Origin of the sequence: Enterobacter sp. V89_11 (assembly GCF_029967775.1) — a bacterium.
GTDB lineage: Bacteria > Pseudomonadota > Gammaproteobacteria > Enterobacterales > Enterobacteriaceae > Enterobacter > Enterobacter ludwigii.
Window position 1 is genome coordinate 171,614 of record NZ_JASCAN010000024.1, and the last position, 42,414, is coordinate 214,027.

The 42,414-nt window shown below is 55.4% G+C and carries 45 protein-coding genes (1 of these 45 running past the window's edge); 10 read left to right on the forward strand and 35 right to left on the reverse strand.

The features are described from left to right. Positions 1-53 carry the 3' end of an HlyD family secretion protein gene (locus QLG09_RS18180; RefSeq protein WP_282489264.1) on the forward strand. It extends 1,015 nt beyond the left edge of the window, so the window shows 53 of its 1,068 coding nt (coding positions 1,016-1,068); its start codon lies beyond the left edge, outside the window; the stop codon is at positions 51-53. Continuing rightward, a complete protein-coding gene (locus tag QLG09_RS18185) occupies positions 43-1,119 on the forward strand; it encodes a DUF2955 domain-containing protein (protein ID WP_040018548.1) in 1,077 nt (358 codons plus the stop codon). Before QLG09_RS18180 ends, QLG09_RS18185 begins: the two co-directional genes overlap by 11 nt. On the opposite strand, the gene QLG09_RS18190 is transcribed toward QLG09_RS18185, so the two are convergent. The 3 genes from QLG09_RS18190 to QLG09_RS18200 are packed head-to-tail and all read right to left on the reverse strand — an operon-like array spanning position 1,116 to position 3,836. Then, complete coding sequence (locus QLG09_RS18190) at positions 1,116-2,387, reverse strand: DUF445 domain-containing protein (protein WP_014168469.1); 1,272 nt, start codon at positions 2,385-2,387, stop codon at positions 1,116-1,118. The two genes, QLG09_RS18185 and QLG09_RS18190, sit on opposite strands and share 4 nt — an antisense overlap. A 3-nt stretch (positions 2,388-2,390) precedes the next feature. Next, complete coding sequence (locus tag QLG09_RS18195) at positions 2,391-3,044, reverse strand: LysE family translocator (protein ID WP_252070082.1); 654 nt, start codon at positions 3,042-3,044, stop codon at positions 2,391-2,393. Between the two features lie 39 nt (positions 3,045-3,083). Continuing rightward, positions 3,084-3,836, reverse strand: coding sequence for an AraC family transcriptional regulator (locus tag QLG09_RS18200; protein ID WP_193163362.1), 753 nt, complete (start codon positions 3,834-3,836; stop codon positions 3,084-3,086). Positions 3,837-3,990: 154 nt separating this feature from the next. On the opposite strand from QLG09_RS18200, the gene QLG09_RS18205 reads away from it, so the two are divergent. Further along, a complete protein-coding gene (locus QLG09_RS18205; protein ID WP_252070083.1) occupies positions 3,991-5,361 on the forward strand; it encodes an NAD-dependent succinate-semialdehyde dehydrogenase in 1,371 nt (456 codons plus the stop codon). Between the two features lie 44 nt (positions 5,362-5,405). On the opposite strand, the gene QLG09_RS18210 is transcribed toward QLG09_RS18205, so the two are convergent. Together QLG09_RS18210 and QLG09_RS18215 are read right to left on the reverse strand one after the other, a co-directional pair. Further along, complete coding sequence (locus tag QLG09_RS18210) at positions 5,406-5,726, reverse strand: hypothetical protein (RefSeq protein ID WP_020885318.1); 321 nt, start codon at positions 5,724-5,726, stop codon at positions 5,406-5,408. Further along, positions 5,726-6,271, reverse strand: a complete 546-nt coding sequence (locus tag QLG09_RS18215) for a YfaZ family outer membrane protein (protein WP_079231437.1) — start codon at positions 6,269-6,271, stop codon at positions 5,726-5,728. The genes QLG09_RS18210 and QLG09_RS18215 overlap by 1 nt, the downstream gene beginning before the upstream one ends. Before the next feature lie 412 nt (positions 6,272-6,683). Between QLG09_RS18215 and QLG09_RS18220 the strand changes: the two genes are divergently transcribed. Beyond that, positions 6,684-8,042, forward strand: a complete 1,359-nt coding sequence (locus tag QLG09_RS18220; protein WP_282489243.1) for an esterase-like activity of phytase family protein — start codon at positions 6,684-6,686, stop codon at positions 8,040-8,042. A gap of 46 nt (positions 8,043-8,088) precedes the next feature. On the opposite strand, the gene yjiA is transcribed toward QLG09_RS18220, so the two are convergent. From yjiA to hpaG, 14 genes are all read right to left on the reverse strand, one after another. Continuing rightward, a complete protein-coding gene (gene yjiA, locus QLG09_RS18225; RefSeq protein ID WP_020885316.1) occupies positions 8,089-9,042 on the reverse strand; it encodes a GTPase in 954 nt (317 codons plus the stop codon). Positions 9,043-9,052: 10 nt separating this feature from the next. Beyond that, on the reverse strand, positions 9,053-9,256 hold the full coding sequence (locus QLG09_RS18230; protein ID WP_003856610.1) for a YbdD/YjiX family protein: 204 nt from the start codon (positions 9,254-9,256) through the stop codon (positions 9,053-9,055). 96 nt (positions 9,257-9,352) lie between these two features. Continuing rightward, the gene (locus QLG09_RS18235; RefSeq protein ID WP_020885314.1) at positions 9,353-11,506 is read right to left on the reverse strand and encodes a carbon starvation CstA family protein; all 2,154 of its coding nucleotides are present in this window, start codon (positions 11,504-11,506) and stop codon (positions 9,353-9,355) included. Positions 11,507-11,696: 190 nt separating this feature from the next. Then, a complete protein-coding gene (locus tag QLG09_RS18240; RefSeq protein WP_020885313.1) occupies positions 11,697-12,614 on the reverse strand; it encodes a WYL domain-containing protein in 918 nt (305 codons plus the stop codon). Between the two features lie 178 nt (positions 12,615-12,792). Beyond that, the gene (locus QLG09_RS18245; RefSeq protein WP_282489244.1) at positions 12,793-13,302 is read right to left on the reverse strand and encodes a 4-hydroxyphenylacetate 3-monooxygenase reductase subunit; all 510 of its coding nucleotides are present in this window, start codon (positions 13,300-13,302) and stop codon (positions 12,793-12,795) included. Positions 13,303-13,319: 17 nt separating this feature from the next. Continuing rightward, complete coding sequence (gene hpaB / locus QLG09_RS18250) at positions 13,320-14,882, reverse strand: 4-hydroxyphenylacetate 3-monooxygenase, oxygenase component (RefSeq protein WP_014168483.1); 1,563 nt, start codon at positions 14,880-14,882, stop codon at positions 13,320-13,322. 164 nt (positions 14,883-15,046) lie between these two features. Beyond that, entirely contained in the window at positions 15,047-15,958 is a 912-nt protein-coding gene (gene hpaA, locus QLG09_RS18255; protein ID WP_020885311.1) for a 4-hydroxyphenylacetate catabolism regulatory protein HpaA, read from the reverse strand. A 9-nt stretch (positions 15,959-15,967) separates the two neighbouring features. Beyond that, positions 15,968-17,320 (reverse strand): 4-hydroxyphenylacetate permease, encoded by a 1,353-nt coding sequence (gene hpaX, locus QLG09_RS18260; protein WP_020885310.1) that lies wholly within the window; start codon positions 17,318-17,320, stop codon positions 15,968-15,970. Positions 17,321-17,341: 21 nt separating this feature from the next. Then, positions 17,342-18,139, reverse strand: coding sequence for a 4-hydroxy-2-oxoheptanedioate aldolase (gene hpaI / locus QLG09_RS18265; RefSeq protein WP_047356939.1), 798 nt, complete (start codon positions 18,137-18,139; stop codon positions 17,342-17,344). A 9-nt stretch (positions 18,140-18,148) separates the two neighbouring features. Continuing rightward, positions 18,149-18,952 (reverse strand): 2-oxo-hept-4-ene-1,7-dioate hydratase, encoded by an 804-nt coding sequence (gene hpaH / locus QLG09_RS18270; protein WP_020885309.1) that lies wholly within the window; start codon positions 18,950-18,952, stop codon positions 18,149-18,151. A gap of 78 nt (positions 18,953-19,030) precedes the next feature. After that, positions 19,031-19,411, reverse strand: a complete 381-nt coding sequence (locus QLG09_RS18275; RefSeq protein WP_020885308.1) for a 5-carboxymethyl-2-hydroxymuconate Delta-isomerase — start codon at positions 19,409-19,411, stop codon at positions 19,031-19,033. Positions 19,412-19,420: 9 nt separating this feature from the next. Beyond that, positions 19,421-20,278, reverse strand: a complete 858-nt coding sequence (hpaD, locus tag QLG09_RS18280; RefSeq protein ID WP_020885307.1) for a 3,4-dihydroxyphenylacetate 2,3-dioxygenase — start codon at positions 20,276-20,278, stop codon at positions 19,421-19,423. Between the two features lie 2 nt (positions 20,279-20,280). After that, complete coding sequence (gene hpaE / locus QLG09_RS18285) at positions 20,281-21,747, reverse strand: 5-carboxymethyl-2-hydroxymuconate semialdehyde dehydrogenase (RefSeq protein ID WP_282489254.1); 1,467 nt, start codon at positions 21,745-21,747, stop codon at positions 20,281-20,283. Beyond that, complete coding sequence (gene hpaG, locus QLG09_RS18290) at positions 21,744-23,021, reverse strand: 4-hydroxyphenylacetate degradation bifunctional isomerase/decarboxylase (protein WP_047743339.1); 1,278 nt, start codon at positions 23,019-23,021, stop codon at positions 21,744-21,746. The genes hpaE and hpaG overlap by 4 nt, the downstream gene beginning before the upstream one ends. A 269-nt stretch (positions 23,022-23,290) precedes the next feature. Between hpaG and hpaR the strand changes: the two genes are divergently transcribed. Continuing rightward, positions 23,291-23,731, forward strand: coding sequence for a homoprotocatechuate degradation operon regulator HpaR (hpaR, locus tag QLG09_RS18295; RefSeq protein WP_014168494.1), 441 nt, complete (start codon positions 23,291-23,293; stop codon positions 23,729-23,731). 85 nt (positions 23,732-23,816) lie between these two features. Next, positions 23,817-25,481: a methyl-accepting chemotaxis protein gene (tsr, locus tag QLG09_RS18300; protein ID WP_032682055.1), complete on the forward strand. Its 1,665-nt coding sequence runs from the start codon at positions 23,817-23,819 to the stop codon at positions 25,479-25,481. Between the two features lie 68 nt (positions 25,482-25,549). Here tsr and QLG09_RS18305 read toward each other — a convergent pair whose 3' ends face one another. The 13 genes from QLG09_RS18305 to QLG09_RS18365 form a co-directional block, all read right to left on the reverse strand. Further along, positions 25,550-26,056, reverse strand: coding sequence for a GNAT family N-acetyltransferase (locus QLG09_RS18305; protein ID WP_025205617.1), 507 nt, complete (start codon positions 26,054-26,056; stop codon positions 25,550-25,552). 29 nt (positions 26,057-26,085) lie between these two features. Beyond that, positions 26,086-26,559 (reverse strand): hypothetical protein, encoded by a 474-nt coding sequence (locus QLG09_RS18310; RefSeq protein ID WP_020885303.1) that lies wholly within the window; start codon positions 26,557-26,559, stop codon positions 26,086-26,088. A 1-nt stretch (position 26,560) separates the two neighbouring features. Next, a complete protein-coding gene (locus QLG09_RS18315; protein WP_032679574.1) occupies positions 26,561-27,301 on the reverse strand; it encodes a winged helix-turn-helix domain-containing protein in 741 nt (246 codons plus the stop codon). 270 nt (positions 27,302-27,571) lie between these two features. Next, positions 27,572-28,111 carry a helix-turn-helix transcriptional regulator gene (locus tag QLG09_RS18320; RefSeq protein WP_040018564.1) on the reverse strand — a complete coding sequence of 180 codons (540 nt, stop codon included), beginning with the start codon at positions 28,109-28,111 and terminating at the stop codon, positions 27,572-27,574. Between the two features lie 261 nt (positions 28,112-28,372). Then, positions 28,373-30,664 (reverse strand): phosphatidylglycerol--membrane-oligosaccharide glycerophosphotransferase, encoded by a 2,292-nt coding sequence (opgB, locus tag QLG09_RS18325; RefSeq protein WP_014168500.1) that lies wholly within the window; start codon positions 30,662-30,664, stop codon positions 28,373-28,375. A 269-nt stretch (positions 30,665-30,933) separates the two neighbouring features. Then, on the reverse strand, positions 30,934-31,416 hold the full coding sequence (locus QLG09_RS18330) for a DUF2501 domain-containing protein (RefSeq protein ID WP_020885299.1): 483 nt from the start codon (positions 31,414-31,416) through the stop codon (positions 30,934-30,936). An 85-nt stretch (positions 31,417-31,501) separates the two neighbouring features. Then, positions 31,502-32,239: a DNA replication protein DnaC gene (dnaC, locus tag QLG09_RS18335; protein ID WP_282489257.1), complete on the reverse strand. Its 738-nt coding sequence runs from the start codon at positions 32,237-32,239 to the stop codon at positions 31,502-31,504. Next, on the reverse strand, positions 32,236-32,781 hold the full coding sequence (gene dnaT, locus QLG09_RS18340) for a primosomal protein DnaT (protein ID WP_025205613.1): 546 nt from the start codon (positions 32,779-32,781) through the stop codon (positions 32,236-32,238). Before dnaT ends, dnaC begins: the two co-directional genes overlap by 4 nt. 148 nt (positions 32,782-32,929) lie before the next feature. Continuing rightward, entirely contained in the window at positions 32,930-33,358 is a 429-nt protein-coding gene (locus tag QLG09_RS18345; RefSeq protein ID WP_006174091.1) for an organic hydroperoxide resistance protein, read from the reverse strand. 84 nt (positions 33,359-33,442) lie between these two features. Then, on the reverse strand, positions 33,443-33,895 hold the full coding sequence (locus QLG09_RS18350; protein WP_014168505.1) for a MarR family transcriptional regulator: 453 nt from the start codon (positions 33,893-33,895) through the stop codon (positions 33,443-33,445). A 41-nt stretch (positions 33,896-33,936) separates the two neighbouring features. After that, a complete protein-coding gene (locus QLG09_RS18355) occupies positions 33,937-34,578 on the reverse strand; it encodes a TetR family transcriptional regulator (RefSeq protein WP_282489259.1) in 642 nt (213 codons plus the stop codon). A 67-nt stretch (positions 34,579-34,645) separates the two neighbouring features. After that, a complete protein-coding gene (locus QLG09_RS18360) occupies positions 34,646-35,119 on the reverse strand; it encodes a threonine/serine exporter (RefSeq protein ID WP_014168507.1) in 474 nt (157 codons plus the stop codon). Continuing rightward, positions 35,110-35,886 (reverse strand): threonine/serine exporter ThrE family protein, encoded by a 777-nt coding sequence (locus tag QLG09_RS18365; RefSeq protein ID WP_014168508.1) that lies wholly within the window; start codon positions 35,884-35,886, stop codon positions 35,110-35,112. The genes QLG09_RS18360 and QLG09_RS18365 overlap by 10 nt, the downstream gene beginning before the upstream one ends. A gap of 411 nt (positions 35,887-36,297) precedes the next feature. Between QLG09_RS18365 and QLG09_RS18370 the strand changes: the two genes are divergently transcribed. Next, on the forward strand, positions 36,298-37,035 hold the full coding sequence (locus tag QLG09_RS18370) for a LuxR C-terminal-related transcriptional regulator (protein WP_014168509.1): 738 nt from the start codon (positions 36,298-36,300) through the stop codon (positions 37,033-37,035). Then, a complete protein-coding gene (gene bglJ / locus QLG09_RS18375; protein ID WP_032670772.1) occupies positions 37,032-37,667 on the forward strand; it encodes a DNA-binding transcriptional activator BglJ in 636 nt (211 codons plus the stop codon). Before QLG09_RS18370 ends, bglJ begins: the two co-directional genes overlap by 4 nt. Positions 37,668-37,705: 38 nt before the next feature. On the opposite strand, the gene QLG09_RS18380 is transcribed toward bglJ, so the two are convergent. Beyond that, positions 37,706-38,164 carry a YbaK/EbsC family protein gene (locus QLG09_RS18380; protein ID WP_032679578.1) on the reverse strand — a complete coding sequence of 153 codons (459 nt, stop codon included), beginning with the start codon at positions 38,162-38,164 and terminating at the stop codon, positions 37,706-37,708. A gap of 328 nt (positions 38,165-38,492) precedes the next feature. On the opposite strand from QLG09_RS18380, the gene QLG09_RS18385 reads away from it, so the two are divergent. Further along, positions 38,493-39,839: a PTS sugar transporter subunit IIC gene (locus QLG09_RS18385; RefSeq protein WP_025205610.1), complete on the forward strand. Its 1,347-nt coding sequence runs from the start codon at positions 38,493-38,495 to the stop codon at positions 39,837-39,839. Between the two features lie 47 nt (positions 39,840-39,886). On the opposite strand, the gene fhuF is transcribed toward QLG09_RS18385, so the two are convergent. Both fhuF and QLG09_RS18395 read right to left on the reverse strand, forming a co-directional pair. Continuing rightward, positions 39,887-40,675, reverse strand: coding sequence for a siderophore-iron reductase FhuF (fhuF, locus tag QLG09_RS18390; RefSeq protein WP_020885292.1), 789 nt, complete (start codon positions 40,673-40,675; stop codon positions 39,887-39,889). Positions 40,676-40,769: 94 nt separating this feature from the next. Then, a complete protein-coding gene (locus QLG09_RS18395) occupies positions 40,770-41,834 on the reverse strand; it encodes a GGDEF domain-containing protein (RefSeq protein WP_282489261.1) in 1,065 nt (354 codons plus the stop codon). Between the two features lie 215 nt (positions 41,835-42,049). Here QLG09_RS18395 and QLG09_RS18400 point away from each other — a divergent pair, with 215 nt between their 5' ends. Further along, positions 42,050-42,319 (forward strand): DUF1435 domain-containing protein, encoded by a 270-nt coding sequence (locus tag QLG09_RS18400; RefSeq protein ID WP_063214213.1) that lies wholly within the window; start codon positions 42,050-42,052, stop codon positions 42,317-42,319. Positions 42,320-42,414: the final 95 nt, after the last annotated feature.

Here is a 42,414-nt window from a genome sequence, read left to right on the forward strand (position 1 = left end):
TCTTCTCCGGGATGCAGATCCACCTGGTGAGCCTGCTGCACTATGTCTATTAACACTCTGGCGCGGGTGTTTACCCCGCACGGCAACATCGTCTATACGGCAAACGACTTTCGCCAGACCCTGCGCATCGTCTTTGCCGGCATGATTGCGCTGAGCATTTCGAGTTTTTACAACACTCACTACGGCGTGTTTTTCGTGGTCTACCCCATCATGCTGCTGTCACTGGTACCGGTCTTTAACCGCCACGTGGCGAAGCAATTTATCTTTAGCGCCTCGCTTAACTGCGTTGAAATGGTCATTATCATCGGCTATCTGTCGCAATGGCCGGTGATCATGACGTTAGTCGTGTTCGCCCTGTACGTCATGCGTTTTCGCTTTATGAGTAAGGGACCGCTGTTTCTGTTTGGTTCGATGGGCGTGGTCTGCCAGAGCGTGATGCTCAACTTTATGAGCTATCCCACCACCGACTGGCATACGTTGCTGTTTTCCAATATCGAAGCGAGCGTTATGGCGGTGTGCCTGAGCGCGCTGATGAATTACCTGCTGCCGGATGTAGAGCCGCGCAAGCCGCCGCCGCTGATTGAAAAAGATGACGCCCGTGTGCGCCACGAGTCGCTGCTTTCCGGGACCGTTGCCACCCTGATTTTCGTCATCTTCCAGGTAAGCGACCTGAGCGACTCACTTTCCGCGCTGATGGCCGGGGTATTGATTCTGTTTCCCATGCATTATCGCGGCGCGGTGATGAGTTCCCTCTGGCGCGTGGTCGGCGTGGTGCTGGGCTGCCTCTACATTCTGGTCGTCCAGCTTATCCTTTACGATCACAGCAGCCATATGCTGCTGATGATGCCGCTTATTGGCCTTGGGCTGGCATTTGGCGCGCGGCTGCACGTGATGGAGAAGGTCGGCGCCGGGGTCGGGTTTTCCAGCATCACCACCATCGGCATTATGTTCGGGCAGAACATGCACCCGGACAGCGACCTGGTGTTCAGCGATCTCTATCGCATTACCTCGGTGACCTTTGCGCTGGTGGCGACCCTGACAATGGTCTTCCTGGTGCATTTGATCCTCAATCGCTTTGCCCCTACGCGCTATGTGATCGCGCCGCCTGAGGCGAATTAATGCGCGAGCACGGCAGGCAATTGCGAGAGTAAAAACAGGATCAGGCCAATGGTCCCACCCACCAGCGTGCCGTTCACACGGATGAACTGCAGGTCTTTGCCGATGTTAAGCTCAATCTGGCGCGACATATCTTTGGCATCCCAGCTCTTGACCGTGTCGCTGATATGCCGCGTGAGGAACGCGGCAAAATCCGGTGCTACGCGGTGCGCCGCCTGCTCCAGATGCTCGTTCAGCGATGCCTGCAGGCTGGCATCGTTCGACAGCGTTTCACCAAACCACAGTCCGGCGTTGGCGATGCGCTGCCTGACGCGCGAGTCCTCGCTTTGCATATCCGCTTTCAGCCACTGACGCAGGTCGGCCCACATCTCGCCCAGATAACGGTTAAACGCCTCGTCGTTCTTCAGGTAGTGCTTGATGTTATCGGCTTTGGCGGCCATTTCCGGATCGTTTTTCAGGTTGTCGATAAACTTCAGCGTGGCGCGGTCAAACGCCTGGCGGATCTGGTGCGTGCGGTCGTGGCTGATATCATCCAGCAGCGTATTCACCGCATTCGACACCATCTCCGCACTCTGATCGCCGAGCCACTCGGTAGGCAGCACCATGGCCTTGCGTGGATGCTCGGTCTTCAGCCAGTGCACAATCTGGTCGGCGATAAAGTCCCGCGTGCTGTCACGCTGGATAAGCGCGATCAGGCGGTTGATGATGGCGTCCAGCAGCACCTGATGGCGATTGTTACGGGTCATGCTCTCCAGCATCACCGCGCTGGTTTCGGTGAAGTCGACCTTGTCGATGGCCTTGTGCACCGCCCGTTTGAGCAGCCGCTGAATGCGTCCGTCGTCGGTCAGTTCAAGAAAACCGCTCATTACCTGAATCAGATGCAGCCCGACGCGCCGGGCGTTGTCGGGCTGACTGAACCAGGTGCCAATCATCTGTGCCGGTTCATAGCGGCGGATCAATGCCACCAGTGACTGGGTATCGAGAAACTTTTCCTGCACGAACTGACCCAGATTGTCGCCAATGCGGTCTTTGTTGCGCGGAATGATCGCCGTATGGCGTGAGATAAACGGGATAGGCACCCGGCGAAACAGCGCGACGACGGCAAACCAGTCCGCCAGTGCGCCGACCATCGCCGCCTCGGCAATGGCCTTTACGCCGCGCACCCAGAAGGTTTGCGGCAGGAACAGGGTGGTGATAAACGCCGCGGCGGCAATCAGCAGCAGCGACAGCGCCAGCAGCTTGGCGCGTTTAAGTTCAGCTATTTTTTCCATGGCTTAAGAATAGAGGGAGGCGGGAAGAAAATGCAAAAAACGCCACACGACCCACCCACCAAACGCCATCAGCACCACGCCAGCGGTTCGCTCAATCAGCCAGAGTGAACGGCTGAGCGTCCGCTGAACCACGGGCAAGCCCATCAGCGACACCAGCGCTAAATCCCAGACCAGCACCACCATTACCATCCAGACACCGCAGGTTGACTGCTGAAGCAGCGTGACACCCGGCCCTAACAGCGCCGTCATGAGCGCCAGATAAAAAAGCGCATTCTTCGGGTTTAACAGTGCCGAACCGAGCCCCAGCAGGATTTGCTTACGCAATGAGGGGCACCGCTGATGAGTCTCATTGAGCGCAAGCGTCTGCGGGCGGCTGCGCGCCAGCCGCGATCCAATCCAGAGCAGGTAGAGCGCGCCGGATAATTCGATAAGGGTGAACAGCCACGAAAACGTGCGCAGGGCGCTCCAGCCGATAATCACCAGCACAATATAGAGCGCGTTACCCGCGGCGATACCGAGGCACAACCCGGCACTGCCGCGCAGCCGGTAGCGTGCGGCGTAACCGACCAGCAAAAAGAAATCCGGACCGGGGCTTAACAGGGCTACAAAATGCGCCAGCGCCAGGGCGAGAAAAGCGGAAGGGAAGAACAGTTCCATCGTGACCTCCAGAGCAAAAACGGAGATCACCTTACGGCGTTACGTATCCTGATTATTGTCTGATATTGATCGGCCCGTCGCGTACTGGCGAGGCGTGGCGGCCGTGTAGCTGACGAAGGTTTTATGGAAATGGCTCTGGTCGGCAAACCCGCTCTGGTAACCGACATCGGCGAGATCATCCCCCGCACGCAGTCGCGCTTTGGCGTATTCCACGCGAGAGATGCTGAGAAAGCGTCCTGGCGTCAGGCCGGTGTCCTGTTTAAAGGTGCGGATTAATGTCTCTTTGCGCAGTGAAAACCGCCGGGCAAGGTCGTCAAGGGAAGGCGGAGCGGTGAGGTTCGACAGAAACGCCTCTTGCACCTGCTGACTCAGTGAATGGGGCTTATCTGTAGGGCCTGTAGAGGGAGGAAGGGCGCAAAGCAGTGCGTTCAGGGAGGCCGCGGTCATGTTCTCAACCACGTCAAGATAATGATTAAACAGCGTTTGGTCGCGAATGACCTGCAGTGCCAGCGAAAGGTCAGTGTCGATATACAGCATATGATAGCTGCGTGGCTGCCCCGCCACCGGGTTGCAGCTGTGGGGCGCATGCGCCGGGATGACGATGATGTCGCCAGGGGTCAGGATATACTCCCTGTCATGGACTGTGCAGCACGTCTGGCCTTCCAGGATCGCGCCAATAGAGAGCTGTGGGTGACAATGACGTTTATACGCCTGGGTGCTCTGCCACGTGCTGCGCAGCTCGTGGCCGCAGGCGCGATGAAAGGTCTGGCGGATGTGTCGGGTCTCGGTCATGGGGGACTCCTGTCAGGAACGTTTTTTATACCATGCCCGCGCGACATGTTGCAGTACCACGCTAAGAACCTTCCGGATATACCCAACTTTACGTCCATCGCCAGTCATATTGTCTACCCTTAATACCCTAAGCGGTAAAACAAGGAGATTCGACATGGCTTACCAGACAGTAAATCCTGCCACAAACCAGCTCATCAAAGAATATCCCTCCCATACCGACGCGGATGTTGAAGCGGCGCTGAAGGCGGCCGATGCGCTTTACCATTCGGACTGGGCAAAAGGCGACATTAACCAGCGCCTGCCGGTACTGCGTAAACTTGCGGACCTCATCGACGAACGTACGGAGGATCTGGCCAAAATTGCCAGCAAGGAGATGGGTAAGCTCATTGAGCAGAGTCGCGGTGAAGTGAAACTGTGCGCGCAAATCGCCCGCTACTACGCGGATAATGCCCAACGGTTCCTCGCCCCGGTGAAGTACGACTCCGAACTCGGGGAAGCGTGGGTCGAGCACCACCCTATTGGCGTGCTGATGGCCGTTGAGCCGTGGAACTTCCCTTATTACCAGCTGATGCGTGTCCTCGCCCCGAACCTGGCGGCCGGTAACCCGGTTATCGCCAAACACGCCAGCATCGTGCCGCACTGTGCAGAGACGTTTGCACATCTGGTGCGTGAGGCCGGTGCACCGGAAGGGGCGTGGACCAACCTGTTTATTTCGTCGGATCAGGTGGCGAACATCATCGCCGACGATCGTGTACAGGGTGCCGCGCTGACCGGTTCCGAAAAAGCGGGCAGCGTGGTCGCGGCGCAGGCGGCGAAGCACATCAAAAAATCGACCCTGGAGCTGGGCGGTAACGACGTCTTTGTGGTGCTGGATGATGCCGATCTGGAGAAGGCCGTGAAGACGGGTGTGAATGCCCGACTCAATAACGCCGGCCAGGTCTGTACGGCGGCGAAGCGTTTCATCGTGCATGAGAAGATTGCGGATGCCTTCCTCGCGAAATTCACCGAGGCATTTAAGCAGGTGAAGATTGGCGATCCGCTGGACGAGAGCACCACCCTGGGGCCGCTGTCCTCTCAGGATGCGCTGGACACGTTGACCAGACAGGTCAACGAGGCGGTGAAAAACGGCGCAACGCTGCATTACGGTGGCAAACCGGTGCAGCGTGACGGTTGCTTCTTTGAGCCGACGATCCTGACGCATATCTCGCGCGACAACCCGGCCTACTTTGAGGAGTTCTTCGGCCCGGTGGCGCAGATCTATGTGGTGAAAAATGATGACGAAGCGGTCGCACTGGCGAACGATTCCCACTATGGTCTGGGCGGCGCGGTGTTCAGCAAGGATATCGAGCGGGCGAAGAAAATGGCGTCGCGTATTGAGACCGGCATGGTGTATATCAACTGGCTCACCGATACCGCCCCAGAGCTGCCGTTTGGCGGCGTGAAGCGATCCGGTTACGGACGCGAACTGTCGGACCTGGGGATCAAAGAGTTTGTGAACCAGAAGCTGGTGGTGGTGCGTAAATAACTCTGCGAATAAAAAACCTGCCATCCGGCAGGTTTTTGTTGAGGTTATTGCACTTCAATCTTGTCCCAGCCGCTTTTGAACATGCAGCTGTCGACTAAGGTATCCCGGCGATATTCATTCGCGTCTTCAACCGTGTAGCTCGTGGAAATATCCTTTTTCTTTTTCGATTTGTCCATTTTTTCCGAGCTCGAACCGGTCACAACATTGTCCGGGGGCAGATCAATCAGGGCCTGTGCTTCGCATTCCGTGAGCTTTTTATTCATCTCAGCGTCACTGACTCCCGGTTTCACCCATTTATACTGGACGCAACCGGTGAGCAGAAGCGTGATGCTCAGAACGCAAAGCGCGGTAATGCGGTGTTTCATCAGAAGGTGACTCCACCGCCTACATATGCGCCGTCGATCAGCGTGTGGCCAGGACGACCGTCTTTGCCGTCAACGCTTACGTGACGATAACCCACTTTCAGCGTCACAGGCGTGATTGGCGTCCAGCTCACACCGCCGTTGGCTTCCACGTAGTTTTTCACGCTGTTGTTCAGACCTTCTGGTGCGGCATACCCTTCGCCAAACACGTGGATGCTGTCCGTCAGCGCAACGTTAATACCGCCACCGATGGGGAATGCCACGCCGTTATCGCCTTTTTTCGGGCCAAGGTAGATTGCTTTGGCACCGGCATTCAGCATCACCGGGCCCACTTCCAGGTTGTAACCGGCGCCAACGCCACCTGTTTGCGTGCCGTCGTCAGTGTTTTTGAGCCAGTTGCTTTCAAGGTACACGCCGGATGAGGATTTACCCATTTCCAGATTAAGGTTAGTAAAGTTTTTACCTTGCTCAATCGTGCCGCCCATAGCCAGTGCGGAACCCGACAGGACGGTCAGAGCAGAAAGAAGAAGAACATTCATTTTTTTCATGTTTTATGCCTCGTCATTAATTTCATCTGAGGCCACCTTAACAAGCGATGTTTATGACTGCAAATGTGATTAAGGTCGTGTTTTTATGCTGTTTTTGTTAATGGCTGGCTTTTGAAATGTTGCTTTCATGTTTAGTTATCGCCGGGTCAATATGTATTGCCTGGACGTTTAGGACAGGTTTAGTTTTTTGACTAAATAGACACTGAACGAGACAGAGGATAACCGTTTGACATGAATTAATTGGCTTTCTAATAATTTCCATAAACATTTCAAATTTTACACTTTGTGGTTTAGTTTTACATTTCTGGCGGTTCATGCGCCTGCAATTGCCTGCCCGCGTCTCTCTGCGGTGTCATTTTCCTGACACGTTTGTTCTTTACGTTGTTGGCTTCACTTTCTGGATACTAACAATATGAAAAGAAAAATTATTCCTGTGCTTATCGGTTGTGCGCTCTCTTTCTCTGGCCTGGCGGCGCAGCCCACGGCCGAACACTATGTTGTCAGCTTCCCCGAAGGCACGCGCGTGAGCTACAGCGGCGCGTTTGCCGGTGCGTTCCCGAAGGGGCTCCCGGTCGGGATCGGCTCTGGCCTGCTGTTTACCGGTAAACAGGGCGATACCCTGACGTTTGCGACCGTGACCGATCGCGGTCCGAATGCGGATTCGCCGAAAGTGGGGAAAGACGAAGCCAAAATCTTTGTCACGCCCGATTTCGCTCCGCTGCTGATGACGATTCGCGTACAAAATGGCAAAGCGGAGGCCGTCGATGCGGGCCCTCTGCATGACGATAAAGGCGAGATCAACGGTCTGCCGCTGCAAAGCGGCGTGATTGGCTCGACCAATGAAGTGGCGTTCAGTGACACGTTAAAGGTGCTGAAGGGCGACAATCGCGGGCTGGATACGGAAGGTATCACGCCGGACGGTAAAGGCGGTTACTGGCTGTGCGACGAGTACGGTCCGTTCCTGATTAACGTCGACAGTAAAGGCAAGATCCTGGCGATTCACGGTCCGCAGGCGGCGGAAGGCGAGAAATCCATCGCGGGCGGCTTGCCGAATATTATTAAATGGCGTCAACCAAACCGGGGCTTTGAAGGCCTGACCCGTATGCCGGACGGGCGTATCATTGCCGCGGTGCAAAGCACGCTGGATATCGACGGTAAAAGCAAAAAACAGGCGCTGTTTACCCGCCTGGTGAGCTTCGACCCGGCGACCGGGAAAACCGCGATGTACGGTTATCCCATCGACAGCGCGGCCTACAGCAAAAACAGTGACGCCAAAATTGGCGATATTGTGGCGCTTGATAACCAGCAGCTGCTGCTGATTGAGCAGGGCAGCGATAAAAACGATGGCATGCGCAACCTCATCTACAAGGTGGACCTCAGCAAGGCGAGCGATCTGACACGCTTCGATAAGCCGGGCGAATACCCGGAGTTTGATGACGAGAAGACGCTGGCCCAGCGCGGCATTACGCTGGCGGCTAAAACCCAGGTCGTGGATTTGCGCGCGCTTGGCTGGCAGCAGGAAAAGGCCGAAGGGTTAGCGCTGATTGACAACAAAACGCTGGCGGTCGCGAACGATAACGACTTTGGCGTGAAGGTGGCGATGGAAAATCCGGTCGAGGGCAAGAAGCTCAAGGATTATCGGGTGAATTCGCAAGGTGCGCTCACGATTGATGATAAACCGGTTGCGACCACCCTCGCCGTGAAGCCGCTGGCGAAGCCGGCGTCAGAAAGCGAACTGTGGATTGTGACGCTGCCCGACGCGCTGAAATAATCTCACAGCCCTCTCCTCAACTGCGGAGAGGGCTGCGTTCGTACGGTTATTTGCGCAGTGCTGCAAACGCTGTCCGGATTTCGTCTTCCGGCAGCTGTAGCCCAATAAACACCATGACGCTTCGCGGTGTTTCATCTCCCCACGGTCTGTCCCAGTCCGCGCTGTACAGCCGCTGTACGCCCTGGAACAGCAGGCGGTTCGGTTCGCCATCAATCCACAGCATCCCTTTGTAGCGCAACAGTCTGTCGGCAAAAGAGAGCAACAGGTTTTCCATGACGCGGGAGACGTCGCTGATATCCACCGGGTAATCCAGCTCGACCACAATCGACGAGACGTCGTTTTGCTTATCTGCCATAAAGTGGAAGCGCGGCGTTGAGGTGACATGCTCTTCCAGCATAAAGCCGTTGGTGTTGAACAGCTGCGAGAGGTCGATATCACCGTGCGTCGCGATGTAAATCGGCGCGCGCGAGTTGATACGCGTCAGGCGCTCGCGCAGTTTTTCGCTGTCGCCCGCCACGTCGGTTTTGGTCAGCAGGATGCGATCGGCGTAGCCCACCTGCGACTGGGCGAGGGTGAACTGGTTCATCTGTTCGTCGGCATGAACCGCGTCGACCAGCGCAATGACGCCGTCCAGCAGGTAGCGCTGGCAGAGGATCTCATGGGCGAAAAAGGTCTGAATAATCGGGCCGGGGTCGGCCATACCGGTGCATTCAATCACCAGGCGGTCAAAATCGATTTCACCGCGATCGCGGCTGTCGAGCAGATCCAGCAGGGCGTCTTCTAATTCATTCGAGCGGGTGCAGCAGATGCAGCCGTTAGTCAGGGTTTTGATCTGCGTGGCGCGATCGCCAATCAGCTGATCGTCGACCGAGACTTCGCCGAATTCGTTTTCGATCACGGCGATTTTGAAGCCGTGCTGCGCGTTCAGAATGTGGCGCAGCAGGGTGGTTTTACCGGCGCCAAGGAAACCGGTCAGCAGGGTGACGGCAATCGGGGTCATGGTCTCTCCTTTAGCAGCAGCGTACGCCGCCTTCTCCACTCCCGCCGTAGCGCGCTTCCTGACGCTCGCGGAAGAATTCGGTATAGGTCATGTACGGTTTATCCGGATGGTTGGTCTTCATATGCTCAACGTAGTTGTCATAGTCCGGAATGCCAATCAGCATTTTCGCCGCCTGACCGAGGTATTTTTTCGCTTCGCCTAAGTTACCAAACATTGTGCCTTCCAGATAGAAAAAGCCCGGCAGGGGCTGCCGGGCGTAGTTTCCCTTCATCCTAACCCTCTCCCGCAGGAAGAGGGATGCGAGGGCGGATTAGTGGTGTGAAGAGGTCTTCACGCCGCCTTCCGGTACCGGGACATACGGGGTTTCTTTATCCGTACGACCCTCGGCGTTACGCACGTTCAGCCAGGTTTTGATGCCGTAGAAGATGATGCTGTACACCACCACCAGGAACAGAATACTCAAACCTGCGTTGGTGTAGTTGTTCACCACGATGTGGTTCATGTTGGCAATCTGCTGCGCAGTGAGGTCCGCGCCGCCTGCGGCAATTTTCTCTTTGTACTGGTTAGCCATGAAGAAGAAGCCTTCCAGCTGCGGGTTGGCGCTGAACAGTTTCAGACCAAGCGCCCAGGTGGTGCAGAGCAGCAGCCACAGCGCAGGGATCACGGTGACCCAGATGTATTTGGTGCGTTTCATTTTCACCAGTACAACGGTGCCAAGAACCAGGGCGACAGCGGCCAGCATCTGGTTAGAGATACCGAACAGCGGCCACAGGCTCTTCACGCCGCCCAGCGGGTCGACAACGCCCTGATACAGCAGGTAACCCCACAGACCCACGCAGCCCGCGGTTCCCAGAATACCCGCCACCAGAGAGTCGGTTTTCTTCAGGAACGGCACGAAGTTACCCAGCAGGTCCTGCAGCATAAAGCGTCCCGCACGGGTACCGGCGTCCAGCGCGGTGAGGATGAACAGCGCTTCAAAGAGAATACCGAAGTGGTACCAGAAGCCCATGTCCGCCCACGGCAGCACTTTGTGGAACACGTGTGCGATACCCACTGCCAGCGTCGGTGCGCCACCGGCGCGGTTCAGGACTGACGGTTCGCCAATGTCTTTCGCAGTCTGCATGATCTGCTCAGGCGAAATCACGAAGCCCCAGGAGCTGACGGTTGCGGCAGCATGTGCGCTCGCATCTTTCAGCTGCGCCATGATCAGCGCCGCGTTATCACCGCCCATCTCATGCAGGTTTGGCATGGTAATGCCCAGGCCTGCCGGAGGGGTGTTCATCGCGAAGTAGAGACCCGGTTCGATGATGGACGCGGCAACCAGTGCCATGATCGCCACGAAAGACTCCATCAGCATTGCGCCGTAGCCAATCAGACGCGCGTCTTTTTCGTTAGCCAGCAGCTTCGGTGTGGTACCGGAAGCAATCAGGGCGTGGAAGCCAGAGACCGCACCGCAGGCGATGGTGATAAACAGGAACGGGAACAGCGCACCTTTCCACAGAGGACCGGTACCGTCGATGTACTGGGTCACTGCCGGCATTTTCAGATCCGGGTTAATCACCAGGATGCCGATCGCCAGACCGACGATAACGCCGATTTTCAGGAAGGTCGCCAGGTAGTCACGCGGTGCCAGGATCAGCCAGACCGGCAGCAGAGCGGAGACAAACGCATACCCAATCAACGCGAAGGTGATGGTGGTGTCCTTGAAGGTCAGCGCCGGGCCCCAGTACGGGTCGTGCGCAATCACGCCACCGAAGTAGATGGATGCAACCAGCAGCACAATACCAATCACCGACACTTCACCCACGCGACCCGGGCGGATAAAGCGCATGTAGATACCCATGAACAGCGCAATCGGCACGGTAGAGCAGACGGTGAAGACCCCCCACGGACTTTCGGCCAGCGCTTTCACCACGATTAACGCCAGCACCGCGAGGATGATGATCATAATCAGGAAGCAGCCGAACAGTGCGATGGTCCCCGGCACGCGGCCCATCTCCTCTTTGACCATCTCACCCAGAGAGGCGCCGTTACGGCGAGAAGAGATAAACAGCACCATAAAGTCCTGCACCGCCCCGGCCAGCACTACGCCCGCGAGCAGCCACAGGGTGCCAGGCAGGTAGCCCATCTGCGCGGCCAGAACCGGGCCGACCAGCGGACCCGCACCGGCGATAGCGGCAAAGTGGTGACCAAACAACACGTAGCGGTTGGTGGGCACGTAGTTGAGGCCGTCATTATTAATGACCGCCGGAGTGGCACGCGTCGGGTCGAGTTTCATGACCTTCTGCGCGATGTATAAGCTGTAGTAGCGATAAGCAACAAGATAGACGGAGACAGACGCAACGACGATCCACAGGGCGCTTACGTGTTCGCCCCGGCGTAGTGCGACAACCGCCAGACAAAAAGCGCCGAGGATCCCGAGTAACGCCCAGGGCACGTGCTTCAGTAGTTTTTTCGTATCCATAGTAAGACCTGGTTTTTTATGTAATGAAAAAGGGTCAGGGTTCGTTATGAGGAGGTATTGATTAATGCTGGAGCGATCGTGCCAGAACCACGCGCGTGTAAAGACAGGTAAATGAATGAGCGGTTGAAAGGGCCAGGTGAGCGGTCAAAGAGGGCGGCGAGTGGTTCCGTCTCACCGCCGCCGGGAGAAATTATGTGATTGAGATCACGTGGTTATCTGCTGTGCGCTCTACCGCCAGATAATTTTCCAGCGTTTTAAGCAGCTTCTCTTTTAGCCAGTTGGGCTCCAGGATTTGAATGTTCGGCAGCCAGTAGAACAGCAGCGGCAGGATCTGGTTCTCGTGTGCCGCCTGACAGCGCAGCGTGACGCCGTTGTGCTGCTCACCGACAAGCTCTTGTTCCGGTAGCAGGTCGCGGCGCATAAAGTAATGTGAAATAGTATCTTTAATGAATATTTTCACTTCGAAAGTGTCTTCCGACACCCACGGATCAAGGCTTTTTTCCAGCAGTCCGAGCGCATTTTCTTCCGGCGTGAAGGTTTTTTGTTGAATATCAAACCAGCTAATCTGACTCAACGAGAAGGATTTTAGCCGACTATTCTCGGTGGCTTGTAAATACCATATATTTTTATTGTTAATGAGTTTATAGGGATTAATCAGGCGGGTTTTACCCTTATAAACGATCTGGCATACATTACGATTCTTAATCGATTTCTCGATTTTCGATAAATAGCGACGAATATCACGTTCTACCGTGTGCTCTGCTTCGTTGCCAAGAATAAGAATATGATTTTCGTCAACGCGTGTTTCAAGTTTCTGCCAGAATTCCGTATTTCTTTCCGGGAAAAAGCTATCGGCATTCAGGAAGTTAGCAATCGTGTGATGTAATCCTTGTCCACCGGGAGATTGTGCGGAGTGGATCAGACGATACAGTCCGTTACCGGTATGTTCCACAATAGGTGAAAGCGCATTTAAATCCCGGTAGACAGTGCGCTCAGTAATTTTAAATTTTTCCATGAGCGCACTGCGGTTTACCACACCATTTAAATGTAACTCAACCAGAATATCGACCAGACGTTCAGCCGAGCGGCTCCGCGTCGATTTAGCCATAAGGTCTTCCTGTATATTAGGGTATGCGCTGAATGATGCGGGTAGCACTGACATGTATTGTCAGTATTCAGACACAGAAAATTTCTCTTATGGCTATATAACGGCGTGATTAAGCGGAAACCTTAGGAATTTTTGTGGAAATTGGCGCTGGCCGGGAAACGGCCAGCGCAGGAGGGGGTCACACTGCGGCTTCAGCCTCCATCATGACGGGGTGGAAACGGCGTTTAAAATAGATCAGGCCGTGTCCCGCTTCGCTCAGAATGATGTTTTTAATTTCAACGAGATAAACCAGATGGGTGCCGATGGTTTGCACCTGGCTAATCTCGCCTTCAAGGCTTGCCAGCGCGCCCTTCAGCACCGGTTGCCCCTGCGGACCTTTCTGCCAGCAGGCGAGGGCAAAGCGATCGTCCATTGCCATGCCGGTCATCCCGGCGAAGTGGCGGGCCATGATCTCCTGCTCATGGTTCAGCACGTTGACGCACAGCTTACCGTTACCCTGGAAAACCGGGTTCATGGCGCTGTTGGCATTGATGCAGACCATCAGCGATGGCGGGGTGTCCGTGACTGAACAGACGGCGGTGGCGGTGATACCGCAGCGTCCTGCATCGCCCTCGGTGGTGACAACGTTAACCGCCGCCGACAGGCTGGCCATCGCATCGCGAAAACGCAGGCGTTGTTCTGTATGCATTGAAACCTCCCGCTGCGTTATTTCAGCAGCTTATCCAGCATGTTGATATCGGAATTATTGTGCAGGTGCGGCACCGTCCAGCCATGCTGGTCGTACTCGGACATGCAGCGGTCGACCATTGCCATCATTTTGTCCATGTTGCCAGAGCTCTGTGCCTGACGCAGACACTGCAGACGGATTTCGTCCTGGCTGCCGGAATAGTTGATCTCATACAGCTCGTGACGACCACCAAACTCGCTGCCGATGGCATCCCACATCAGTTTCAAAATCTTAATGCGTTCCACGTGATCCATGCCGTTGGAGCCGCGCACGTATTTCGCCAGATACTGGTCGATCTGCGGATTGTTCAGGTCTCGTGCGCTGGACGGCAGATAGATCAGGCCGCTGGTGACGTTACGCTCGATGATGTTCTTGATCTTCGCATAGGCCATCGGGGCCATGACGCGGTAAGTCTGCAGCGCCGCGTGATCCGGCAGGTACGCGCCATTCACCCACGGCGTGGCTTCAGAACACATGGAGTCGCTCAGCGCCCAGAACATGTTGCGCCAGGCCACCACTTCCCCGAGATCCGCCTGCACGCCGCGGAACTCCAGGGTGCCGGTACACTCCAGCGATTTCTTCAGCAGCGCGGTAATGAAATCGAGCTTCACCGCCAGACGTACGCAGGCCTGCAGCGGGTACATGCGGGCAAAACCGCCTTCCATGGTCCAGCGACGGCAGCGATCGAAATCGCGGTAGATCAGCACGTTTTCCCAGGGGATCAGCACATGATCCATCACCAGGATCGCGTCGTTTTCGTCGAAACGGCTGGAGAGCGGGTAGTCGTACGGAGAGCCGGTCGCGCCTGCCACCATTTCGTAAGAGGCGCGAGAGATCAGCTTCACGCCTTCGGCGTCCATTGGCGCAACGAACATCAGCGCGAAGTCCGGGTTTTCGCCCATGACCTGCGCGGAGCCAAAACCGATCATGTTGTAGTGAGTCAGCGCCGAGTTGGTTGCCACCACTTTTGCACCGCTAACGATGATCCCGGCGTCGGTCTCTTTTTCCAGCTTGATGTAGACGTCTTTTACTTCGTCCGCCGGTTTATGACGGTCGATGGGTGGGTTAACGATGGCGTGGTTGAAGTAAAGCCCGGTTTCCTGAATACGGGTGTACCAGTTACGGGCGTTCTGTTCGAACTGGCCGTAGAACGCCGGATTGGCACCGAGCGCGCAGCCAAACGCCGCCTTGTAGTCCGGGGTGCGGCCCATCCAGCCGTAACTCAGGCGCGACCACTCGGCGATGGCGTCACGCTGCTGACGCAGGTCGTCGGCGCTTTTCGCCACGCGGAAAAACTTATGGGTGTAGCCGCCGCTGCCGGTATCGGTGCCCCAGCACAGCGTGTCCTGCATGTCAGGCTTGTGCAGCGCATCGTACATCTGCGCGATGGAGGCTGCCGCATTGCGAAACGCCGGATGAGTGGTCACGTCTTTGACGCGCTCGCCGTAGATATAAATCTCACGGCCATCCTGCAGGCTTTTTAAATACTCTTCACCGGTTAACGGACGTTTGGCATCAGCGCGGAAATCTTCAGGCTTCATAGGGACCTCGTATCGGAATAGTGGTGTTAAATTTATGTTTTGTTTTTGTTGTTTAATTGAAGCCTGAGCGGGGGTGAACGTGAAGGGACGATTGGGACAACGGCTGGTACTTTTCGCATATGATCGCAGAGTGTGATTTCCCTCACCCTGAACCCGGGAGAGGGTCAGGGCTGGGGTGGGGTAACAGACGACACCGGTACTTTTTGTGCCCGATACGCGCTCGGCGAACACCCCACTAACCGATTAAAAAACCGGGCAAAATAGGCCGGGTCTTTAAACCCCAGCTGCCAGGCGATTTCGCTGACCGCGCTGTCGGAGAAGAGCAGCATCCGCCTCGCTTCACGCAGCTGACGGTCAAAAATCAGCCGCTTCGGCGGGCGGTTGGCGAAGCGCCGGCAGATATCGGTCAGACGCGATTCGGTCAGGTGCAGTTCGCTGGCATATTCCGGTACCGTCCAGTGCTCATGAAAATGGACGTCAATCAGCTGGGTAAAGCGCTGGAACAGTTTCAGCTCGCCGCGCATGCCGCTGGCGGCGTGATCGTCGAGCTTCGCGTTGCGCAGCAGCAGGGTGAACACCGCCTGGGCTAACAGAACCAGCGTGTGTTCGCGCCCGGGCAGTTGCGCCGTCGATTCCCGGGCAATCAGCGGCCAGTAGTGCTTCAGTGCCGCCAGTTCGTCCGGCTTATCGGCCAGCGACAGGCAGATCCCCGGCAGGCCAAAGGCTTCCCGCGTGCCGGGGTAGAGCACTTCCAGCAGCGGCCAGATCAGATCCTCGCGCACCGTCAGAACGTGCCCGTCGCTGTCGGATTCGGTAATAAACGCGTGCGGCACTGACGGGGGCGTGAGCACAAACAGCGGAGCCTGCACCGAGTAGCGGTGATCGTCGAGCTGCAGTTCGATCTGTCCGGTATCCAGAAAGTGCATCTGAAAATACTGGTCGTGACGGTGAGCCTGCATGTCGCGGCCAAAAAAGGCCGCCATGCGGGCGAACGACTGATAGTGAACATCATCCGTTCCCAGACTTTCGTCGTACTCTTTGCTGATGTCGATATTCGCGATCGGGCTCTGGCACATAGCCGCTCCTTACGGGATTTTCTGCGCCGCCATACCCGGCTCGTGCTCAAGGCTCTCCCGCTGCGTCATCGGGATACGTGTCAGCACCAGCGCGCCGACCACCAGCAAGCCGGCAACAAACCACAACCCGGAGCTGAAGCTGCCGGTGCTGTCACGCAGAATGCCGATCAACAGCGGGCTGACGGCGGATCCGACGTTACCGATGGCATTGATCACCGCCAGTGCGACCGCCCGCGACTGCAGGCTAATAACCCGATCCGGCGTGGTCCAGAAGATCGCCATGGCGGTAAACGATCCGGTTGAGGCCATGATGATGCCAAGCAGCTGGATCAGGCTGTGGTGGGTCGCCGAGGCCAGCAGCCATCCTGCCGCCGCAAAGAGATACGGCAGAATGGTGTGCTTTTTTCGCTCTTTCAGCCTGTCGGAGCGGCGGCTCCACCAGATCATCCCGAGGATGGTGCAAAACTGCGGGATCGCCGCCAGCAGGCCAATCACAATGTTGCTGCTGCCGGTGTTGAAGCTTTGCAGGATCTGCGGCGTCCAGATATTAATCGCGCTCAGGGTGTTCGTGAGGCAGAAATAGGCCAGGGTATAGAGCAGCACGGCCGGAGTAAACACTTCGCGCAGCGTCGAACGCGGCGTGACGGGGCGGGCGATGGCCGACTCCTGCTCGCGGGCGATCATTGTTTTAAGCGCCTGCTTTTCGTCGTCATCCAGCCAGCTGGCCTGATCCGGCGTGTCGTTCAGGTAGAACCACGTCACAACGCCGAGCACCACGGACGGTAGCCCCTCCAGCAGGAACAGCCACTGCCAGCCTTTCAGGTTCCACAGCCCGTCCATGGCCAGAATATAACCGGAGAGGATCGAGCCGAGCATCATGGTCACCGGCATGGCGATCATAAACAACGCATTGGCGCGGGCGCGGTGGTAGGCAGGGAACCACCAGGTGAGATAGACGAGGATCCCCGGCAGGAATCCGGCCTCGGCAATGCCCACCAGCATGCGCAGCACATAGAGCGTGTGCGGGCTGGTGGCGAACATGGTGCAGGTGGAAGCGATGCCCCACACCACCATGATCCCGGCGATCCAGCGCCGGGCGCCGACCTTCGCCAGCATGATGTTGCTGGGGATCCCACATATCACGTAGGTGACGTAAAACAGGGTGGCGGCCAGGCCAAACATGGTCGAGGTGAGGCCCAGATCTTTGCCCATCGTCAGCCCGGCAAAGCCGATGTTAATGCGGTCAAGAAACGAGAAGACAAACAGGATAAAGAGAAACACGATCAAACGACGAAACAGCTTCTGAATAACGCGGTGTTCTACAGCTTTATTATCATGGGTTTGCAGGGTAGAGGTCGTCATGTTGCACTCCACATCGTACGTTTAGTAGACGGATTTATTGTTATTTACTGACGTAACCGGGATATCGATAAAACGTGCCGCCAGCGCCTCGGCGCTGCGTGCAAGCAGGGTGGTGTCGACCCCGACGGCGACAAACAGCGCGCCAAGCTCGAGGTAGCGTTTTGCCAGCGGCTCGTTAGCCATCAGGATGCCGGGCGCTTTGCCTGCCGCACGGATCTGCGAAATGGCCTTCTCGATGGCGGCCTGGACTTCCGGGTGCTGCGGATTTCCGGCAAAGCCCATGTCGGCGCTCAGATCCGCCGGGCCAATAAACACTCCGTCCACGCCTTCCACGTCGAGGATGTGCGGCAGATTTTTCAGCGCCTCGCGCGTTTCAATCTGCACCAGCACGCACATGGCATCGTTAGCGCGCTGCAGGTAATCAGGCGTGCGGTTCCAGCGCGAGGCGCGAGCCAGCGCGCTGCCCACGCCGCGGATCCCCGCCGGTGGATAACGCGTGGCGCGCACCGCCAGCCGGGCTTCATCGGCGTTTTGTACCATCGGCACCAGCAGGGTTTGCGCCCCGACGTCCAGCAGCTGTTTGATCTGGACCGGATCGTTCCACGACGGGCGTACCACCGGCTGGCTGGCGTAAGGCGCGATCGCCTGCAGCTGGGTCAGGACGGTTTGCACGTTATTGGGCGCGTGCTCTGCGTCGATCAGCAGCCAGTCGAACCCCGCACCGGCCAGCAGCTCGGCGCTGTAACTGCTGGTCAGCCCCAGCCAGAGGCCGATTTGCGGTTTTCCGGCGCTCAGCGCCGCTTTGAATCTGTTTTCCATGGTGGTCTCCTAAACAAAACGGCAGCTGATGGAGCCCATCTTGCCGTAGTCCACGTGGAAGGTATCGCCCTTGCTGGCCGGCACCGGGCGGGTAAATGAACCGCCGAGGATGATTTGGCCAGGCTCCAGCTGAACGTCGTACGGCGCGAGTTTATTGGCAAGCCATGCCACACCGTTGGCCGGGTGGTTGAGCACGCCCGCGGCGACCCCGGTCTCTTCAATGACGCCGTTGCGGTAGAGCAGGGCGGAGATCCAGCGCAGATCCAGCTCGTCGGGCTTAATCGGGCGACCGCCAAGGATCACACCTGCATTGGCGGCGTTATCGGAGATGGTGTCGAACACCTTGCGCGGACGCTGGGTCTCGGGATCGATGTTGTGGCAGCGGGCGTCGATCAGCTCCAGCGCGGGGATGACGTAATCCGTGGCGTTGTAGACGTCGAACAGGGTGCAGTTTGGGCCGCGCAGGGGTTTTGCCAGCACGAAGGCCAGCTCCACTTCGATGCGCGGGACGATAAAGCGGTCGGCAGGGATATCGCCGCCGTCGTGGAAGAACATGTCGTCGAGCAGAGCACCGTAGTCCGGCTCGCTAATCTGCGAGCTGGCCTGCATCGCTTTGGAGGTGAGGCCAATCTTGTGGCCTTTCAGCACGCGACCTTCGGCGATTTTCAGGCTCACCCATTCGCGCTGTACGGCGTAGGCGTCGTCAAGGGTGATCGTCGGGTAGTCGAGCGAGATCTGGCGGATCTGCTCCCGGGACTGCTCCGCCTGATGCAGACGATGGGCGATCAGGGTATGGGTGTGTTTATCGAGCATGGCGATTTCCTGTTGTTGCCGGGTGGCGTGCTGCTCACCCGGCTTGCGTTCAAAGCCGTTGTCGGCCCGGTAAGGGCGCTACTTAAACAAAGCGTGCACGTTGTTCTGCTTGTAATTGAGCGTCGGGTGCAGCTCGTCTATTTCAAAAGAGAGCGCCAGATAGCGCGATGCCATCAGGTCGGCGAAGTGGGTTTTAATCAGCTCAAACAGTGCCTTTCCCACCGCCTCCCGGCTCTCCAGACTGCGCCCGGCGCCAATCTTCAGCGTCATATGCACAAAGGCGTAATCGTGCTTACCGTCGGCCATCTGCCAGGTGTCCAGCCAGTGCGCGCGGCTACGGATACCGCCGAGTGGGAAGATTCCCGTGGCGGCAAGCGCGTCGTTCACTTTGGCGAACAGTGCTGGCAGGTCAGCCTGCTCGCGGATGTTGTCAGTGCATTCAGCAATAAAGTGCGGCATGGTGGCTCCTTACGCGGACGCGGGCAGGGGGAAAACGGCGTTAACCTGGCCGGTGCCGGAGCTGGGGAACAGCTCGGTGAGGAACTCCACCTTGCCGTCGTATGTGTCCCAGCCGAGCATCCCCAGCAGCATCACCGTGTCGTGCATGTTGCCCTCGCCGTAGCAGTAGTGGGCATACTCCGGCAGCATGCTGCAGAACTCCCTGAACTTGCCTTCACGCCACAGCTTCACCACGCGTTCGTCCATCTGACGGTCGAACTCGCGGGTGTAGCTGTTCATTCCCTCTTCGGCGCGCTGGTCGTCGATAAAACGGTGCGACAGCGAACCGCTGGCGAGCACCGCCACGGTGCCGTCATATTTCTGAATCGCGCTGACGATGGCCTCGCCCAGCCTGCGGCTGTCGGCGAAGTCGTGGACGGTGCAGAACGCGGCGATAGAGATCACTTTGAAGTGCTTATCGCTGTTCATGTAGCGCATCGGTACCAGCGTGCCGTACTCCAGCTTGAGGCTCGGGATGTTGTGCGCTTTGGCACGTACGCCGAGTTTCACCGCTTCGTCGGCGATAAGCTGGCCGAGCGCCGGGTTACCGTCGTAGTCGTAGGTCATGTCGCGGATAAAATGCGGCAGCTCGTTGCTGGTGTAGATGCCGGAGAAATGATCCGCACAGTTGATGTGGTAGGCGCTGTTCACCAGCCAGTGGGTATCGAACACAATAATGGTATCGACGCCCAGCTCCCGACAGCGCTTGCTGATTTCTTTATGTCCGTCGATGGCGGACTGGCGGCAGCCGTGGTTTTTTCCCGGCAGTTCAGAGAGGTACATTGACGGAACGTGGGTAATTTTTGCCGCTAACGCTAACTTGCCCATACTCAGATCCCCCATTTTGGAATCGGATGGTCGCCCATGGAGATGCAGACGTTTTTCATTTCAGCGAACACCTCGAAGCTGTATTCGCCCCCTTCGCGCCCGGTACCGGAAGCCTTCACGCCGCCAAACGGCTGACGCAGGTCGCGCACGTTCTGGGTGTTTACAAACACCATTCCGGCTTCGATATTGCGCGCCAGGCGCAGCACTTTGCTGACGTCCTGGGTCCAGATGTATGACGCCAGGCCGTACTCCACGTCGTTAGCCAGACGCAGCCCTTCGGCTTCGTCCTTAAACGGCAGCAGGCAGGCAACCGGACCGAAAATCTCTTCCTGGGCCACGCGCATCCGGTTGTCGACGTCTGCCAGCACGGTCGGGCGCAGGAAGTTGCCGTTTTTCAGGTGAGCAGGCAGATCGGTGGGTTTGTCAGGGCCGCCCGCCAGCAGGGTCGCGCCTTCTTCAATGCCAAGACGGATATAGCCGGAGACTTTTTCCCAGTGCTGCTGGCTGATCAGCGCGCCAACCTGAGTGTTCGGATCGGTCGGGTCACCCACGCGCAGACGGTTCGCGCGCTCGGCAAAGCGCCTGACGAATTCCGGGTAGATGCTCTGCTGAATGAAAATGCGTGAGCCAGCGGTGCAACGCTCGCCGTTGATGGAGAAGATGGTGAACAGGGCGGCATCCAGCGCGCGTTCGATATCCGCATCTTCAAAAATCAGCACCGGAGATTTCCCTCCCAGCTCCATGGAGTATTTCTTCAGTCCGGCGTTTTTCATGATGTTGCGCCCGGTGGCGGTGCCGCCGGTAAAGGAGACGGCGCGCACGTCGTGGTGACGTACCAGCGCATCGCCCGCCGTTGTGCCATAGCCCTGCACCACGTTCAGCACGCCCGCCGGAATACCGGCCTCCAGCGCCAGCTCGCCCAGACGGTCGGCGGTCAGCGGGGAGAGCTCAGACATCTTCAGCACCGCGGTGTTGCCCAGCGCCAGGCACGGCGCAACCTTCCAGGTGGCGGTCATAAACGGCACGTTCCACGGCGACACCAGCGCGCAGACCCCCACCGGCTGCACCAGGGTGTAGTTGAGCATCTTGTCGTCGACCGGGTAGGTTTTACCGTTCATCTGCTGGCACACTTCGGCGAAGAACGCGAAGTTGTGCGACGCGCGTGGTATAAGCACGTTTTTGGTCTGGTGGATCGGCAGGCCGGTGTCGGCGGTCTCGAGGGCCGCAATCTCCGGAACGTGTTGATCGATAAGATCCCCGAGGCGACGCATCAGGCGTGCGCGCTCTTTCATCGGCAGGTTAGCCCACGTCGGGAATGCCTCTTTGGCCGCCGCCACGGCCTGATGAATTTCAGCTTCACCGCCGGACGCGACCTCCGCCAGCACCTCTCCGGTGGCCGGGTTAGTGGTGTGGAAGTAATCACTTCCTGCGACGTTTTTACCGTTAATCCAATGGTTTATTTTTTTCATTTTGCAGTCTCCTCACTGACAATGCGGTTCACCAGGCGGCCCACGCCCTCTACTTCCACGACCACTTCGTCGCCAGGCTGTACGTCAGACAGACCCTTTGGCGTGCCGGTGGCAATCATGTCGCCGGGCTGCAGGGTCATAAACTCGCTGAGATAGGCAATCAGAAACGGGATGCTGAAGATCAGATCGGCAGTGGTCCCTTGCTGGCGCAATTCACCGTTCACGAAGGTGCGCAGGGTTAAGTTATGCGGGTCGGGAATGGCCTCTTTCGGCACGATATGCGGGCTGAGGGGGGTCAACCCGTCGCGGCTTTTCACCCGCAGGTTCGGGCGGTAGTAGTTTTCCAGGTAGTCACGGATGGCGTAATCGTTGCAGACGGTATAGCCCGCGACATAGTCCATCGCCTCGCGCTCACTGACCTTGTGCGCCGTTTTGCCGATGACCACCACCAGCTCCGCCTCGTAGTGCATGTACTCAATGTTGTTCGGGCGGACCGAGGTCTGGTTATCGCCGGTCACGGTGTTGGGGGCTTTGATAAACACCAGCGGTTCCGTTGGCGGCGTAAACGCCAGCTCGCTGGCGTGATCGGCGTAGTTCAGACCAAGCGCGAACAGCGTGGCGTGCGGATGTGGGCCTTGCGCATGGGCGACCTCGCGTTCATCAACCACCGGGTTTTCCAGGGACGGGAAGCCTTTCGCCAGAATGCGTACGCGATCGCCCGGCTGCAGCGGGACGCGCGAGTGTGGGGTGCCGAGCAGAATGGCATCGCCCGGACTGAGGGTGGCGAACTCGCTCAGGGCGCTCAGCAGTTCGGCGGCATTGCGCTGCAGGTCAGCGGTGTTCCAGTGGTCCGCTTCCCGGCCGTTAATTTCGGTGACGATGGTCAGGTTATCAACGTGGTCGACGGCGGCCAGCTCTCCCAGCGGACAAAAGCCGTCACGGCATTTGGCCTTGATCGCCGGGCGATAAAAACTCTCTTCCGGCAGGCTCACTTCGTTGGCAAGCGCGTAACCGGCGATGAACTCCGCCGCCTCGTCCACGGGAACGTTACGCGCCGTTTTGCCCACAACCAGCGCAACCGTGGCACCGCTTAACACGGTTTCTCCCTGCGGGAAGGGAATGGGGTCGCCCGTGCGGATCACGGTGTTATGCGGTTTGATAAACCACACGGCGGTTTTTGGCGGCGTGTTGTAGGGGGCTTTTTCAAACGCGTCGCGCCAGGCATCGCGCTGGCTCTGGTGGTTCAGCGCTACGGCAAAAACAGTACCTTTCATTCACTTACTCCTCAGGCCGGACGTCCGGCCTGTGATTTCATTAATATGTTAATGATCAGGTTGTATGCCTTTGCTGTTTATTTCGCAACCAGAAGTGAATAATTTGTGATATGAATAACAATAAATTTACATAAAGAGATTAAAGGCTATATTTATCATTGCGTTAAAATATCAGGCTTGTTTCTGTTAGACTTTTTGTCGTAAAACGCGTTGTGTGTAAAACCAGCAGAACTGAATTGTTCATGTGTTAATGATTACCGGGAGAGGCTATGCATGATTCATTAACTATCGCCCTGTTACAGGCGCGGGAAGCGGCGATGTCTTACTTCCGCCCAATTGTGAAACGGCATAACCTGACCGAGCAGCAGTGGCGCATCGTGCGCGTGCTGGCCGAACATCCGTCGATGGATTTTCACGATCTGGCGTTTCGCACCTGTATCTTGCGTCCCAGCCTGACGGGCATTCTGACGCGCATGGAGCGTGACGGTCTGGTGCTGCGCCTTAAGCCCGTAAACGATCAGCGCAAGCTGTACGTGTCGCTGACCAAAGAGGGGAACAGGCTATACGAGCGTGCCCAGGCGCAGGTGGAAGAGGCGTATCAGCAAATCGAGGCCGAATATACGCCGGCGAAGATGCAACAGCTGACAGCGCTGCTGGAAGAGTTTATTGAACTGGGGAACCGGCATATCACAGCGCGCGAAGAAGAGTAAAAACCACAAATTTAAGGATGATTTTCGTAAAGTTTTCCCTTTCCAGGCCGAAAATCCTGTTATCTGTCTGATGGAAAGCGAAAACATGTTAAACCGTATCAAGATTGTCACCAGCTTAATGCTGGTATTAGCGATATTTGGCCTTTTACAACTCACATCCGGTGGTCTTTTCTTCAATGCCCTCAAGCATGACAAAGAGAATTTCACCGTCCTGCAAACCATTCGCCAGCAACAGTCCACGCTGAACGCCAGCTGGGTTGCCCTGCTGCAAACCCGTAATACCCTGAACCGTGCGGGTATCCGCTACATGATGGATCAGAGCAATATCGGCAGCGGCGCGACCGTGAACGATCTGATGCAAATTGCGGCGGCTTCTCTGAAACAGGCAGAAAAAAACTGGGCTGAATACGAAGCCCTGCCACGCGATCCGCGTCAAAACGACGCCGACGCGACGGAGATCAAGCGTAACTACGATATCTACCACGGTGCACTGGCGGAGCTGATCCAGCTGCTGGGCGCGGGCAAAATCAACGCCTTCTTCGATCAACCTACCCAGAGCTATCAGGATGGTTTTGAGAAGCAGTACGTGAACTATCTGCAGCAGAACGACAAGCTGTATCAGATGGCGGTGGAAAACAGCAATAGCTCCTACAGCCAGGCAATCTGGGTGCTGATTAGCGTACTGATTGCGGTGCTGGTGGTGATCGTGGCCGTGTGGCTGGGTATCAAGCAGGCGCTGATTTCGCCACTTACCCGTCTTATCGACAACATTCGTCATATCGCCAGCGGCGATCTGGTGAAGCGCATCGAGGTGCAGGGCGCTAACGAGATGGGTGAACTGGCCGACTCGCTGCGTCATATGCAGGGCGAGCTGGTCCGTACCGTTGGTGATGTGCGTAACGGTGCTAATGCCATCTACAGCGGCGCGAGTGAAATCGCGATGGGTAACAACGATCTCTCTTCCCGTACGGAACAGCAGGCCGCATCCCTGGAAGAGACCGCTGCCAGCATGGAGCAGCTGACGGCGACCGTTAAGCAGAACGCCGAGAACGCCCGTCAGGCGAGCAACCTGGCGCTGAGCGCGTCCGAAACCGCGCAGAAGGGCGGTAAAGTGGTGGATAACGTGGTGCAAACCATGCGTGACATCGCGGGCAGTTCGCAGAAAATTGCCGACATTATCAGCGTGATCGACGGCATCGCGTTCCAGACCAACATCCTGGCACTGAACGCCGCGGTAGAAGCGGCACGTGCGGGCGAGCAGGGCCGCGGATTTGCCGTTGTTGCGGGTGAAGTCCGTAACCTGGCACAGCGCAGCGCCCAGGCAGCACGTGAGATCAAGAGCCTGATTGAAGACTCTGTTGGCCGCGTGGAAGTCGGGTCTACCCTGGTAGAAAGCGCCGGCGAAACCATGGGTGAAATCGTTAATGCGGTAACCCGCGTGACGGACATCATGGGCGAAATCGCCTCTGCGTCTGATGAGCAGAGCCGCGGTATCGATCAGGTGGGTCTGGCGGTGGCTGAGATGGATCGCGTGACCCAGCAGAACGCCTCGCTGGTGGAAGAGTCTGCCGCGGCGGCGGCGGCACTGGAAGAGCAGGCGAGCCGTCTGACTCAGGCCGTGGCCGTGTTCCGCATTCAGCAGGAGCAGATGAAAGCCCGCGAGCAGGCTTCAGCGAAAACCGCTGCAGCCCCTATGATGGCGCGTAAAGCCGCGACCACCGATGCGGGCGAAAACTGGGAAACGTTTTAATCCTGCCACAGTGCCGGGGGGCGGCTACGCCTGACCCGGCCTGTAATGGGGCGTTTTGCAGGCCGATATCACAGAGGCAGGCGCATGGCACAGCGGGAGTCATACGCGAAACCGTGCGCCGCTTCTTCCTCTCTTTTCTGACGCAGTTCAGGCGTTAGCATCGTCACCGTTTCAAACCCGAGTCGCGCATAAAACGGCGCATTCCACGGCACCTCGCAAAAGGTGGTCAGCGTCAGCGATGTCAGCCCCAGCGTGCGGGCATGGTCTGCGGCGCAGGCGATAAGTCGCCGACCTATTCCTCTTCCCTGCCACTCCCGATGAACCGAGAGTTCGACAATAAACAGCGATGACGGATGGGCTTCTGCAAGGATAAACCCGACGGGCAGGTCGTTTGCCAGCGCCAGCCAGCTTAACCCGCGTTTCGCGTAATCAAGATGATGTTCCGCGCAAATGACGTCGCCGTCTGCAAGCCAGGCCAGTTCGGGGACGTCCCGAAAACGTTCGCCTGCCGCGCGCTCGATGGCGGGCAGGGCAGCAACATCTTTGGGCGTCGTCGGTCGAAAGAGAATATTCATGGCGGAAAGTATACCCCGACCAGCCGCGCCTATTCTGAACAAATCAGGACCGGCGCATAGAAATTGCTGATCACCAGCGCGTCTTCCGGCGTGCGTTCAATCTTCAGGAGTCTTTTGTTCCCCGGCGTCAGGCCGGCGACGTACTTTTCAAAGACCCCCGGTGGCAGGGTGTCATGGCTAAAGCGCGCCACGCTTTGTATGAATATTTCATAGAGTGAGCCCTCAACGTGCCGCCACGTAAACATCTCCTGGCGGGAAACATCCCAGTGATGTGGCTCGTTAACCACGTCGCCGTTAAGCGTAAGGTACCCTGTGTTGTCGGGCTGAAAGCGCAGCGTAACCTCCCCTTCAAAGGAGAAATCATGATCGTCATGTCGGGCTGAAAATGTCAGGTTTCCTGCACAGGTTCCGGACAGCGGAGGCGTGTAGACGTACCACGCCAGCGTCACGCCAATCAGCAACAGATTGAGCGCCAAAATAAGCCACACTTTTTTTTGTTTCATATCACCACTCGTAAAAGTAAAGCGTTCGGCAGGCGCTGGCTTTACCGTCCGTGAGAGAACACTGGGAAAGGACCAGCCGCCCTTCGTGGCCGTAGAAAAGTGTTCTCTGGATGTGCATATAGAAAATAGAGTTTTTCAGGCAGGGCAGATTACCTTCGCGCTGAAGCGTCTGCGCCAGCGCCATGGCCTTAGTGTGAAACACATCTGCCAGCGGGGCGAAGGTGTAGACCGGACAGGTGCCAATGTGGGTGAGCAGATGAGTGTCACTGTACTGGTGCGCCTGTTTCGTCAAACAGGCGCCGATGCACAGCGCCACGACCATCAGCGTGAGTACACCGCAGAATAGCCATTCTGGCTGAATGCGTCGTGAGGCCGGGACCGACTCCACGACGGGAAAATCGTCCTCCAGGGGCGTTACCGCGATATCAGCACTGAGCATAAAGCCCGTTTTCGGCACGGTGACGATAAACAGGGTGTCGGGCAGCAGGCTCGACAGCATTTTGCGCACAATACTGATGTATTGATTTAACGAATTGTTGGACCCCTGGAGCCCACGTTGATCCCAGACATCACTCAGAAAGGTGTCACGTTCGACGACGTTTCCGTGATGCTGAACCAGCAGCTTCATGATGGCGTTGGCGGTACAGGTGAGGATTTGTCTGTCCAGATCGGGTGCATTGATAAGAGAAACAGAACCGTCTTCGTCGTTATAGACGATGGCGTCAGCAAGCAGGTATTTCATAAGTTATTGTAATACAGAAAAAATAACAAAAAAGAAGATAAGGCTGTGCCTTGTCGGACATAACACGCTGGCTATTTTAGCGCCATTGTTACCGATAACATTGATCCAGACAAGATTTAAGGCAATTTACTCGTGCAGTCGGATTACCACGTCATCCCAACGTGGCGGGAAGGGCATAGCGAGACAGCAGCGCCAGCATCAACAGCCAGAGAATGAGACAGGGAAGATGACGCCGCATGATCTTATTTCCCGACGTGCTTAGCCGTGCAGTTACAAACACGATGCCGGGTAGTCGAGCAGGAAGAGTTTGCGATGGAATTCCGCCAGGTTCTGGCAGTGAAATTTGTTCATCGCGTTACGCTTGTGGGTATAGATCGTTTTCGGGGATTTATTCAGGATCTGCGCGATGCGAACCGGGCTGAACCCGTTGCGGAACAGCATGCAAACCCGAAGCTCCTGGCAGGTGAGCGTGGCGTTTTTTACGCTTGCGAACGGCGTGTTCTGAAAACAGCGGCTGAGTTGCGCGAGTGACAGGTTTCCCGCCACCACGTGGACACGCTCACCCCCCAGAATGATTTTAATATCGTTGACGCGGGACGCATCGGTGAATACCAGCCACCCTTTTTTGACGCGGATATTCAACATCAGTTGCCGCAGGGGCAGGATCCCCTCAGGGCTCACGTCGTTAATCCAGAAAATTTCAGGGCAGGGGTCCACACTCTGCGAGATGAACGTCTTCAGGCCCAGCCACAAGAAGGCATTGCCGCTTAAAACGATGACCTTATAGTCGGCATTCAGTGTCTGCGGCATCAGGGTTTTTTCCCCTGGTAGCGCTGGTCGTACTCCGCTGCGCTGTGCCAGGGTGGATTCGAACGTATGGCCGGTTAGCATGATAAAAAGTGGGTAACTCTCTCAGGGTGTAAGGAGTTACACATTCTGAGATATGATTTCTTTCTGGTGAATTTATAAATAGAAATGAGAGATATATGGTGTCTATGTCTTATTTTTAATGGTTTTATAGGATTATATATTTACATAAAGCGCCCGACAGAACGCCGGGCGCAGAAGGGATCAGCTCTCTTTACTGACAATTTTAATCTCTACCATCCCGATGCCGAGCTCGCGCGGTGAATGGCCAAGAATATTTCCCTCATTCGTCGGCTGCGGGTCCGGCGGAACAATCACCAGCGTATTGCTGCGGGAAGGATTATCAAAATGCAGCGTGGTGGTGGTGACGTCATTTCCCAGCGTCAGCGTTTGCTCTTTATCGCCCACGCGAACCGGGATGGGACGGTTCGCGTTTGGACCATAGGCCCGGGCGGTGATCACCAGGTCGAATTTTTCAGGCAGAGGATGCGCGTACTCAATCTTCACTTCACTGCCCAGCTGCGCATTAGACCAGCGCCCCCAGGATTCTGGACGCGAGATGCCGCTGAACTGTTTGACCTCTTCCGGTGCCCCGGCCACGTTGAAGATAAAGCTGTCTGCTTTATAGCGAATATCGTTATCCACGATCTTCAGCATGTCGACATTTCGCTGATAGCGCGCGGTATCGATGACCGTATCGTTGAATGCGGTTTTGCCTTTCCACTGCGCTTTATCGACATGCTGCACGGTTTGCTCCCCGCCAAGCTGTCCCTGAGAAACGCACCAGTCGGTTGAGAGAGCCAGTGGCTGGGACCAGAGCTGGCCCATTTTGTAGCACCTGTCGACCCAGACAAAATTATCGCGAGGGGCGAAGTCGGCCAGCTGGAAACGCAGCGGCGCAGAGTATTCGCTTTCCGGCAGCGGTTCGACGCGCGTATCCGACACGCGCAGCAGCAGCGGCAGACGGAAATGGCTGCCGGAGAAGGCAATCGTGTTTTTATCCTGATCGATGGTGAAGTCTTTCATCTCTTTCGGGAAGTTCCACAGGCGGATGATGTCCGGCTTCCACGCAAGGATTTTCTCCTTCATGTTGAGGAACACTTCCGACAGCGACTGCCCCGAGAGCGTACTGCGGCCAAGGCCAATAAAGTTATCCCCGCCCAGAATGTCCAGCACGGTTGCGCCGTTATCCATGGAGTTGCGTTTGGTGGCGATCACGTCCTGTTGTGGCTGGTCGCCGCGCAGAATGAAGAACAGATTGCTGCGATCCTGTTTGCTGAGCTGATCCCAGGCGCTGTTTTTCATCGCCAGATGGTCAGATGAGACGACGATGACCGTGTTTTTAAAATACGGCGAGGCTTTGATTTTCTCGACCAGAGCGGCGATATGCTCCTGGCTGCAGGTTACCGCGCTGAACGACGTGTTGTTTTTGCCGTCAATCTCATAGCGTTTGCGCTTACAGGTGCGCGAGACAAACCCGTCCGGATGGTGGGTATCTACCGTCAGGGCAAAGAGGGAGAAACGCTTGCCGGCGCGGGACAGTTCCTCGAACTTTTTCCAGGTTTCGTCCAGTACCGTGTCATCGTAAAAGCCCCAGTCGTTGCGGTAATGCGGGTCGGCAACGGTCGTTTTTAACTCTTCTGAGCCATACAGATGGTCAAAACCGTGGGATTTCAGGAACACATCTTTTCCGGCAAAGCGCAGGTTAGCCCCCTGTACGAAGTAGTTTTCGTAGCCGGAGTTTTTCAGGATATCGCCGAGGCAAACGTTCTGCGGGAAGAAGCTCGACATTGAGGCCGAGGCATTACCCTCAAAGGGGGCGAAGAGCGGGATACCGCACTGCGAGGCAACCATCCCGGCGATGGTGTAATCCGTACCGGGCAGCTGCGCGGTATGGCTGAAATCAAGGCTTTCGTTTTTCAGCGCGCCCAGCTCCGGCGTCAGGTTCGGGAAAGCATTGTTATCAAACCAGGTGCGTTCCAGACTCTCGCCGTAGATATACACCAGGTTAAGCTTCGGGTTGGCTATTTTTTTGGACGGCTCTTTATACCAGGCCATGAAATCCGGGTCGCCGTCGCGCGACTGTGACTTTACCAGCTCGGTTATCTGATGAAATGCCGGGCTGGCATCCACGGACGCCAGCGCCAGACAGAGTGCCAGCAGGCTGTAGCCGCCATGATGCGGAAGATGTCGACGGCGGCGCAGCACCCAGGCCAGGGCACCAAAAATAATCACCAGCGCCGCAATCAGCCCAAGCCCGGGAAGAATGTATTTACCCACGCCCGCGCCCGTCAGGCTATTCGTCAGCGTGTAGAGCACCGCATCGTTAATGCCGTCACCGGTAAAGTAATCGCTGGCGTATAAGGTAATGTTTAAAATAATAAAAATGCCGAGCACCACCAGCGTGGCGATAAACCACCAGGTGTTACGGCCCGCTTTGCAGGCGTAAACGCCGACAGAGGCCAGAAAAAGGACAAGGGACATTAACTCTGACAACAGTCTATCCTCATGACGCCAGGCGCTTAGCTGGCTAACTGATTATTTTTTGGGTTATACAATGTAATTGCGTTGTCGTGTAGCTGCAATTTTAGTGTCACGAAAGTGTGCTGTTGTTAGGATTTGGTTTAGAAAATCGTTTTTTTGAAGGGGGTCGCATCCTGACATACGGACGCTCAGACGGTGGCAGGCAGGAAAAAGACGGCTTTAACGCCGCGTTAAAAGAGTAACGTCTTAAACGCGGCGTGTAATGGCAATACAGGCGGGGATCAGGAGATGAAATTAACGCCTTGTTTCAGCACCAGATCGCAGGCTTTGGTTTTCACCTGTTTCGCCAGCGAGGAGTTGCCGATGGTGCTCAGGTTGAGCTGTTGACCGTTTTGCGCATTCAGCAGGCCCTGAATACCATCCATATAGTTGGTGTCCTGTTTCTGCTCCTGTGTATCCAGACCGAGTTTGCCCAGCACCTGATTTTTCACGTTTTGCGCGTCGGTCACGGAGGCCAGTTTTTGCTTCGCGCAATATTCCAGAATCCCCGCGGCATTGTTCATTGTGCCTGCGCTCAGGCTCTGGGTGCTGTTACCCAGCAGGCCGGTAAGGGAAGAGGCTGACAGCCCGCCCTGGGTGCTGCTGCTCTCTTTGGTCAGTTCGCTCGCTGCGCTGGACAGCGAATCCTGCCAGGATGCGGCCTGTGCCGCGCCGGTAACCAGCAGGGCGCCTAATACGGTGCTGAAAAGAAACTGTTTTTTCATAATGGCTTACTCAAAAAAGGTCCGTTTTGGGGCGAAAGTGGAGTCAGTATATACCTCCGGGCCACCGGTCTTTCCTGGAAATATCTTAATACTCTTTACCGGTGACACGGCTGCGGTAACTTTCCCAGTCGAAGATGACATACAGACTGTTCCCGAGCTTCATGCGATCCATGACGCGTTCGCCCAGCAAGCGGGTCATTTCGTCGATGTTGTGGTTAGTCAGCATGCCGGTGGGGCGTTTGGAGGAAGAGCGGCGATCGACAATCTGGTTAATGATCACTTTTTCATAGCGGGATTCGGTCTGGACGCCAATCTCATCAATAACCAGTAAATCGACATTACTCAGGTCGTTAAGCAGTTGCTCTTCGCTGGTTTCGCGGTTGCTGAAGGTGTCTTTCATGGCGGACATGATATCGGCCACGGTGATGATCAGCACCGATTTCCCGCGCAGCAGCAGCTCGTTACAGATAGCGGCCGCCAGGTGGTTTTTCCCCGTGCCAGGCTTGCCGCTAAAAATGAAGCTGGCGATATTGCCGTCGAATTCATCCACGTACTGACGCGCGGCAGCGAGTGCATTCATCTGCCCGTTGCTCTCAATTTTATAGTTATCAAATGAGCAGTTCTGGTGCAGGGGGCGAATACCGGAACGGTTAAAGGTGCGCTGCATTTTCATCGCCCGGTTTTCGCGGGCCAGCGCGGCGGCGCGGATCTTACCCTGCTCTTTTTGCCATGCCAGGAGTTCTTCACCCGTCGTGAAGGCGGGCTTCACATTGGCTGGCATCATCTTTTGCAGACGTTTCATCAGGTCGCCGACGTTCTTCATTTCGCACCTCGGAATCCATTAGGGATCTGTTTATCCGGTTCGGAAAACGCGTTGATATCACGTTTTGGCTGGCCGTTATTGCTGGCGCGATTAATTTGCAGATGACGCGCAAGCTTCTGTTGCCACTGAATATGGGTGAATACTTTGCCTTCCGCCTGCCACCAGGCGGTAAACGCGGCCAGCTCTTCGGGGGTAGCCGGTTGCGTTAACGCTATGCCCCACAATGCCGCCTGCCGTTGAAAATCCGCATCAGGTTGCCAGCCCGCATACAGGGCAAATTTTCCCATGGGAACGGCCATGGGGACGTTAACCGGCTCGTCAAAGAACTGGTTATCGAGGGTTACGTCGCTCGCCGGGCGGGACAACTGCGCTTCAATCTCCAGAAGCTGTGCCAGACGTTCCGGTGTGATGGCATAAAACGCCGGAGCGTTGTCAGCAAATACCGCAACCGTGCCGCCTTCGGCGTGGGTCAGCACACCGCGGGGATCGCGCATAAAGGCATCAATACCAGCAATGCTGGTGGTCAGAATTCTGGAGGACATAACGCTTACTCTACTGATAACTACGGGCGTGATATGGGCTTATGGTAGCACAGAGAGCGGGAAGGGAAGGAGGGGTTTTCCCCGGCGGCGCGATGCCTGCCGGGGCGACAACAGCTGGCCTGATAAGCGTAACGCCATCAGGCAGTTATCAGGCGATAATGTTCAGCGTTACGTCGATGTTACCGCGGGTCGCGTTAGAGTACGGACACACAATGTGTGCTGCATCGACCAGTTTTTTGGCTTCTGCAGGATCCATACCTTCAACGTGGATGTTCAGTTTTGCTTCGATACCAAAACCGGTTGGCAGCGGCCCAATCCCCACTTCGCCTTCAATAAAGGCCTCTTTCGGCAGGGTAAATTTGTCGCGAGCGGCTACAAACTTCATGGCACCCAGGAAGCAGGCAGAGTAGCCGGCAGCAAACAGCTGCTCAGGGTTGGTGACGTCACCGCCCATGCCGCCCATCTCTTTTGGCACGCCGAGTTTAACGTCCAGTACGCCATCGGAAGAGGTCGCACGGCCATCACGGCCTCCGGTTGCTTTTGCTTTGGCAGTGTAGACAACTTTTTCTAAAGACATGGCAGATTCCTCATCTTACATTAATGTGTGCTATTAAATAGCGTGCGATATATATGGGTAAATAAATACGCGTAAAGTATAGCCTTACGCGCGTTGGATCTGTTGTCGCAAACGTTCCAGCTGCTGCTTAAGTGACAGCATGGTCTCAGTATCACACTGGGCGGCGCATCCCACTGCATGGGGGATCCCGGAAGCCTGCTGCTGGAGATGACGTCCCGCATCGCTCAGGGTGACGGCGACCTGACGCTCGTCTTTACGTGAGCGGTGGCGGTTTATCAGCCCCGCACTTTCCAGACGCTTCAACAGCGGCGTCAACGTGGCTGAGTCAAGGAACAACCGTTCACCGATGTCCGACACCGTAATGTCATCCTGCTCCCACAGCACCAGCATCACCAGGTATTGCGGGTAAGTCAGGTTCAGCGGTGCCAGCAGTTGCCGGTACAACTTGTTCAGCGCCAGATTTGCTGAATAGAGAGCAAAGCAGAGCTGGTTATCCAGCAGGAGCGCAGCGGTCGTGTCGTTCGTTTTCGCGTTCATGAGATGAATATAGATAGTGTACGATTTAATTGCAAGCTATTTTATGGGCAGGTATAGCGGAGCGCCACCTGAACGGCCATTTTGCGGTAGTGCTGGCGCTGTGCCTGTTCGTCCGCACCCTCTTCAAACAGCAGGGTGAAGGTGTAGCTGTTGGCAACGTAGTGGAAGCTGAAACTGCTGATCAAACGATGCAGATCGCGGGCTTCAACCGTCTGATTGAACAACTGCTTTTCTTTCCCGCGACGGAGGATCGCTTCCAGCAGATCAAGTGCGCTGCGGTTGACCTGGCGGAGGTAGCTGGACTGCTGCATAAAACGGCCACGCTGCATGTTTTCCATGCAGATAATGCGGATGTAATCCGGGTGGTCGGCATGGTAGTCAAAGGTGGCTTCAACCAGATGAACCAGCGCTTCGACAGGGGGCATTCCCGCCAGGCTGAGCGCCTGTTCACTGGCGCGGATCTGGGTGTAAACATACTCCAGTACGAGAAGATACAGGTTCTCTTTGTTTTTGAAGTGGTAAACAACCATGCGTTTGGTGGTGCCGGCTTTCTCCGCAATTTGTTCCATGCGGGCACCGTTCAACCCGTATTCGGCAAACAGCGTGATAGCGCTCTGAAAGATTTTCTCTTTCAGGCTGGATTCTTCATTTTGCTCGGGGAGTTCGCTGCCTGGGTTAGCCACATCCTTTCCTTATCGTCACCAAACGGATTGGAGTGATTATCCTCACGGCAGCGTAATAACACAAATCTCAAACCCGTGGACGTTTGCGGTACAGCCACAGTCCGGGGATCGACAGTCCGATAGAGAGCGCACCGACAATGGACGAGGCCTTAAGAAAGTTGCTCAGAAGGAGGATCATTTGAGGTTCGGTGTAGCCGAAATGGCTGATTTTTACCGCGGAAATCATGGCCGTATAGGCAGATATGCCGGGGAACATCGGGATAACGGCGGCGACGGTGAACACCTTGGGATGCGCCAGATACCAGCGCGACCACTGAATGCCGATGCTACCGACCAGCATTGAGGCCATAAATGTTGACCATTCAATGTTGAATCCCGCCGTCATCATCACCATTCGCGAGCCATGACCAATAGCACCCAACAGCGCGCACCACGGTAGCGCGCGTTGCGGAACGTTAAAGACCATCGCAAAACCGACGGCAGGGATCGCGGCCAGCAGCATATCCTGCGCCAGCGCCAGCAGAAAATCGATCATGCCCATCCGCGTAACCCCCAGAGTGTCATGGCCATTACCACACCAATGCAGGTTGCAAGCGTCAGCAGGCTGGCAATCGCCCAGCGTGCCAGACCGGTATTGATATGACCCTTAAACATATCGGCTACGGCGTTAATCAACGGGAAGCCGGGCACCAGCAGAAGCACGCTGGCCGCCATGGCAATCGTCGGCGTGTTGGCAAACTGCGGCAGACGAAGCAGCAGGCCAGAAACCGTGGTGGCGACAAAAGCGGTAATGCAGAAATTAATTTGCGGGTGGAGTTGGCGGTGCGTCAGGAGCTGGCGCACGTACATGGCGATGCTGCTGGCGAAAAAGGTGATGACCGCGCCGTCCCAGCCGCCTTTGTTGAGCTTACAAAAACAGGCGCAGGACAGCCCGACCATTAACACCACCAGCCAGCGGGGATAACGTAAGGGCTTAATCTGGTTGAACCGTTTTTCAATGTCGTGCAGGTCGAGAAGCTTATGCTCAGCAAGAATGACGATATGCTGGACCTCGGTTACAACGTGCATATTGATGCCGCGGTCGTGGTTTTTGCGGGTGGAGGTCAGGCACTGACCGTCTTTTATGGTGGTCAACACGATAGCATTGGATGAAATGGCGCTCTCAACGCTATCCATACCCAGCGCCAGCCCCAACCGGGTGGAGAGTTCCTCGACCAGCGCGCTTTCCGCCCCGTGCTGGAGCAGAAAAAGACCGCACTGAATACAGAGCCGCGTGATGGCACGCTGCGTTGATCGATCTGCCTGCATGTCATGTCCTGAAGAGAAGGTGAATAGCTTGCCTGTTGGCCCGTCATGCTTACTTTTAGCACAAACTGCAGTGCCTCTAGCTGTGGGTCAGATCAAGATTTATGCAAACAGTTGCGGGCTGTCTGGCGGCGGGATGCGGTTTTGGGCCATAAATATGATGAATTATTAATTGAGAAATATAAGATATTTATATTTAGTTTTACTAAGTTTATATTTTAATTATTTTAAGGCCTTTATAATTAAATTTATCTGTGCTTTGTGAGATATTACCGCTGTTTTAGGCATTTCTTAAATGAAGCACACATCTCATCTTCTGCTTGTATTAATCAGTTTTACACTCAGGGACGAATACACTTATACCTTGATGCGTTTTAACGTTACTCATCATATGAAAATGGACACGGAGGGTCTATGTCGTCATTGAATGGTAAACATGGCGTCGTCATTAGCAGGATACCCGTAATGCAAAACGGGTTGGGGGGCGTGATGACACGCCATTTTGCCGATTTTGATTTAACGTTTTGCCGTTCGCTGCAGGAATTAACCCTGCTGCAGTTACGGCGTGCAGACGTCATTATCGCTGATATTTCAGGTGAATACAGGAATCCCCGGGGCACGCTCGAAGAATATTACGGTTTATTAAATCAATATCGGGATATTCACTGGATTTTTTTAGTCTCCCGGCCGCTTTACCCTATTGCCGTTGAGCTGCTGATGCGTCCGGAAAGCACGTTGCTTTCTGATATGGAGCCGATAGAAGGCGTAATTAACGCCATCCGTGCAGGCAGTGAACGGGCAGAGCGGATAAGCCAGACGTTATTAACGCCCGAGCCTGCCTGTAACGATGATGAAGACGACCGCGTCATTGCGCTCACCCACTCTGAACGCAAGGTATTGCGTCTGTTAGGCAAGGGCTGGGGGATTAACCAAATTGCCACTTTGCTCAAGAAGAGCAATAAAACGATCAGTGCACAGAAAAACAGTGCGATGCGACGGTTGTCATTACGGAGTAATGCCGATCTGTACGCCTGGATCAACAGTACTCAGGGATTGAGAGAGCTGAGTTTAATGTCAGCCTATGGAGAGTTCGAGGAATGGATAAAACCGGTTCAACAAGACATATTGCCGTCATCGAAAATTGCGCGATGAGTGCCGTCGGGCTGGAGCACCTGTTTGCGCTGCCCACGCTCAGCCATTATCAACTGCACATGTTCAGTGAGTTTGACTGCTTTAAGAAGGCGCTTCCTCATGTCTCTTTTTTCTCGCTGATCTATTCACTTTCTGATGCGCGAGAAGAGCGTCGAAACTGCCTGGCATCCCTGCGGGATCTCGCATTTACGCATAATCATATTCAGCGCATCATCCTGGCGGCAGATGAAATGGAAGCGCGGTTAATCAGCCATCTTTCCCCTTCACGCCTTCACGGTGTCGTCAGTAAATCGGTGTCGCTCGACCGCCTGCAGGAGGAACTGCTGGTGTTGCTGAGTGAAACGCTGCACATCAATGACAATATGCTCAACCACTGGTACAAGAGTCAAAACAGGATGTTAAGCCCAACGGAGCGGGCGATTTTGCGGTATATGTCCTGCGGGTTTTCTATTCCTGAAATCGCCGCGCAGCTTGAGCGCAATATTAAGACCATCCGGGCGCACAAGTTTAATGCGATGGTGAAGCTTGGGGTCAATTCTGACGTGGGACTGCTTGATGCGGCAGATATTCTGACTCATCTTCCGGCCCGGGATCCGCGAACATCAGTATTAAGCCAGCCGACATTTTTATAAACTGATATCTGTGCGCCAGACAGGCTCTGGCGCCTCATTCAGATGCAAACATCTACCCATTTTGCGGACGTCAGTTCTGCCATTCTGTCTGGTGAAATACGCACGGCACTGTGAATTGCACCCGCGGCCGGCAGCACTTCAGCATACTGTTTCAGTGAAATATCGCAATAAACCGCGAGCGGATTTTCCAGCCCAAACGGGCACACGCCGCCAACAGGATGACCCGTGATGGTGACCACTTCATCACAACTGAGCATGCGTGCTTTTGCGCCAAACGTGTCTTTCAGTTTTTTATTATCCAGACGCGCATCACCTTTCGCGACCACCAGAATGATGTCATTTTTAACCTTCAACGACAGCGTCTTGGCGATTTGTCCCGGCTCAACACGATGGGCGGCAGCAGCCAACGCAACGGTTGCGGTACTCTGGCTAAGTTCAATAACCTCTATATCCGGAGCGTTGTCGGCAAAAAACTGCTGTACAGACTGCAAACTCATTGTTTCCTCCTGACAAATATCCCGCGTAATCTGTCATAAGAATTTATGCTCTGTAAATATCTCTTCAGTAACAAATATCCCACACGGCCGATTTCTGGATCGCCTTCACATTCACAGAAACCGGTTACAGTAACCGGTTGCAGACCGTGAGTGAGAGATTAATACTGACTATGTAACGTCCCCTGTATCCAATAATAAGAGCTAAATATGAAACCATTCCGTCTGAGCAGTACCGCTGGTAAACGCGCCGGCAAGGTTGTGAAGGTGATGTATGGACCAACGTATGGCGTGTATGCGCCCGTCATAAACGTCTGAAAGGAGATCTGCTATGTCTGCCAACCATGCTGCGTTTAATCTGATATTTCGTTTTGTAGAAAATTACGTCAGCCCGATTGCCGGGCGGATCTCCTCCCAGCGTCATGTTATGGCTATTCGTGATGGCTTTATCTCCGCGATGCCGTTCATGATTGTGGGTTCATTTTTACTCGTCTTCGCGTATCCACCGTTTTCGCCTGATACCACCTGGGGTTTCGCGCGCGCCTGGCTGGACATGGCGAAGCAATTTGAAGGTCAGATCCTCACGCCGTTTGATATGACCATGGGCGTTATGTCCCTGTATATCTGCGCGGCCATTGCCTATAACCTTGGCAAACACTATGTCAAATCGCATCAGTTAGACCCGTTCATGTGCGCCATGCTATCGCTGATGGCGTTTCTGCTGGTCGCGGCACCGAAAACCAAAGGCACGCTTCCGGTCGACAGCCTCGGTGGGACTGGCATTTTTACCGCGATTCTGGTGGCTATCTACTGCGTTGAGATGATGCGTTTTCTGAAAGCGCATAACATCGGGATCCGTCTGCCGGACCAGGTTCCGCCGATGATCAAAAACTCCTTTGACCTGTTGATCCCGGTGCTGGTGGTGGTGTTGACGCTCTACCCGCTGAGTCTGGTGATTCAGTCTGAGTTTGGCATGCTGATTCCGCAGGCGATTATGTCTGTTTTCAAACCGCTGGTTTCAGCCGCAGACTCCCTGCCGGCAATCCTGCTGGCGGTGTTGATTGGGCATTTGCTGTGGTTCGCCGGGATTCACGGCGCCGCGATTGTCTCCGGGATGTTGCAGATGTTCTGGCTGACCAACCTGGGCGCTAACCAGACCGCGCTGGCCGCCAGCCAGCCGCTGCCGCATATTTTTATGGAAGCGTTCTGGACATTCTTTATCGTCATCGGGGGGTCAGGTGCCACGATGGGGCTGGTGTTCTGCTACCTGCGCAGCCGCTCCGCTCATCTGCGTTCTATCGGCCGCCTGAGCGTGGTGCCAAGCCTCTTTAACATCAACGAACCCGTTATTTTCGGTACGCCGATTGTCATGAACCCGGTGTTCTTTATTCCGTTCCTGCTGGCACCCATGGTTAACGCCGTGCTGGCCTGGTCGGCGATGAAGTTCGATTTGATTGGCCGCGTGATCTCCGTTGTGCCGTGGACGGCACCTGCACCGGTAGGTGCCGCATGGGCGCTGGGCTGGGATTTCCGTGCAGCCATTCTGGTGGTGGTCCTGGCGTGCGTATCGGCCATCATCTACTTCCCGTTCTTTAAAGTGTACGAGAAGCAGTTGCTGGAGCAGGAAGCGGAAGAAGCGCAACGTAATGCGGAAGAGGAAAATCAGCAGGTAGCGTGAGAAACGGATGCCGGGTCAGCGTTGATGCGGCCCGGCAACACCTGACCTTACTTGAGCGTACAATCTCCACACTGCTGAACGTCCGGCAGGCGATAACGCTGGCAGCAGGTGCGACGAACCAGAAGCCCGTCACGAAGGACCACGGTGCGGAATAACGGGTTATCGCGGCCATCGGAAAGCTGTTTTGCAAAGAAACAGGACTGGCGCAGGGCCTCGACCTTCTCATCACCGAGCAGAGGTTTCATTTCCGTCAAATACCAGTGGATTAAATACCCGGTATTGCTCCAGATAAGCTTCCCGTTGATTTCCCCCGTCTCTTCCAGCGCATCCACTACCGGGATCAGGGCGCGAGTTATGAGCTGCTCCATACGTTCCTGAGCAGAGAGGTGCTCCGCGTTCTGGTCTTCGTGGAGATCAATCCAGAAACAGGCCGCACGGCCGGTCTCGTGGAACTCGACATGAAAATATTCCGGGGAGAGTTCCAGCATGCCCTTTTGAGTGAGCAGCGCCAGCATGAGCGGGGGCACCATCAGCCCGATATACCACTGCGCCCAGAGGGAGAGCAGGGGTTTGTTTTCCCGCGTAAGGGTCGGTTGATTGCGATAGATATGGTCGGAATAGGTTGCCAGCAACGACTGCAGTGTCGACGGCTGTCGCCACTCTTCCAGCGTCATGGCGTGGTGCGGGTGCGCTTCATCCAGCCTGATAAAGTCCAGCAGGTGGGCGCGGGTTTTAGCGATCTTATCCCTGATGGCATCCGCAAGCGAAACATTCCCGGTGGGGAGGCGGGCTCTCCAGAGAAGGGGTTCAACGATTTGTGCGGTATGAGTGGCCATAGTAGAGATACAAATCTAAATGATAATGATTGCCAATCCTAACTATTGCTCATACCGATGGCAAGACTTTTGTCCGCGTTATATGACGCCGCGCTTACGCGGTCTGAAGCTCTTCGCTCAGCAGGATGTTATTGCGCCCCATATGCTTTGCTTCGTAGAGGGCTTTGTCCGCTTTCTCCAGTGCACCTTCGGCGTTTTCATCCTCAAAAATGGCAATTCCAATGCTGATGGTGACGTTTGTCGCCACGCTTTCATTGAACATATGCGGGATTTTTAAATCGTAGACTTTCTGGCGGATCCGCTCTGCCGTCTGGCGGGCATGCTCGAGAGAAATATTGGTCAGCAGAACCATAAATTCTTCCCCGCCGAAGCGCGCCACAATATCACGTGAACGCACGGCATCACGGATGGCAGCAGAGACCCGGATCAGCGCCTTGTCGCCCATCATATGGCCGTAGTGGTCGTTGTAGGCTTTAAAGTGGTCGATATCCATCAGCAGGACAAAGTGCTCGCCGTTCTCCACTGCCGGAAGATTCTCCAGCCGGCTTTGCAGTCCGCGACGGTTATAAAGGCCGGTAAGCGGGTCCATCATGCTCAGATCGGTGAGGGTCTCACGCTCCTCCAGCAAACGGGAGAGCAGTTCCTGCGCGAAGCGATCGTTACGTCTTTGCAAAATGTTATGAATCGCAATTGCTACCACAGGAAGTGCGAAAGAATAGGTCATTCTCAGCCATATATCATGATTACTTAACCACAGGCAGACAATAAAGGTGGGGAAGGAGTGCAGCGTAAATGCTTTGATATTACTGGCGAAGGCCAGCGTACCAATAAACAGTACCGTTAATAATGCCATGATCAAATAGGTCGCCTGATCGTGGGTAATTAACGAAAATTTTGAGGCCACCTGCCACGCCCATAAAATACCGAAGATCGCTGAAACGGCAGGAATATTTACCTTGCGGGTTCTCTTTTTCCAGTGCCAGACGAGCAGCCCGGTGCTGATAACAAAAATAGAAATCAGGGGGACTGATAACAGGCGAATAGAATAGAGCGGGTTTGTTACCGAGAACACAGCAGAGGTCGCGTTCAGAAATAAAAATAAACGTAACGATAATTGATATTTACTGTGGACCAAAGACCGCCAGGATTGTGATGTCATAGTAGTGCGTTTTTATTAATATTTAATTAAAACAGGTAAATAGGTGTTGTTTCGCAATGAAAGATGCAAAAAACTCAAAGAGTAATTATCAGAAAATCTTTAGGTCTAGTTAACAGGTGAGCAATTTATCACCTTAGGCATTTCCTGTCATTACAGGAAAGGTAAAGGGGAAGAGTTTTTGATTAATCGTGCTGACAAATGATAATTGATATCATATGATATTGGTTATCATTATCAATGTGAGAGGGCGAACCATGTTGAACAGGGCGCTGGGAAGTGGTTGGGGAGTGTTACTGCCGGGGGCGATTCTTGGCGGTCTGATGTTTGCCGATCTCTCCATTGATGTCTGGAAAGCGCTCATTGTGTCAGGACTGTTAGTGACGTCAGGGATGATCTGGCATAAACAGCTGCGCCACTTTGTGTTACTGCCGTCATGCGTAGCACTGGTCAGTGGAATTCTGGTGATACTGATGAGTTTGAAATAAGCGGAAAGCGAGAAGAACGTCAGAAAGGATGTAAGATAATTGGTGCGAGGGGGGGGACTTGAACCCCCACGTCCGTAAGGACACTAACACCTGAA

Excerpts from the sequence above, each read along its gene's own strand:
- QLG09_RS18195 (WP_252070082.1), bottom strand. The coding sequence starts at position 3,044 with ATGGAACTGTTCTTCCCTTCCGCTTTTCTCGCCCTGGCGCTGGCGCAT.
- QLG09_RS18330 (WP_020885299.1), bottom strand. The coding sequence starts at position 31,416 with ATGAAAAAACAGTTTCTTTTCAGCACCGTATTAGGCGCCCTGCTGGTT.
- QLG09_RS18185 (WP_040018548.1), top strand. The coding sequence starts at position 43 with ATGTCTATTAACACTCTGGCGCGGGTGTTTACCCCGCACGGCAACATC.
- QLG09_RS18315 (WP_032679574.1), bottom strand. The coding sequence starts at position 27,301 with ATGAAATACCTGCTTGCTGACGCCATCGTCTATAACGACGAAGACGGT.
- QLG09_RS18220 (WP_282489243.1), top strand. The coding sequence starts at position 6,684 with ATGAAAAGAAAAATTATTCCTGTGCTTATCGGTTGTGCGCTCTCTTTC.
- hpaI (WP_047356939.1), bottom strand. The coding sequence starts at position 18,139 with ATGGAAAACAGATTCAAAGCGGCGCTGAGCGCCGGAAAACCGCAAATC.
- QLG09_RS18360 (WP_014168507.1), bottom strand. The coding sequence starts at position 35,119 with ATGGGCATGATCGATTTTCTGCTGGCGCTGGCGCAGGATATGCTGCTG.
- QLG09_RS18240 (WP_020885313.1), bottom strand. The coding sequence starts at position 12,614 with ATGGCTAAATCGACGCGGAGCCGCTCGGCTGAACGTCTGGTCGATATT.
- tsr (WP_032682055.1), top strand. The coding sequence starts at position 23,817 with ATGTTAAACCGTATCAAGATTGTCACCAGCTTAATGCTGGTATTAGCG.
- QLG09_RS18245 (WP_282489244.1), bottom strand. The coding sequence starts at position 13,302 with ATGCATACAGAACAACGCCTGCGTTTTCGCGATGCGATGGCCAGCCTG.
- QLG09_RS18215 (WP_079231437.1), bottom strand. The coding sequence starts at position 6,271 with ATGAAAAAAATGAATGTTCTTCTTCTTTCTGCTCTGACCGTCCTGTCG.
- QLG09_RS18320 (WP_040018564.1), bottom strand. The coding sequence starts at position 28,111 with ATGCCGCAGACACTGAATGCCGACTATAAGGTCATCGTTTTAAGCGGC.
- hpaH (WP_020885309.1), bottom strand. The coding sequence starts at position 18,952 with ATGCTCGATAAACACACCCATACCCTGATCGCCCATCGTCTGCATCAG.
- hpaX (WP_020885310.1), bottom strand. The coding sequence starts at position 17,320 with ATGACGACCTCTACCCTGCAAACCCATGATAATAAAGCTGTAGAACAC.
- fhuF (WP_020885292.1), bottom strand. The coding sequence starts at position 40,675 with ATGGCCACTCATACCGCACAAATCGTTGAACCCCTTCTCTGGAGAGCC.
- QLG09_RS18210 (WP_020885318.1), bottom strand. The coding sequence starts at position 5,726 with ATGAAACACCGCATTACCGCGCTTTGCGTTCTGAGCATCACGCTTCTG.
- QLG09_RS18235 (WP_020885314.1), bottom strand. The coding sequence starts at position 11,506 with ATGGATACGAAAAAACTACTGAAGCACGTGCCCTGGGCGTTACTCGGG.
- hpaD (WP_020885307.1), bottom strand. The coding sequence starts at position 20,278 with ATGGGCAAGTTAGCGTTAGCGGCAAAAATTACCCACGTTCCGTCAATG.
- QLG09_RS18310 (WP_020885303.1), bottom strand. The coding sequence starts at position 26,559 with ATGAAACAAAAAAAAGTGTGGCTTATTTTGGCGCTCAATCTGTTGCTG.
- QLG09_RS18345 (WP_006174091.1), bottom strand. The coding sequence starts at position 33,358 with ATGTCTTTAGAAAAAGTTGTCTACACTGCCAAAGCAAAAGCAACCGGA.
- QLG09_RS18395 (WP_282489261.1), bottom strand. The coding sequence starts at position 41,834 with ATGACATCACAATCCTGGCGGTCTTTGGTCCACAGTAAATATCAATTA.
- QLG09_RS18190 (WP_014168469.1), bottom strand. The coding sequence starts at position 2,387 with ATGGAAAAAATAGCTGAACTTAAACGCGCCAAGCTGCTGGCGCTGTCG.
- QLG09_RS18305 (WP_025205617.1), bottom strand. The coding sequence starts at position 26,056 with ATGAATATTCTCTTTCGACCGACGACGCCCAAAGATGTTGCTGCCCTG.
- QLG09_RS18400 (WP_063214213.1), top strand. The coding sequence starts at position 42,050 with ATGATATTGGTTATCATTATCAATGTGAGAGGGCGAACCATGTTGAAC.
- hpaA (WP_020885311.1), bottom strand. The coding sequence starts at position 15,958 with ATGTGCCAGAGCCCGATCGCGAATATCGACATCAGCAAAGAGTACGAC.
- dnaT (WP_025205613.1), bottom strand. The coding sequence starts at position 32,781 with ATGTCCTCCAGAATTCTGACCACCAGCATTGCTGGTATTGATGCCTTT.
- QLG09_RS18205 (WP_252070083.1), top strand. The coding sequence starts at position 3,991 with ATGGCTTACCAGACAGTAAATCCTGCCACAAACCAGCTCATCAAAGAA.
- QLG09_RS18370 (WP_014168509.1), top strand. The coding sequence starts at position 36,298 with ATGTCGTCATTGAATGGTAAACATGGCGTCGTCATTAGCAGGATACCC.
- QLG09_RS18200 (WP_193163362.1), bottom strand. The coding sequence starts at position 3,836 with ATGACCGAGACCCGACACATCCGCCAGACCTTTCATCGCGCCTGCGGC.
- hpaG (WP_047743339.1), bottom strand. The coding sequence starts at position 23,021 with ATGAAAGGTACTGTTTTTGCCGTAGCGCTGAACCACCAGAGCCAGCGC.
- QLG09_RS18380 (WP_032679578.1), bottom strand. The coding sequence starts at position 38,164 with ATGAGTTTGCAGTCTGTACAGCAGTTTTTTGCCGACAACGCTCCGGAT.
- QLG09_RS18230 (WP_003856610.1), bottom strand. The coding sequence starts at position 9,256 with ATGTTTGGTAACTTAGGCGAAGCGAAAAAATACCTCGGTCAGGCGGCG.
- QLG09_RS18385 (WP_025205610.1), top strand. The coding sequence starts at position 38,493 with ATGTCTGCCAACCATGCTGCGTTTAATCTGATATTTCGTTTTGTAGAA.
- yjiA (WP_020885316.1), bottom strand. The coding sequence starts at position 9,042 with ATGACCCCGATTGCCGTCACCCTGCTGACCGGTTTCCTTGGCGCCGGT.
- hpaE (WP_282489254.1), bottom strand. The coding sequence starts at position 21,747 with ATGAAAAAAATAAACCATTGGATTAACGGTAAAAACGTCGCAGGAAGT.
- bglJ (WP_032670772.1), top strand. The coding sequence starts at position 37,032 with ATGAGTGCCGTCGGGCTGGAGCACCTGTTTGCGCTGCCCACGCTCAGC.
- QLG09_RS18365 (WP_014168508.1), bottom strand. The coding sequence starts at position 35,886 with ATGCAGGCAGATCGATCAACGCAGCGTGCCATCACGCGGCTCTGTATT.
- hpaB (WP_014168483.1), bottom strand. The coding sequence starts at position 14,882 with ATGAAGCCTGAAGATTTCCGCGCTGATGCCAAACGTCCGTTAACCGGT.
- QLG09_RS18275 (WP_020885308.1), bottom strand. The coding sequence starts at position 19,411 with ATGCCGCACTTTATTGCTGAATGCACTGACAACATCCGCGAGCAGGCT.
- dnaC (WP_282489257.1), bottom strand. The coding sequence starts at position 32,239 with ATGAAGAACGTCGGCGACCTGATGAAACGTCTGCAAAAGATGATGCCA.
- QLG09_RS18350 (WP_014168505.1), bottom strand. The coding sequence starts at position 33,895 with ATGAACGCGAAAACGAACGACACGACCGCTGCGCTCCTGCTGGATAAC.
- hpaR (WP_014168494.1), top strand. The coding sequence starts at position 23,291 with ATGCATGATTCATTAACTATCGCCCTGTTACAGGCGCGGGAAGCGGCG.